The following is a 56133-nucleotide window of genomic DNA, read 5'->3' as shown; positions in this document are numbered from 1 at the left end:
TGGGCGGTGTCGGCAACGTTGTCGAGCAGCAGCAGCATCCGCTTGTCCGCCACCAGGCTGCGGAACAACGCCGCCTGCGCGTGCGGGGCGAGGGGGATGCGGCCGGGCTCGACGCCCAGCGCGTCCAGGAATCCGCGGACTGCCACAGCCGGGTCCATCGGCTCGCTGTCGGGGCTGAAGCCGCCTAAGTCGACGAAGAGTTGCCCGTCGGGGAACCGGTCGGCGTTGCGGTGGGCCCAGTGCAGCGCGAGCCATGACTTGCCCACCCCGCCGGCGCCGGCGATCGCGGAGATGACCACGGTGCTCGCCGTGCCCGAACCGGCCCGCACCATGGCGTCCAGCCGGTCCAGTTCGTCGCGGCGGCCCACGAACGGCGCGGGTGGGGCAGGCAGCTGGCGCGGTACCGGGATCGCCGGGGGTTCGGCCGCGCCCGCCGCGGCCAGCAGTTCCTCCTGTTCGGCCGGCCGCAGGTCGAGTGCGGCGATCAGCTGGCGCACCGAGGCGAGCTGCGGGTTGCGGCGGGTGCCCCTCTCCATGCCGCGGATCGTGCTGACCGAAACACCCGACCGCTCGGCCAGGGCTTCCTGGGTCAGCCCCGCGCGCAACCGGAACCCCCGGATGACCGCGCCGAAGTGGTCTTCCATAGGGCTCTTCCTACCAGGACGATCGGCCGCAGAAGAATGCGACGCGACGAGAGGGCTCAAGGAGTTCGGTGGTTCAGGGGCTGACGGCGTGACCGGTAGCCTCCGCCCTGTCCGGCTCAGGACTCGACATGTCCCGCACGCTACCCGACCGGTGCCCGCAAGGCATGGCGGTTGCAGCGGCCTTGGCCTGTGTCACCCCCGTCATGTCCCGTAACACCTGGGCGTTCGCGGCATGCTTTGCCTGTCGCGCCGCGCAACTGCCCGCCGCCGACGTGGAGCTGGAGAGGCGCGCGGTCCTCGTATCGTGGCGGTGAGGTGGGCGCAAGCGGAACCACCGGCTGCGGGGGCCTGCGCCTGGGAGGCGATGGAGTGGGTCGCAGCCGAGGCCGTCCCGCGGCTCGCCCGATGGCCGTGGCGAAAGGGGCCGCCGGGTTGATCCTGCTGCCGTGTCCCGGCAGCAGGGGCCGGTCTGTGTCCGCTGGCAGTTCCCGGGCGGAGGCCGCGCGGGCCCGCGCCGTCGCCCGGGCCGGACACCGCCCTCGGCGTCTTCGGCCGGCGTCTTCGGCCGGCGTCTTGCGCCTGGATCAGGCCGGGTGGAGACGGCGGCGGGGGCCGGCGCAGGTGGCGTGGAAGCTTTCTGCGCTCCGGCCTTCCGCCCGCGTGGCGCTACTTCTTCCTGCGGCCTTGCGCACGTGGGGTGCTACTTCTTTCGGCGGCGCTTGGCGGGCTCCGGCTCCGGGGTCGGGGTCCTGGGGGTGGTGCGGAGCATCACCGTGTAGTTGCGGTGCTCGAAGAGCTGGTCGATCTCCGGGTTGCTGGAGGAGCCGACGCCGCAGCACGCGTAGTGGACGATGAGCGGCGACGCGTCCTCCTGTGCCTGCTGCTCGCGGGCCGCGGCCAGTTCAGCGACCTTCTCGCTCAGCGTCCCGGTGTCGACCGAGGTCGCGCCCTCGGCCAGGTGCTTGGCGTCCAGGGGCATCAGCTTGTAGTTGATGACCTCCTCGCCCGCGCCGAAGGTCTTCGGGTAGCCCTCGGGCATGGGCTTGCGCTTGTTGTTGCTGCCGACGAGTTCCAGGTCGTCGGCGCCCGGCGGGTTACCGGACTCCACGAGCTTGGCGACCTCGTTCTCCAGCCAGGCGCCTGGCGGGGCGTACACGATGAGCTCGATTCCCTCCGGCACGGTGAAGGTGGCCTTCAGGGCGCGGCTGCGGGTGCCGGGGAACTTGGGCAGGCGCTGGTTGTCACCGAATCGGCCGTGCCCGCTGAGCACCGTGGTGTTGGGGTCCTGGGCCTGCTCCCCCGCTTCCTGCTGAGCCGGTGCGGAGGTGCTCGGCATGCGTTGCAGGGGAAGTGCCCGGTCGGCGAGCATGCGGCGGGCGACATCGTTGCCGACCGACTGCTGAAGGCGGCCCATCAGGCCACCGGCCGGGGGGGCTGTCAGCGACGAGGAGGCAGGGGAGCCGGGGCGCCGGGAGCCGTGTCCCTGCCGGCCCTCCAGCAGCTCCTCATGCTCGTGCTTGCGCATAACTGACTCCCCTTGACACGCAATCCTCGTGGTACGGCAAGGAGACGACTTTAGGAGGGCCGTTCGGGCCGTGGACAGGGCGGCAAGGGCACAACCGGGGCAGCGGGGGCTGCCCCCGGGTGCGATGCTCAAGCGCCAGATGTTCGGCCGATCCGGTTCCAGTCTGCTACGCAAGCGCGTACTGCCGGCCGCCTGATCAACCACCCGGCTCTCGGTGAGAGGACTCTCATGAGAGTCGAGCTAGCGTCGTGCCAGCCGCGCGATGCCGTTCCCGCCCGGCCCCGTGACGGCTCAAGCAGCGCGGACGGGTTCAGCAGGTCGTGACAGGCATGCGGTGGGCTGGTACTCCGGTGCGACTTCGTGACCCGGCTAGGCGTCGAGGTAGCGGTAATCCCCATCCGGCAGGCCGATCACCAGGCTGCCGTTGTGGACCCTCCACTCGCTCATGCCGTCGACGTCGTGGGTGACCAGAAACAGCCCCCGGGGCCTCTCGTCGTACTCTTCATCCTGAGAGGAGGCCGGGATCCGGGCGATCTGACGCAACCTCTCCTCGAACCAGTCGAGCGACACCGCGCGGATGTCGCCCCCGTAGAAGGCCCACTTGACGTAGTTGTACTGCCGAGCGGGGAAGGCCCAGCCCCCGCTGTAGGTGCGCTCCGGATCGTCTGCTTCCACGATCTCCCTGATCTGGGCCAGCTGTCCGTCGTCACACTGCAGCCAGCCCCTGACCGAGACCATGGTTCCCACGGCGGTTGCTCCTCATTCGTGTGGCGCGCTGCCCTGACGCACGGTTCCTATGCGCTTGCACGCTAGGGGCGACCTGTTCGGTCGCGCAAAGGGATTGACGGGTGGATCAGCCGGCTCGGGCGAGAGCGCGCCATCCCCACCCGGTCGGCCCTCGCGATGCTGCACTGGGCCCGGGACCGCACGGTGTCCAGGCCGCCACCGTGGCCGCCTCACTGCCCCGGGACACCTGGCACCGGCAGAGTGCCGCACCACTTTCTGGCCTGGTCACTCCGGCGCAGGCTCCACTACCCGGCCGCGGAGTCCGGCGTTCTGTGGGAGGAAGCCCGCGACACGCACCTGGAGCGCCTCACCGACGAGCAGCCCCCTGTCGCCTGAGCACCCACCGCGCGGTCCCAGGCCGTCCTGGTGGAGCCCGCGCTGAGCCAGCTGGCGAAGCTGACGGCAGCCGAGACGCACCGCCTGGACCGCGCGATCGTCGCGATCCGGCTCGTCCCGGCACAGCCGAACGACCTCGCCGCCGGGCTCAGCAGTCGCCCACGCAAAAACGCCCGGCCGGGAAACCCCGGCCGAGCGCTCGCCAAGCTTCTGGTGACTGCCAGTTGATCACTGTGCCGCTACGACCCTCTGGCATTCGCCGAGTGGTCCGGGCCTTCGTCGCGCGGTGGGCGTCACTGTGCCGGTCGCTGGTGGCCAGGACCCCGTACTGCCGCTTTCCGGAGATGAAGGCGCTGCTGGCCTGCATCGCCGCCCCTCCGGCGCAAGGGGCTGGTCGTTCGCTGCGCCGGGCCGGGGTGCGGGGGGGCTGGCCGCTCTGTGGGGGGCTGGCCGCTCTGTGATGAGGGGGCCGAGACGGCCTCTTGTCGTGACGCGGGCCGCGGATCGTCACAGCGGCCCGGCGCGTCGGCCAGAGGGGGTGGCTCAGTACGCGGGGTGGCTCAGTACGCGGAGTTGACGTTGTCGATGGAGCCGTAGCGGTGCGCGGCGTAGTTGGCGGCCGCGGTGATGTTGGCGACCGGGTCGGTGGCGCTGTGGGCGGTCCCGGCGACGTGGTAGGCGTTGAAGGTGGGGTCGATCACCTGCAGCAGGCCCTTGGAGGGGCTGCCCTTCTGCGCGTTGACGTCCCAGTTGTTCTGGGCGTTGGGGTTGCCGCCGGACTCGCGCATGATGTTGCGGTGCAGGCCCTCGTAGCTGCCGGGGATGCCCTGGGCCTTCATGATGGCCAGGGACTTCTTGATCCAGGCGTCGAGGCTGTTCGCGCCGCCGGTGCCGGTGTGGCTGTCCTGCGCGGGGGCCGTGACGCTGTGGGCGCTCTGCGGTGCCTCGGCGGCGTGCGCGGAGGCGGGCATCAGGGTGAGGGCCGCGGCCGCGGCGCCGGTCGTGGCGATGCCGGTCAGAGCGAGGGAGCGCAGGCGGGCAAGGCGGCGGGGGGCGGTGATCGCGGTCATGAGGAAGGGTCTCTCCTGTAAGACGTCTGTCGAGGCGCCGGCCGGTGGTACCGGTCGCGGCCTAGGGCGTCGGGGCGGCCCTGTGCTGCACGGCGCGGGGTGCGAGGCGATCGACGCCCGGTCGGCCCTGCGGCTTGCGGCAACGACCAACATGGTTAGCGACCCGACCAGACCAGGGCAAGAATGTGACGTACTATCCCACGTAGGAGAATTAGCCCAAATCGGTCATTTAGTGGCTCTGGGTGCTGGTTGCCGCAGTGCGGCTCTACGGTCCCGCTTAGGACGTGACATGGCCCCTATGGGCCGCGTCACCCGTTTCGCGGGGAAATTCGCCCTCTGCCGGGCTCTCACCGGCCCCCGGGCGGGGCCGGGAGCCCTCCTGGAACCCTTGACGACCGACCACGAAAACGACACGTCCCGCCACGGACGGGTCACGGCGCGCACCGGCCCGGACCAGGTTCGCCGGGCTCCCGGGCCAGGTTCGCCGGGCTCGCCGGGCTCGCCGGGGCAGGTTCGCCGGGCTCCCCCGGGGCTTTCAGGACTCCAGGCGTGCGCGGTCGCCCATCACCACGACGGGCTGCTGCGCCGGGTCCAGGGTGCGCAGCAGGGTCTTCATGCCGGGCTCGGGGACGGTGACGCATGCCGAGGTGCCGTCGCCGTGGTCCGAGTGGAGCCATATCCCGCCGCCCCTCTCCACCCCCTCCGGGCGGCTCCAGTCGAACGGCGGAACACCCTTGAGCCGGTTGTAGTCGATGGCGATGACGTAATCGAAGTCATGGGCGTGGGCCTGCTCGGGGGACAGCATGGTCGCGTAGGCGTGGTCGTCGTGCCAGTACCTCAGCCGGCTCCCGGGATCGGCGAGCGTGCCTCCCGCGTCGGTGAGCGTGAACACGCCGACGGGACTGTGCTCGTCGTCGATGCGGTGATCCTCCGTCCAGCCCAGCCTGCCGTTGTGTGCGGGCCAGCTCGCCGTCCGCACCCACGTCGCATCCCGCTTCTGATAGAGCACGACCAGGCTGTCGGGGGAATCAGGGCGCTCGCCGTAGACGACCACCACCTGCCCGGTACCGGCCGGCACCTGGCTCCACATCCGCTCCCCGACGCCCGGAAGGGGACTGCCCACGCCCTGACCGGGATAGGCGGACGCCGCGCCGGGTGCGCCGACGGAGATCTTCCGCTGCGCTCCCTGGCCGCAGGCCGTGGCACCGGCCAGCAGGACGCCACAGGCGAGGGCCGCGGCTATGGCATGACGCACACCGCCGCGCCGTACCGGCCGACGACAGGACGGGGTCACCGTGAGCATCCGCATGGTCAGGATCTTGTGACGAGGCGGACACGACGCGCACCCGGACGCGGCATCCGGCCCAACTGTTCTGCGCCCGCCCACCGGTGCCGCACCCGCGCCCGCCGCACACCCCGCACACCAGCACCGGCACCGGCACCGGCACCGGCCGGGGAGAGCCCCTGGCCGGCCATCTGCGCCACGCCGGTCCCGTTCCCGCCGCGTCCCGGACCGGCCTGCCGCGGCGACTCCTTCCCATGGGGCCCGGCCCCTGGGTGGCGCGGCGCCGTGCACCAGCCCGGGCCGGTGCGCGGCGCCGTTGCCCGGAAACAGGGCCGCCGGGGAGCGGAGTGCCGGCCGACGCTCCGTTTCCCCGGGGCCTTGAGCCTGGACGCGGGCGCCGGGCATGGCGCTGTCGGGGAGCAGCACCGTCTGTTCATGTTGTATCCGCCGCTTGCCGGGAAGACGGGAGAGGCACAGTGGCCGTCCGGAGGAGGGACAGTGGCGCAAAATTCATCACTGAGGGCTGTGGGATGGGCTCGGTCTCTGCCGATCAGCAGCGGCGTGAAGGCGGCCAGGGACTGGACGCGTGTGCACCTGGCCTCCCTCGGCTGGGACCGGACGGCACCGGATCTGGTGGACTCGGTTGTTCTGGCCGTGTCCGAGCTGGTCACCAACGCGCACGTCCACGCCCGCAGCAACGCGCAGCTCGTCCTGACCTGGGACGAGCGGTGCCTGCACGTGACCGTGCATGATGCCTCGACCCGGCTGCCCGAGCAGCGCCACGCCGGTGATCAAGCCCTGGGAGGACGGGGGCTGTTCCTGGTCGAGGCCGTCGCCGATGCCTGGGAGGCCCGTCAGTGCCCTCGCGGCAAAGACGTCACCGCTTGCTTCGAACCCCCTTCCTCCGCCCGGCCCGACACGAGCGGCGCCGGGTGAGGTCAGAGGCGGGGACACGGCAGGAGGCCGCGCGGCTTCCCTGCCACGCTGGTTTCCTGTCGCGCTGGTTTCCTGCCACGCTGGTTTCCTGCCACGCTGGTTTCCTGTCGCGCCGAGGGCTGTCCCGTCACCTGAGACTGCGTGGGGCGGTTCGTTCGTCGATGGTGCCGCCGGGCAGGTACCAGCCCGCCTTCTTGCGGACTGCCGGGCTTGCGTCTTGGGCGTGGCAGGTTTGCAAGGCGGCGACGGTGCGGGCATCGGTGTGGGCGAACTTGCCGACGAGTTCGACGGCCATGCTCCGGACATGCGGGCCGGGGCCAGAGTCCAGGTGTTGCAGTGCGGAGTGAAGGGGCCCGGTCCGCACCTGGTGCGCAGGTTTCGCCCTTGCACCGCTCGCAGGTCTTGAGCCCCGCCGGGAAGCGTCGCAAGGGGATTGAGTGGGTGTGCTTGCGTGTCGAACATGCCCGCAGGGCCCGGCCGGTTACGGCCGGGCCCTGCGTCGGGGCCTGGGGTGCGGCGTCAGGTCACCATCGATACCAGCGTCCGCGGCCACCGCCGGCAGACGTGGAGCGCATGACGAAACCGAGCAGCCACAGCACCAGGACGGCAAGGGCCACCCACCACAGGATCTTGACGGCGAAACCAGCACCGAAAAGGATGACCGCGAGCAGCAGAACGAGCAACAGGGGAACCATATTTATCAACCTCCTGAGGCTCCGTCTTCCCTGTCATGGCCCCTGCATTCCCCACAAGCGGTCTTGTTTATGAAGGGAAGCGAGGGGCACGAGCCGGTTACCGCGACAGCGGCTCGAAGCTACGAGGAGGCGTGTTCCATGACTGCCGACGAGAAGGCCAAGGCGAAGACCGAGCAGGCCAAGGGCAAGACCAAGGAGACCCTGGGAAGTGCCCTCGGCAACGACCGTATGGCCGCAGAGGGTCAGGCGGAAAAGAGCACCGGGGACGCCCGCGAGGCCAAGGAGAAGGCCAAGGACGCTTTCAAGCACTGACGCTGTCTCTTTTTTCAGAAAGGGCCTTCTTGCGGGAAGGCCCTTTCTGCTGCGAAAAAAGGGGGACGCTGATCCGTCATCGTCACCCCTGCCCGCGCCGGACGACCACAACGCGAGGTGGTCCAAGCCTTCCTGGCCGCGGCCCGCGACGGTCGGTTCGAGCAGTTGCTACGGCGAACACGTCGTGCAGCACGAACGCCAGTCGTTCGTCAGGGCGCAGCGAGTCGAGGACCGTGAGAAGCGCGAGGCCGACCGAGTCCCCGAGTGCCACAAGGTCTTCCACAGCAGGAGCGTCGTCGAGCGTCATTGTCGACCCGGGCCGGCTGGCAGGGGTTGTGGGGAACGGCAACGGCCTGTGGTTCTCCCCCAAGCACAAGAGCTTCGGCGGCGGCATGGCGTTCCCGACTGCTGCGGACGGTACGGCCGTTGTGGACCTGGCGGCGTCAAGACGGCCGGGCCCGGCGGCCGTCAGACTGCGGCGGCTGAGGCCCGGTGGGGGCGCGCCATGTGCGGCCTAGGCTGTGCAGGTGATCATCAAACGTTCCTCCCGTCCGGCCATCACGGTGGTGGTGTTACTGCTCGCTGTCGCAGGATGCGCCGGTCCCACGGGCCCTCGTTCTTCCGGTGCGGCGCCGGCGTCTTCCGCGTCCGCCTCGGGGGGAGCCACGGTGGCGCCGGCATCGCCTTCGGTGCTGAAGCCGGCGCTCACCGCCCGCGATGCCGCGCAGCAGTTCGCTCAGGCTCTTGCCCGAGGCCAGGCCGAACTGGCCTGCGGGCTGGCCGACGCCCGGCTCCGTTCCGTCGTCCCGGGCGGCTCGTGCGCCGCGGCGTTCACCGAGCTCGCAGCGGACGAGCGGTACGTCTTCACTCAGCGCGCGTGCGTCGACTCGCCGGACAGCTACAAGACCGGTGGTGACCCGCAGGACACTGCGGACTCCGTCCGTGTCGACATCGACTGCGAGCAGGGCTACACCTGGCTCCGCGTCGACCGCATCGGCTCCCTGTGGCGCGTCATCGACATCAACACGCCATAACGGTCGCGGCCGGTGCAGGGGGGCGGCCGATGCAGGGGGCGCCTTGCGAACCTCCGGCCGGAGCCCCGCCTGTGCTGCCGGCTCAGACGCTCTCTTCGGTGTGCGTCTTTGCCGCGGGGGTGGCGGGGCCGCGGGTGTGTGTCTTTGCGGCGGGGGCTGCGGGGCTTGTTCGTCGGTGCCTGCTGCGATCATGCCGTGGTGCTGGTGGAGGAGATAGACGCTGTGGACTGGGCGGCGATTCCTGCGCCCAGGTTGCGTGTGCCGCGGGTCGGGCGGGAGGCGCCCCAGTGGTTCGACCTGCCCAGCCCTGGTCCGGGGCTTCGGGCTCTCGCCACTGCGCGCACCCTTCCCGCAGTGGCCGCCGCGACGTCGTCCTTGGCCGGCAGTGCCCTGCTGTGGGGGCACATGGGGGCTGTCTTCCCGGCCGCGGTGACCGCCGCGCCGTTCCTGCTGCGGATCGCCGAGGGGGACTTCGTCCACGCCAGGCAGTCAGCTCTGTCCCTGCTGTCCGACATGATGGCTTCCGCGCCGTTCGCCGGCTTCAACCGTGTCACCACCGCCGGCGGAGCCGCCACTCCCCTGTGCTGCGCCGGCCGAGTTGATCCGTGGGCGGCGCACCTGCCTGCGGGGGCTGGGAAAGCGCGGCAGGCTCCTGCTGGCGGAATGCGACGAGCACTGGCGGTTCGAGGTACGGGAAGCCGTCCCGGACGGCGGCGATGTGATCGCGTTGGGGGCCCTGGGCGGGGTGATCGCCTCCTCCGGGCCGGCTGGAGAGCTTCACCACGCGGGTGACATCGTGCCGGTGGCCCGCGTGGTGCCGGAGTATCCGTACGACGATGCCGTCGGGGAGGCATGTCTGCGTCTTCGCGGCGCGGCACCGCAGGACCGCCACTGCAGGCCGGGTGCCGTCGTCTTCCCCGCGCAGTGCGGGAACTGGGTTCACTGAACCTCACTTGTGCCCCGGCCGACCGCTCACCGTGAGCCGGACCGGGACCTGGACTTGGGCCGGGACTTGGACCGGGGCCTGGACCGGGACCGGGACTTGGACCGGGGCCTGGGCCGGGGCCCGAGCCGGGACTTGGGCCGGGGCCGGGGCCGGGATTCGGGTGAACGGGCGGCTGAGGCTTCGTGGGAGGCCGGTGCCGTGGGAGGTGGCGCAGGGTAGGGCACACCGGGTCGTCGGGGGCGCGGGTGGGGTGGGTGGGGCGGGTGGGTCCGGTCCGTCCTCGGGGGGGGGCGGCGCGGTTACCGGGAGCTGGTTGCGGCGTGGTCAGTGCTCTTTGACGGCGTGCAGCAGGGTGATGCCGAGCCACGGGCCGCCGTACCAGTACCCGGGGCCGAGTCCGCGCAGCGTGCCGTGCCCCATGTGGGCGGCGTACTTCTTGGCCATGGGCCAGAAGTCGGCGATGAGCAGGTGGCCGCCCGGGCGGAGCACTCGCATGGCCTCGTCCACGGCGCGGTAGCGCCCCTGGCTGGAGGGGATGTTGTGGATCGCCAGCGCGCTGGTCACGATGTCGAAGGAGCCGTCCGCGAACGGCAGGGCGGTCATGTCGGCCGTATGGACGTCGACCCGGTCGGCGACTCCTGCCGCGGCGGCGTTGGCGAGCGTGGCCTCGGGCCGGTTGCCGCTCTGGTCCTTCGACCACAGGTCCACGCCCACGGCGCGTCCCCTCGGCAGCCGTCTGGCCGCCTCGATCAGTACCGCTCCGCGGCCGCAGCCCAGGTCCAGCAGCCGCTCGTCGCCCTTCAGGCGGGCGTTGTCCAGTTCCCGCCGCCAGACGCGCCGCTTGCCGTGGAGTGTGGTGTGCAGATAGATGCCGGTGTTGGCGAGCAGTACCGTCCCCGCGGTGGCCATCGTTTTTCGTCCCGGCCCTCGCCGGCCGGCGGCCAGCAGGCAGGCGGTGCCGGCGGCGCCGAGCAGCGCCGGCAGCGGAGGGGCGTCAACGCCGTAGCGCGGCCACCGAAGGAGCGGCGGTGGGGGGTTGTGGCTGCTGTTGGACATACGCGCAAGCCTTACAAGCTCAGCTGGCGGGCGTCTTGTAGAAATGTTCCGCCGCGGCCGGTGCGCGGGCTCTGGCGCCTGCCGGGCGGGCGCCGCCGGGTGGCGGCTGGGGGGTGTTCGGGGGTGGTCCACGCGACGTTGTCGATCGCGAGCCAGGGCGCGGCCGCGACCGCCGCAGGCGTCACACCGGTGAAGGCCATGACGTCCCGGTGGAGGTGGGACTGGTCGGCGTAGCCGAGTTCCGCCGCCACCCGTGCGGCGCTGCGGCCCGCGGCCAGCCGGTGGGCGGCGTGGTCGAAACGGACGAGCTGAGCGGCGCGCTTGGGGTTGAGGCCCATCTGGTCGCGGAAGCGGGACCACAGCCGCTTGCGGCTCCAGCCGGCCTCGACTGCCAGGTGCTCGACCCGGACTGCTCCCAGGTGCCTCACCATCTGTTCCCAGGCGAAGGCGACCTCGGGATCGATCGCCCGGCCTGTCTCGTGTCGTCGTAGGAGGGCCGTCTGGGCGATCGCGAACCGTTCGTCCCAAGAGCCGGCGGCGCGCAGTTGCTCCTGGGTCCGCCGGGCGTCGTGGCCCCAGAGGTCCTCCAGGCAGACCACCGTCGCGTCCCGTTGCCAGGAGGGGCCCAGCACCGTGTGGGCGGCCACCGGTGACAGGCGGATCTGCAGGCACTCGATGTGGCGTCCGCCTCCTCGGACGCCGCTGGGCGCCAGTGCGACGACGACGCTGTCCTGGTGCTGGCGGCCACTGACGCCGTCGAGGACGAGCAGTTCGTCGCCGAGGTTGACGACCACGGTGACGGCCGGGTTCGGGACCATGCCGAGGTCGACGGTGTCCGTGCCGCGGGCGCGGAATCCGGCCATGCCGAGCCCTGGCAGCAGGCAGGGCCGTGACGGGGTGGCGATGTCCCACGCCGCCGCTGGGTCGTGGGCCGGCTCGGCGGATGGCATGTCACCAAGCTAAGCGACAGCGCCTGGCGGTGGTGTCGCCCACGCTGTGCTTGCGACGGCTTCCCGCAGCGCCGCGGACCGCTTGCCGGTAGCGGGAGTGGAGGGCGGCAGGCGGTGCGCAGCGCGCACGTGGGCAGGGGGTAGGCCCGTCAACCGGGTGAGGAAACGGGCCGGCCGGCCGCGGGTTCGGCCCTGGGGTGGTGGGTGCCCCGGCGGCATCGGTTGCTGTCCTCACCGCACAGCAGTGGGGGATTTCGCGGCCCGGGACGGCGGGCCGCGACTGGTCGGGGACCTTGTGGGGGCGGCCGCAGGACGTGCACCGGGCGGTCCCCGAGATGCAGGCGGGGCGGTCCCGGAGACGTGCACCGGGCGGTCCCGGACGCGTGGACGGGGCGGTCCCGGAAACGTGCACCGGGCGGTCCCGGACGCGTGGGCGGGGCGGTCCCGGAGAGGTGCACCGGGCGGTCACCCGGATGCGTGGGCGGGGCGATCCCGGACGCGTGGGCGGGGCGGTCCCGGAGAGGTGCACCGGGCTGCGCCGGGCGCGTGGGCGGGGCGGTCCGTGAGGGAGCGGCGGGCGGATGCCCGCGCAGGGTCAGGCGGCGTTCGTGAGTGTCTGGCGGACGACGATCGCGTTGAGCCGGACCGCGAACGGTGCGGTGTCGGTGGGGTTCAGGTGTGCCACGCGGGACTTGGCGAGGCCGACGGTGACGTCGGCGCAGAAGGCGATGGCGTACAGGTAGGCGCCGGCTTCCTCGTCCTGGAGGGCGAAGAACAGGTCGCGGTAGTAGCTCGTGCGGTCCGCTTCCTCCTCGTAGTAGGCGAGCCCCGGTTCGCCCTCCTTGGCCGCCAGCGCGGTGAAGGCATCGACGAGTTCACGCTCGATGGTGTCCCAGAACGACGCCTGAGCGGCCTGGGGCGGGAGCGCCTGGCGGACCGCCTCCTTGAGGGAGAGCGCCATCACCACGATCGGTGCTTCCTCCTGGAGTCCCCAGCCGCGGACCATGTTGACGATGTCGCTGTCGGGAAGCAGGGCGGCGGCATCGCGGATGTGGCCGAAGTCGTAGTTGACGGTGGCGGGCGCGATCGCTTCCTGGAAGGCGTGTCCCAGGGCCCGTGCTTGGGCAAGGTGAGTTACTCCCACCTCGGTGACTGTCTTGAAGCTGGCTGCCAACTCCCCCTCCTTCAACGTTTTGTTGAAATGGTGAGGCGTCAGTATGCCCCAGGGTCCGTGGCACGGTCACGGGCGGGTCCCCGTCGCGGGCGCCGTCGCCGGCACCGGCCGCGGGGGCAGGCGCCCGGTCCCGCGACCGAGCGGGCGGGTTTGCGCGTCCTTGCCGCAGAGCCCGGCCGGGGCCGTGGGGTGCGGAGCGACCACCGCCCGGGAGAAGCGCCATCGACTCGTTCGCCGCCGGCCGGATCGGCCACGCCGCGCGGCCGGCCCGGCTCAGGGCACGGACCGCCGTGTTCCTGTGGGTGCCGTCGTGGGTGCCGTGTCGGCCGTCGGGGTGCCGGCTGCGCTGTGGTGGCCGCTGACCGAGGTGACGTACCGCAGCGCCGCGCCCTCGCCGGTCCTCTACGACGACCGCTCGCCGCACTCCTCTGGGGCTGGTGCACGAACACACCCTGTCCGGGCGGCACGCGTACCGGATGGTGATCGGCCCGGATCCCGGCCTGTCCTACGGGCACCGGGTGGACGTCGATGCGGACCTGGGGGCCCTGGGCACCGAGTCCACCACGTGGACCAGGCCGGGGGTGCGGGTCCGTTTCCCCACCGGTCACGAGACGTTCGTCCCCGCCCGGTTCTTCCTGCAGGGCAGGTGAGCCGGCCCGCCCCGCCCGGCCGTTGTCCGGGGCCGAGGCGGGGAGAAGAAGCGGCCCGGCGGCGGTGCCTGACGGCATGTCAGGTGCGGCTGGGGGCCGGTTGCGGCCCGGGAAGAAGCGGTGCGGGGCGGTGCGGGAGCAGCAGCGGGGTGGCCAGCACGAGCACGCCGGCCAGGGTGATGGCCGTGCGCGGGCCGAGCAGGACGCCCAGCACGCCCCACAGGGCCGTCAGGAGCGCGGTGGATGCCTTGGTCGTCACCGCCCAGGCGGACAGTGTGCGGGCGGTGCGCTCGGGTGCGGTGCGCTGGAGGCGGTAGGTGGCGCTGACGGGGTTGAAGAGCCCGCAGCAGAAGATGAGGCCGAGTTCGACGCCCGCCACCAGCAGCAGCCCCGCGGTGCCCGGCCGGACGAAGGCCAGGCCGACGGGCCACAGGGCCCGCAGGGTCCCGGCCACGAGGAGGACCCGGTGCTGTCCGTACCGGGTGACCAGCCGCCGGGCCAGCCGCGCGCCGAGCAGCCCGCCGACCGAGGGCGCGGCGAAGGCGAGGCCGTACTGCCACGGCGCGAACCCGAGCCGGCCGAGCATCAGGACGGCCAGCAGCGGGTCGGCGGCCATCACCAGGGAGTTGAACGCGGCGGTGTTGAAGAACAGCGGACGCAGTGTCGCGTCGGCGAGGATGTAGCGCCAGCCGTCGAGGAGGTCCCCGGCCCGCATACGCGTGGCCTGCCGGCGTGCGGGCGGCGGCTCGTGGCCGCCCGTCGCGCCGATGCCCAGGGCGCAGAGCAGGTAGCTGACCGCGTCGGCCGCCACCGTCGCCACCGGGCCGAGGAGCCCGATCGCCGCGCCGCCCAGCGGCGGGCCGATGATCGTGCTCGTCCAGGTGGTGGACTCCAGCCGGGCGTTGGCAAGGAGCAGGTCCCCGGCCGGCAGCAGCGTCTTGAGGTAGGCGCCTGAGGCGGCGCGGAAGGTGATGTCGGCCGCCGCGACCAGGACCGAGACGAGCAGGAGCTGAACGAAGGTGAGCACGCCGAGCGCGAACGCGGCGGGGACCGTCAGCAGCGCCGCGAACCGCAGCAGGTCCATCGCGATCAGTACCGGCCGCTTGCGGCGGAACTCCACGAGCGGGCCGAGCGGCACCGCCACGGCCGCGCCCACCGCAGCACCCACCGAGGAGAGCGCGGCGACCTCGGCCGGTCCGGCGTGCAGCACCCGGATGGCGATCAGCGGGAACGCCCCGAAGGCGAGCCAGGTACCCAGCGCGCTGGTCCCGTACGCCGCCCACAGCCACCCGAACGGCCGCCCCAGCCGGTGCCCGGACGGCCGCCCCGGCCGGTGCCCGAACGGCCGCCCCAGCCGGTGCCGGAACGGCCGCCCCGGCCGGTGCCCGGACGGCCGTCCCAGCCGGTGCCCGGGCAGTCGCCCCGGCCGGTGCCCGCTTCTCATTCCCGCCGCCCCTCGCCACTCATCCGCACAACCGATCCGTGATCGGTCAGCATCAAAGCGAGCACCCCACCCTGGGATCAAACAACCGCAGGGTCGCCGGTCACAACCTATGGTTGTGGCCGTAGGGTGTGGGCATGGACCTCGACACCGTCCGGACGTTCGTCGCCGCCGCGGATGCGGGTCAGTTCCAGCAGGCCGCCGCCGAGCTGGCCGTCACCCAGCAGGCCGTCTCCAAACGCATCGCCGCGCTCGAGCGCGCCCTGGGGGTGCGGCTGTTCACCCGCACCCCGCGCGGCGCCGAGCTCACCATCGACGGGCAGGCGTTCCTGCCCCACGCGCGCGAGCTGCTGCGCGTCGCCGAGCGGGCGGTGGCGTCGGTGCGCACCGGCCGCCGTCCGCTGCGCGTCGACGTGATCGCCTCCCGCGGCGCGGCGTCGGGCCTGATGCGCGGCTTCCACCGCGCGTATCCCGAGATCGACCTCGACGTGCTGATGCTCTTCGACATCGAGACGGCCGTCGCCGCCATCCGCTCCGGTGAGATCGACGCCTCCTTCCGCGCCGTCGCCGCGCCCGGCCGGCCCCTTGCCGAGGACATCGACTCCGTCCGGGTCCTCGACGAGCCGCTCGAACTCCTCACCGGCCCCGGCCACGCGCTGGCAGGCGCCCGGTCGGTGAGCGTCGCCCAGCTCGCCGGGCACCGGATCTGGATGCCCGGCATCGTCCCCGGCACCGAATGGGCCGCCTACTACGACGACCTCGTCGCCGAGTTCGGCCTCACCATCGAGGCGACCGGCCCCAACTTCGGCTCCGACGCGCTCCTGGACACCGTCGCCGACACCCCGGCCCTGGCCACCTTCATGGGCGGACAGACCCGCCTCGTCTGGCCCGCCGGCCATGACCTGCGCCGCATCCCGGTGACCGACCCGACACCCGTCTACCCGCACTCGCTGCTCTTCCACCGCGACAACCCCCACCCGGCGCTGGCCACACTGCGCGCCCACCTCGCCGCCACAGCGGCCGGCCACGACGCCAGCGGCACCTGGACGCCGGACTGGGTGCTTACGCACTGAACGCCGCCGATCCCCACGCACCCGCCAAGCCCCCCCCGGGGGGCCGCTTCACGGACGCGGGCCGGGACCGAGCAAGGCCGCTTCACGGACGCGGGCCGGGACCGGGCAGGGCCGCTTCACGGATGCGGGTCGGCTGCGGGGCACGGGCCCGGGTCGGCGACGGCCGGCGGCCTCGCCCCCCTGCGTTCACCGCGCTGTTGCGGTGCGATGACATGCGGCACGCGGTTGTTGCCCGAGTGCCTACAACGGGCGGGGCTCGCGGCCGGTCGTACTGGGTGAACGCAGGCATCAGGCCCGCGGTCGATGAGCCGGTCGGGGACGCCGCACCGGAGCTGAGGGAAACGGGGAGAGCAATGTCAGCAAGGAAGCGTGTGCTGCAGGGTGCGGTGGCCGTCGGTGCGAGTGCGCTCGCCTTCATCGCGCTCGCACCGCAGGCGTCGGCGGCGCCCGCTGCCACGGCAGCGGCAGCGGCAGCGGCTTACAACGGTGCCTGCGGCACCGGCTACAGGGTCGTCAACTCCGCACCGGTCGGCGACATCGGCACCGCCTACCTCACCTACAACTCCGCCACCGGCAAGAACTGTGCGGTCGCCGTCCGGCACGTCGCGGGCGACCCGGTCTCCATGGAGCTGTTCATCCGGCGCAGCGGCGGCGAGATCTTCGACGACAGCGACGGCGGCGAGCTGCGTTCCTACGTCGGCCCGGTCTACGTCAAGGCCGCCGGTTCCTGCGTGGACTGGTGGGGTGACATCAACGGGGTGTACTTCGGCAAGTACGGCACCAACTGCGGCTGATCCCCTCTCCCCCGAGGCAAGAAACCGGCCCGGCCCGGCCCTGCCCGGGCGGCGGGCGGACGGGCGGACGGGCGGGCGGGCGGCCCTCGGGCCGACTGACTGACTGACTGGCCGGCTGGCTGGCTGGCCGGCCGGCTGGCTGGCTGTCTGTCGCGCGACTGCCGGCGGTGATCGGTGTCATGACGCAGACGCCGCGGCCGGGGGCGGGGGCTCGCAGACCGTGTGCGGCCGGCTCGCTGCCCGGGCCGGCCGCACTCTCCGCCTGCCCTCCCCAGCTGCTGCCCGGCACATCGTCACGGCGTCGCGGTGATCACCCGGCTCGTTACCTGCGGCGTAATCGACGCGGTGTGCGCAGTGCAGGAGAGTCGACGGCAGACGCAGCGGTATCACCACCGACGGGGAAAGGACTCGCTCACCATGCCGTACTTCGAAGGCTCCGGCGGCACAAGCCTCTTCTACACCGACTGGGGCCGGGGAAAGCCGGTGGTGTTCGTGGCCGGTGCCTGGCTCAGCAGCAGTGCGTGGGAGTGTCAGATGCTCCCGCTGTCCGAAGCGGGACTGCGCTGCATCGCCTTCGACAAGCGGGGCCACGGCCGCTCGGACTGGGTCGGTCACGGCTTCGACTACGACACCCTCGCCGATGATCTCGCGGCGCTGCTCGATCATCTCGACCTGCGTGAGGTGACCCTGGTGGCGCACTCGATGGGCGGCGGGGAGGTGATCCGCTACCTGTCCCGGCACGGCCACGGCCGGGTGAGCCGGGTGGTGCTGATCTCGGTCACGGCACCGTTGATGATCCGGACACCGGACAACCCCGAGGGCATCGACCAGAGCGCCTTCGACGCCCTGCTGGCCGAGCAGACAGCCGACCGCCCCAGGTGGATGGCTCACAACGCACAGGCCTTCTTCGCCACCCATCTGGGCAACAACGTCTCCGCCGAACGTGTGCAGTGGACGGTGCAGCGGTGCCTGGACTGCTCGGCCAAGGCGGCCGTGGAGGTGATCAGAACAGGGTGCTGCACCGATCTGCGCGAGGAGACCGGCACACTCCACATGCCGGTCCTGATCGTGCACGGCGACGCCGACGCCTCCGCTCCCGTCGATCTGTGCGGGCGGCGGCTGGCGAAACTGCTACCGGACGCCGTCTACAAGGAGTACCCCCGAGCCGGACACGGGCTCTTCATGACCCACGCCGGTCAACTCAACCAGGACCTGCTCGACTTCATCGAAACCACCACCAGCTGAACGACACACCCCCGCCGTCCGCCCGCAGGCCGCAGGCCATAGGCAGTGCGGGCCGGCCGAGGCCCGCTGCCCGCTGACTGCCCGCTGCCCGCTGCCCGCTGCCCGCTGCCCGCTGGCTGCCGGTTCCCGACTGTCGGCTGCCGACTCCCGGTTTCCGGCTGTCGGTTGCCGGCTGTCGGTTGCCGGCTGTCGGCTGTCGGTTGCCGACTGTCGGCTGTCGGCTGTCGGTTGCCGACTGTCGGCTGTCGGCTGTCGGCTGTCGGTTGCCGGCTGTCGGCTGTCGGCTGTCGGCTGTCGGTTGCCGGCTGTCGGCTGTCGGCTGTCGGCTGCCGGCTGTCGGCTGTCGGCTGTCGGCTGCCGGCTGTCGGCTGTCGGCTGTCGGCTGTCGGCTGCCGAACGCTGCTGCGGCACCTTGGGCCGACGTGACCGCACCGGGAAACGGAAGCATCCGACACGGGCCGCCGGACGAGCAGCGGCCGGGACGGCCGGACGGGCGCGCGGCCGGGACGGGCGGGACGGGCGGCGGTCGGGGACGGCCGGGAGGTCGGGGGTCTTGGGCCGGTGCGCTTGGGTCAGTTGCCGGCCGCTGAGGGCCGACGGGCCCAGGTGACGACGGCTGCCAGGTCCGCGCCGGCCCGGAGCAGCGACACGGTGCGTGCGGCGATCTTCTCGAGGCGTTGCTGCACCAGGTGCTGGGTTGCTTCCAGGCCGTCCGTGCGGTGCAGGGAGTTCATGATCTCGCGTACGGCGGGAATGCCGTATCCGGCGTTGCGCAGGGCGGTGACGATGCGGGCCTGTGCGATGGCTGACAGGTCGTAGCGGCGTGCGCGTAGTGACGTCACTCGTTGCGGGGCGAGCAGGCGCTCCTGCTCCCAGAACCGCAGGGTCGAGGAGCGCACACCGAGGGCCCCGGCGAGCTGCGTGATCGTCATCGCGTCGCTGTGGTGTTCCACGTCGGCCGGGTGGGCGTCGGCTTCGGCCTGGATCGCGCGCAGTGCCTGCTGGGCGTGCAGAGCCTCCTGACGTTCCCGGGCGAGCTGGACGTGGAGGGCGCTGACGGCCGAGGCCGCCTGGGTGATCGTCGCCTCGCGCAGCTCGGCGAGCATCAACCGGGCCGCGGCGGGCCCGATGGCTTCGGCGACCGCCCGGTAGGCGCCAAGGGCCTGGATGTGGATCGGCGCGTAGGAGCGGTAGCCGTTGCCCGACCGGGCGGCCGCAGGGATGACTCCCAGCCGCTCCAGGTCGCGGACCTGCTGCGGCGAGTACCCCGACTTTCTGGCGACGTCGGCGGTTCGCAGCGGTGCCCGCTGCGGCCCGCTCCCCTGCGGCCCGCTCCCCTGCTCCTGCTCCTGCTCCTGCTCCTGCTCCTGCATCACCAACCCCCCATCAGCACTTGAAGGTGATGCTTGAACCATGAGTATGGAACAGGTCATCGCGGCCGTGCGCGGCTTCGACAGCGTGCTGGTGGTCCGCCCGCAGCCGGCAGACGGCTGCGCGCAGCCGGCGTGGGGGGATGCGTTCTTCTACTACGCCCCTGCCGGACAGGTACCGGCGAACGTCCAGCCCTACGGGACGATCACCACCCGCAACCACCCCGGCGACACTGCCTGCGACCTGGATCCTCCGGGCCGCTGGCGTGTGAACATCCATGTCGGTCGGGCGGTGTTCGTCGAGCTCACCGGGGAAGAGCCGCGCAGCCTCAGCCGCCCCCGCGACCATACGGCTCCCGACAGCGTGCTGCCGCACCCCCTCTACGGTCCGCTCGGCTGGATCTGTGTCGTCAACCCCGGTGAGAAAACACACGCGACACTCGTGCGGTTGCTGCGCGACGCCCATGACGCGGCGCGTGCCAGGTTCGAGCGGCGGCACGGGCCCGACCAGACCGCCGGCGGGAACTGACCGATCAGCCGCTCGCCGTCGAAGAGGTCACCGCTTGTGCCGGGGGCGGCGGCCGTGAGCGGCCTTCACCCCCCTGGGACAGGCGGCGGGATACCACAGCACCGGCGTCAGGCGTCGCTGGGGAAGCGGCGCCCGAGGTCCTCAGCGCCGGCCGCCGGGCGGCTCGCCGTTGTCGCCGGTGTCCAGGAGATCTCTCAGGAACCGGCCCGGTGACGCCAGGAACGCGCGGGTCAGGCGCACCGGGAGGGCCTGGTCGAAGTCGACCTGCTCCAGGACGCCTTCGCCGGAGATCTCCATGATGGTCGCGCCGGGCAGCGCGAGGAGGACCGGCGAGTGGGTGGCGATCAGGAACTGGCTGCCCTGCCCGACCAGTTCGTGCATGCGGGCCAGCAGAGCCAGGCAGCTCTGCACCGACAGGGCCGCCTCCGGCTCGTCCAGCAGGTACAGGCCCGCGGGACCGAAACGGTGGATGGCCAGGTCGAGAAACGATTCCCCGTGCGAGCGTTCATGCGCGGACACCCCGCCGTAAGCCGGCATCAGGGGCCGTCCCCCGGCCGCGTGGAGTCTTTCGATCTCGCTGGCCACGTTGTAGTAGGACTCCGCCCGCAGGAAGAAATCCGTGCGGGGCTTGTGCAGCCCCCGCGTCAGGACCAGATGGTCGCCCAGCACGGACTCGGTGGCGCGGGTGGAGAAACGGAAGTTCCGGCTGCCGCCCTCCGGATTGAAACCCGCGGCCACCGCGACCGCCTCGATCAGCGTCGACTTGCCCGCACCGTTCTCACCCACGAGGAACGTCACGCCCGCCGGCACACTCAGCCCACCCGAACGGGCGAGATGCCTCACCGCCGGCAGGTTGAACGGATACCGGTCCTCCCCGGCGCCGGGAACCAGACGGATCTGCCGGATGAACCTTCCCCGATCCGACGTCATGAGACCTGCGCCACGCTCGCACCCACAGCCGCGGCGGCACGGTGGGCACCGGGCGGTGAAAGGACGTCGTCCACGGCCAACGTGCGCTCCAAAAGTCTGGACTGTGCGGCGAAGGGGCCGGCTTTCCCCGGCCACGCTACCGGGCGCCCGACGCCGTCGACGGCGCGGTCACACACCGACGCGACGGGCAGCACGTGATCACCCACCGACGGGGCGACCGTGCGCGGACACACGCAGACCGGGACGGCAGTACGCGGTCACACGCCGACGGGGCGGTAGTGCGTGGTCAACCGGCCTTCGTGCAGGACGTGGAAGGCCAGTGCGGGCGGCTGGTCCAGGTGGACGTGGTCCTGGGGGACGCCGGGGTGTTCCCAGGGAAGCCGGAGGGTGGAGACGACTGCGGGGGCCACCAGCAGCGGGCGTCCGGCGAAGACGGTCGCTGCGGCCGTGTGGGCGTGACCGCACAGGAACGCCACGATGTTGCGATGGCGGTCGGCGAGGGCGGCGAGCCGCTGCGTGCCGAACTGGCGGATACCGTCGATGAACGGAACGTGCAGGTCTACCGGCGGGTGGTGGAAGCCGACCAGTACGGGCGTGCGCGGCGAGGTCTGTGCCAGCACCTCCTCCAGCCACGCCAGGGTTTCGTCCGCGAGGAAGCCCTCGTCCTTGCCCGGCACGGACGAGTCACACAGGGCGATCACCGCGCCGGCGCTGCGATACACCTGGTTGACGGGCTCCCCCGAACCCTCCCGCGCCAGCAGGTGACGGCTAAAGGCCGCACGCCTGTCGTGGTTACCGGGACAGAACATCACCGGATGCCGGGAGCTGAACAGCAGGCGCGCCTGCTCGTACTCGGCCGGCAGACCGTGGTCGGTGACATCCCCGGTGACCACGATCGAGTGGAGGTCGTAGGGCAGCTCCTCCAGATAGCGCATGACAGCCCGGGTGCGTTCGGTGCTGCGCGGCCCGGTGTCGATATGAGTGTCGCTGAGATGGGCGATCACGATCATGTGCTGCATCCCGTCGGTGTGAGCCTGTTGATCACGTGGACTGCGAGGCTAGGCAGGCACCGGACACGGCACAAGATCCACTCCCGGGCCGAAACCCTGGTCCAGTTCACGCCTCCGCCGCCTCGGCCCGCCTCGCGATCCCAACCCCTCAAAACCGCCTCGCGATCCCAACCCCTCAAAACCGCCTCGCGACCCCGACCCCCCAAAACCCGCCTCGCGATCCCGGCGCCGCAAAAGCGGGCGGTGCCATCGGCCGGAGCGGATGGGTCGTACCGCGGATGGATGGCCATACCGCGGGCGGTTTGGTCGTACGGCGGGTGGATTGGTCGTACGGCGGGTGGATTGGTCGTACGGCGGCGCCGGGTGCGCTCGATAGCGGGCCTCGTCCGGTTCGGCTTCCCACGGGTGAATTCCGGCCGTGAGGTGAGTGGCGGCGGGCGTGATGGCGGAAGAACCCCTTCTGGATACCGGCCACGTCACGGGCAGGGAGCACCCCCATGCCGAAGTTCCTCATCCAGGCCACCTACACGGCCGAGGGCACCAAAGGTCTGCTCGCCGAAGGCGCCAGCGGCCGCCGAGCCGCCGTCGACCAGGTCGTCGCCGGACTCGGCGGGACGGTCGAGGCGATGTACTTCGCCTTCGGTGAGGACGACCTCGTGTGCATCCTCGACTTCCCCGATCCCGTCTCCATGGCCGCCGTCAGCCTCAGCGTCAAGGCCAGCGGCGCGCTGCGCACCCGGGCCACCGCCCTGCTCACCGTCGACGAGATCGACGAGGCCACCCGCCGGCAGGTCTCCTTCCGCCCTCCCGGCACGTAAGGACATGACGGGCCGGACGGCCCTGGCGGGCGGCCGTACCGGGCACACCCCGGACGGGCCAAGCACACCCCGGACGGGCCAGGCACACGCCGGACGGGAGCACACGCCGGACGGGCCAGGCACACGCCGGACGGGAGCACACGCCGGACGGGCCGGGCACACGCCGGACGTGTGGGTGGCGGACGGGTGTTGAAGGTGTGCCGCATCGTGCGGGCGGCCAGGGGATACACCACAGGACGGGCCGCTCCGCCCGCCGGGCGGCGGCGTCCCCACGGCGCGGGACGATCCCACGGCGCGGGACGATCCCACGGCGCAGGGCGATCCCGCGGCGCGGGGCGATCCCGCGGCGTGTCCTGGATGTGCGTGTCTGCGATGGCCGCCGCCCTGTGCGGGCCCTAGCGTCGAACCATGCACTCGCCTCGCGGTGAGCCGGCCGAAGACACCGTGCCCGGCCTGTCCGCCGGGCCGGTTGCGCTGGCCTGGCTGACGCAGTTCCTGGTGGGAACCGACCTCTTCGTGGTGGCACCGCTGCTGCCCCATATCGCCGCGTCGTTCGCCGTCTCCGCAGCCGGCACCGGCCTGCTGGTCACCGCCTTCTCGATCGCCTACGTGGTGGCTTCGCCCGTCGCCGGCTGGATCTGCGACCGGTGGGAGCGCGCCACGGTCCTGGTGGCCGCTCTGGTGCTGTTCTCCGCGGCCAACGTCGCCACCGCTGCGGCGCCCGGTTTCGGCGTACTGCTGGCGGCCCGCGTGGTGGCCGGCCTCGCGGCCGCCGCGACCGGTCCCACCGTGTACGCCCTGGTCAGCACCCGTGCGCGGCCCCAGGCCCGGGCGCAGGTACTGGCCGTGGTGGGCTCGGGGCTGCTGACCGCCCTGTGGGTGGGCGCGCCGGCCGGGTCGCTGCTGGGGCGGTACGTGGGCTGGCAGGCCGCCTTCGTCATCCTGGCGGCGGGCACGTTCCTGCTGGCGTTCCCGCACGCGTTCATCTGGCGTACCCGCCCCGCCCCGGCGCCCGCCAGGCCACCGGGAGCAACCGGGCCGCCGGGAACACCGGAGGCACCGGGAACACCAGGGGCGGCGGGAGCACCAAAGACGCCGAAAGTGCCGGGCCCCTCGGGAGTACCGGAGGCGCCGAAAGTGCCGGGACCACCGGGAGTGCCGGGACCCTCGGGGGTGCCGGGACCACCAGGGGCGTCGGGGGCGGTGCAGCGGGCCGGGCGGCCGGGTACGGGGGTCGCGGTGTCCGCCGTCGCGGTGACGGCCCTGTGGGCCTTTTGCGTGTACAGCCTGTACACCTTCCTGGCTCTCGCGCTGCACGCCGACGGCAGGGCCACCACCGTGACGTGGCTGCTGGTCGTCTACGGCATCGGCGCCGTCGTCGGCGGGCAGGTAGGCGGCCGGTTCGCCGACCGGGCCGATCCCGTACGCATCACCCGGTCGGCACTGGCGCTGACGGCCGTGCTGGAAGCCGTCGTGGCCCTGGCGTTCCCCGTCACCTGGGCGCTGGCCTGCGCGCTGGCCCTGTTCGCGTCGGCCGCCTACGCCTTCTTCCCCGCCCAGCAGCGCCACCTGCTCGACCTGTTCCCCGAGCGGGCGACCGCCATGTTGTCGTGGAACAACAGCGCGCTGTTCGTGGGCCTGTCCCTGGCCGGCGCGGCGGGCGGGCAGATCATGCGTGCCCTGGGCTACCCGGCGCTGCTGTACATCGGCGCCGCCGTGGCGCTACCGGCGTGCCTTGCCGCCCGTCGCCGGCCGGCCCGGGCCCCCGGGAAACCGGCCCCGCCGCCCGGGAAGAAGGAACGGCCCCAGCACACGCACCGGCTCTGAAGGTGACGCACCGGCTCTGAAGGCACGGGCGCCCACCGGCCACCGGCCGGTGACCGTGCCACGGCCGGTACGGGCCGGCCCTGCCTGCCCGGACACAAGGCAAGGGGCCGGCTACTGCCCGGCCCGGTGTTTCGCGTCCGGGCTGCTGTCCGGCTGGGTGGGTGGGGTTGCGTTCCGGCCGGCTGTCCGGCCCGGGTCGGTGTTGCCCCCCGGGCGGAAGTGTTCATGGGAGGGGACGGAGAAAAATGGGGCCGCGGGTGGGGCGGCGGCAACGGAAGTGGTTCGGTGCCGCTCCGGTAGTTTACGGGCCGCGGAAAGCCCGACAGCCGATATCCTGGCCCCCGCTTTCCTGCCGGATTCAGGAAGGGAAAGTCACGGCACCGCGGATACCGGCGGGCGGTCACCCTGCTTCTGCCGCACGGCTTTGTTTACAGCCGTCTCCGGTATGCCGGCCTCCGTCTCAAGCGGCTCAAAGACCAGGACACTCGGGAGCAGCGGACAAACACGTTCGCGACAGTGTCACCTACGGCCGCGTTCCTGACCGCGGACGCCGTCAGCACCGGATATGCCCTCACCCGAGATCCACGAGCGGTCATAGCACCAGGGGGCCGGTGCCGGAGGAAGCCGGTGCCGGAGGGGCCGGTGCCGGAGGGGCCGGTGCCGGAGGAAGCGGGCCGGGGGGCTGGTGCCGGGGGAAGCCGATGCCGGGGGAACCGGGCCGGGGGGCTGGTGCCGGGGGAAGCCGATGCCGGGGGAACCGGGCCGGGGGGCCGGTGCGGGAACCGGGCCGGGGCGTGCCGTGCCGGGTGCCGGCCGGGGGCCGTCACGGTGCCCGGCGTGACCGGCGCGGGCCCCTGCCCGGCACGCGCCCGGACGGTGTTGAACGCGGCGCGCGGCCGGGCGGACTGCGGCAGACATGCCCGGGCACGCCCCGTCCGGCCCGGACCCGGACTCCCCCGCACGCTTCGGCTTCAGCTTCAGGTTCGGCTTCGGATTCGGCTTCTTTTCCGGCGGCCGCGGTGGAGGCGGTGCGCCCTCTGTACGGGTGACATGCCCGTGTCGCTCTGGTGATGGAGTGATGATTTACGACACTTTGGTCCGGCAGGAAATTCGTATCTGCTATCTACCGCACGAAAGGGCTGCCGTGAAACGCGTAGGCATCTACACAACCCTGTCTATTGCCGCTGCCATGGCACTGACGGGCGCGACAGCGAGCCAGGCTTCCGCGGAATCCCGATACGACCCCGAACCCCCCGCCAAATATACTATTATCGTTAATAACGGCGGGTTTGTCGGTGACGTCGTCAACCACGGGGACGGCAACAGCACCAACGTCCAGGTCGTCGGCAACGGCAGGGGCGGCACGCAGGGCGGCAACGGCAACACCCAGGGCGGTACCGGCAACACGCAAAGCGCCGCGCAGGGCGGTGAACACAACATCCAGGGCGGCGCCCAGGGCGGCGCCGACAACGTCCAGGGCGGCACCCAGCTCGGCGGGACCAACAACACCCAGGGCGGCACGGTGGGCGGCACCAACAACATCCAGGGCGGCACCCAGTCCGGCACGCACAACGCACAGGGCGGCGCCCAGGGCGGCACCAACAACACCCAGGGCGGCACGCAGAACGACGGCACCCGTAACACCCTGGGCGGCACACAGGGCGGCACCAACAACACCCAGGGCGCGACCCAGGGCGCCGGCGACAACGACACCCAAGGCGGCACGCAGAGCGGCACCAACAACACCCAGGGCGGCACGACCGGCGCCATCAAGGGCATCGACGAGGCAACACAGAAACTGATCTCCAGCTCGCTGGAGATGGCCATCGACGAAGCGACGGACAGACTCATCGCGAACTCGTTCAAGATGGCCGACGACGCACTGAGGTCATAACGCCGAGGTCACTAGCGGGCGAGGTCACCACAGCCCCGCTGCCGTGACCAGCGGGGCCCCCGGGGCCGGTGAGCGGGACATGCGACGTCCCCCTCACCACCGCCCGGGGGCCCCGCCGTTATCCACGCCCCGGCAGCCGCGGCAGGGGAGGCAACACGCGGGCCGGGCACAAGGAAGCGGCGTGGCCCTACCGGCGCCGCCGGGCGCGGCGCCGGTATGCGAGCTGCAGCAGCACCCCGGCCGGCGACGCCCCGGGCCGGCGACGCCCCGGGCCGGCGACGCCCTTGGACCGGTGATCTCCCGGGCCGGCGACGCCCTTGGACCGGTGACGTCCCGGCCCGGCGACGCCCTTGGACCGGTGACGTCCCGGCCCGGCGACGCCTCGGGCCGGCGACGCCTCGGGCCGGCGACGCCTCGGGCCGGCGACGCCTCGGGCCGGTGATCTCCCGGGCCGGCGACGCCTCGGGCCGGTGAGGTCCCGGGCCGGTGACCTGCCGTCCCCGGCCGGGTGGGTGCCCTTCTCCGCCGACGAGCCGACGGGCACGTCAGCCGTCCGGTCCCCCGACCGGGGGACCCACGGCAGCCACCGCAGCGGCTGAAATGAAATTACGCAAGTTCACCCACCAGGAACTCGCATCCACCCAAAACTCAGAAGCAAGAGGTTTTCTCATGTACAACTCTCGACGTTACATAGCTGCCCGCATCGCCGGTATTTCCTGCATCGCCGCTCTGGCCGCCGGAGGCCTCGGTATGGCGAGCGCCGAGGCCGCACCGATGAACCACCACGCGGCCTCACACGCCTCCAGCCAGCATCACTATCAGCACAACATGTCCAAGAAGGGCGGCAACACCCAGGGCGGCACCCAGGGCAACGGCCGCGGCAACACCCAGGGAGGCACCCAGGGCAACGGGAACGGCAACACCCAGGGCGGCACCCAGGGCAACGGGAACGGCAACACCCAGGGCGGCACCCAGGGCGGCGGCAATGGGAACACCCAGGGCGGCACCCAGGGCAACGGCCGCGGCAACACCCAGGGAGGCACCCAGGGCGGCGGGAACGGCAACACCCAGGGCGGCACCCAGGGCAACGGCCGCGGCAACACCCAGGGAGGCACCCAGGGCGGCGGGAACGGCAACACCCAGGGAGGCACCCAGGGCAATGGGAACGGCAACACCCAGGGAGGCACCCAGGGTGGCGGCCGCGGCAACACCCAGGGCGGCACGCAGGGCGGCGGGAACGGCAACACCCAGGGCGGCACCCAAGGTGGCGGCAACGGCAACACCCAGGGCGGCACCCAGGGCGGCGGGAACGGCAACACCCAGGGCGGCACCCAGGGCAATGGGAACGGCAACACCCAGGGCGGCACCCAGGGCTGACAGTGGGAACTGACAGCAGGAAGGAAGGCGGCACCCCGCGGAGGCGATCTCTGCGGGGTGCGGCTTCGTGTGTGCGGTGACCTCGTCGGGACCCCGCGTCCGGGCGGGGTGCCGGTCTTTCCCTCTTCCCCCTCATTTCCCTCCTGCCTTCCGTCTTCCGTCTTCCGCGTGTCCGTCGTCCGGGGGCGAGCGAGCGCGGGAGGGGCTGGGGGGCGGGCGAGCGCGGGAGGGGCTGGGGGGCGGGCGAGCGCGGGAGGGGCTGGGGGGTGGGAGAGCCGAAACACGTTGGGGCGGCGGTGTCGAGAATGTGTGAGCGGCTCCGTCCCCGGGGCGAGGGCGATCACCATGGGCCGCCCCGGCACCGAGGAAAATCACGACGGCCAAGTACCTGCTGCTGAAGCACCACCGCGGCGCGCCGGCTCGAAGCAACTGCGTGCCCATGGAGCAGTGGACACCCGAGGGAGGTCTCGGCGCACGTGCCGTACATGCGCAACTTCGCGGCCCGGCTGCAGCAGAGCGGTGAGTTCATCGACGGCCAGGCGCTCGCGCCGAAGGGGACGTGGGTGCGCTACCACGGTGAGAGGCGCCCACCGGTCACCGACGGCCCGTTCACCGAGACCAAAGACCTCATCGCCGGCTGGACGGTGATCGACGTCGACAGCCATGAGCACGCCCTGGAAACCGGCCGGGCAGCTGTCGGCCGCGCCGGGGGCCGGCCGGGGAACCGATCCACCAGTGGCCGGAGCTGCCCCCGTTCCTGCCCGAGCCACCCACCGCCACGCAGTGCACCCGCCCATGGACGAGGCACCGCTGCGCAGCCTCACCCCCATGTCCTGGCCATCGGCGTCCGCCGCGAAGCCGACTTCACGGCCACCGAGGACGCCGTACAGAAGGCACTGCTCCAAGCGGCCCGCCTCCAGCCGGACGATCCCCCACGCGACCCCAAGGGCCGGCTGCCCACCATGGCCTGACACCAATCCCACGACGCGAGCCGGGCAGACGCCGCCCGCCGCCGCCCTGAGAACCACGCCGAGGAGGAGCCGGCCCCCGGGCCGCCTGTGGCGGTGGACGACACACTCCAGCCGTACCTCCTGTACACCCACCCCTCACTGACACCCACGTCGGCCAACCCGCCCACCCGCACGCCATCAGCGCACTGAGCACCCACCAGACCACCCACACCCACCAGGAACCCGAAGCCACCACGACCCAGCCCATCAGCCAGGCCAAACACACCGCCCCACGTCTGCACCCGGACCACCCCGACGACGTCACCACCGCGGACAATGCCGTGCCCGCCGTTCGAGCGAAAGCGCGCCGACGGCGGACTCCACCTCGCCGGTGCCTGTGGCGGCCCTGACGACGGCGCAAGGCTGACGTTCGGACCCTGGGCCCCCACGGTTCGCCGTCGAGGGCTCGGCTGTTCTACGGAGCCGGGCTGATGTCGCCGTTGGTGTTCATGTCGAAGATGCCCTGGGTCTTGCCGTCGACCTTCAGGTGCTTGAGCCAGTGCATCGAGAGGTTGTGCACGTTCTTGTGTTGCATCTCCCACACCACCGAATGCGCGGCGCAGTCCAGCTTGACCATCAGCTTGTGGTCGCCGGCGATGGCGTTGTAGAGCGCGTGGACCGAGAAGTTGAATTCCGGATCTTCGCTCGACGTGTTCACCTGCCTGTCGTGCTCCCCGTACGCGATGAGGACCGGCACGCTGCCGCCGAGGACGCCGGCCTGCGCCGCGGTGGTCTTGTTCCAGCCCCACCGGACGAAGTTCCTGATGCGACTGCGCCCCTCCCCGTCCGGCCCCCACGTGCTGCCCACCGGATCGCTTTTCATGATTGCGTTCCACACCTTGTCGCGCATCTCTTCTTCGCGCTGGCCCTCGCAGTGCACCTCGTTGCTCCACCCGTTCCAGGTTCCGTCTTTCGTGCTCAGGAACATCGGGAAGCCGGGCTGCGGCAGCGGGTCGGGGGCGTTCGACGTGCCCTCGGGCGGGAAGATCGGCGCCAGCAGGAACAGGCTCGACACCTTGCCCGGGTTCTTCACCGCGTACGGCCCCATCGTGAACGCGGCCGCGGACCAGCCGATGAAGGCCACCTTCTTGACCCCGCGCTCACGGATGATCCACTCCACGACGGTGTTCAGCTCGTCCCGGTCGCTGTTCGAGTTGGTCAGCTGGAACGGATAGTTCGGCGGGCCCGGCGTGAAACCTGGAGGTCTCGGCTTCAGAAGGTTCTGCTGGGCGGGGTTGACGTTGCGAGGGTCGTCCATCTTCGGCCGCGGCGACAGCCCCGAGCCCTGGAGGTCCATCATGAAGACGTCGTAACCGGCCTTCGCCAGCGCATCGGCCCAGCTGTACGACTTGAAATCGAGATCAAAGCCCGCGAGCACCGGAACGCTCCGGCCGTGGAGCATCAGGACGGCCGTGCGCTCGTCGAGGTGGCCGGGGGGCGTGCCGTCGCGCTCCCGCACGAAGAGTTCGACGTCCTCGCCCCTATTCGCGGGGACGGTGGACTTGTGGGGTACCCGGTGGTCTTTCACGGTGACGGGCATGAGGATCCGTTCTCTGAGCTCGGCCGGGGCCGTCGTGGCCCCGCCCAGACCACGCTCGATGCGCGGGACCGTCCGCGCCACAGCAGGGGGCCAGTCGTGTGACGTGCACTTACTCCGTGGCGGCGGCGGCCTGCTCCTGCTCGTCGTCCCTCCAACGAGCCCGCGGCTCATGAGACCTGCGGAGGCATCCCGTCTGGGACTACCTCACCCCGCTAGAGACCCGGCAGCGAACAGCGAGCCGGCCTGCGGCGCGGCCGTCCGAGGCGGCCACGGACGGGCGGGATGGGCGTCGAGCAGCGGCAGCAGCTGAGTACCGTCGTTGCGGTTTTCGCCGGACAGCAGTACCGCGCCCGGTGCCGTGCCGGGTACCGCGGCGGGCGATCGCCGGCACGATGCCTCGCTCGCGGACCTGGTCACGGTAGGCGTCCGGCGCCTGCGCATCCGGTCGGAGCGCCGGGCCGACATACATGACGCATTCCTCTAACTCGCCTGCTGCCTCATAACCCACCGACAACTCACCTCGTTGGTCAGCCCCTAGTAGGCGAGCAGGCTGGAGTCACCCAGGACGATGCCCGCCGATTCGTCGACGAGGAGCGGCACGACCCGCGGGCTTGGCAAGTCCATGCCCGTGCGGGCGTCGAGGACCGCACCGTTGTCGGTTGTGCCGTAGACACGGCCGTGCCAGGCCGTGGTGATCTTGGGAGCGATACGGTCGGCTTGCTTGTCCGGAAGCTGCCACGCCACCTTGCCGGTGGAGGGGCAGGCCGTAGACAACGTAGGACGCGGCGCCCATGCCCTAGCAGATGAGCATGCTCCGGTTGTCGTAGGTGCAGGTCGAGCCAGCGAGGTCAGCGGGAGGGTTTGCAGAGTACGACCGGTGCCGGGGGGGCGGCGAGGCGGTCGTAGGAGCCGTTGTCGTAGTCCTTGCCGTGGACGCGGAGCTGATGCGGGCCGGCAGGTTAATGACGGACGGAGTACCGGGGGCAGAGCGCAAGCGGCACCTGCTCACCGCCACGCTCGGTCTCCTGCTGACCGTGCTGGTCACGCCGGCGTCGACCACCGACCGGGACGCCGCACGCATTCTGCTGTCGGCGGCCAGGGACCGCTTCGGGCGGCTGACACGGATCTGGGCCGACGGTGGTACACCGGCCACCTCGTCGACTGGAGTGCGGCACAGCTCGGAGTCGGTGCTGGTGCTGGCGCTGCTGCTGGCGCAGCGAGAAGGGGGCTGACCCTCACCCCCAGGAGGGGCGGGTGGGGCTTTCGCCGCTGGGCCAACGTGCGGGCGGCGGCGGGCTGTTCTAGCGTCGGAGACAGGAGGGACGGTCCCGCTGAGCCGACGAAGGCCAGGGATCAGGCTTAACTGCCTGTACCGGCCCGTGTCTGCCGCTCGGCGCGCTCGAATCCGCGTATTCCCCCGACACACCCCGCAGAGCAGGTGCTTTTCATGCGCATGTCGGCCCGTACTGTCTCCCGTTGCTGTGGTCTCCTGACCGGTGTGACCCTCGTCCTGGGCGGGGCGGCCCTCACCGCTCCCACCGCCCAGGCGGACATCCCCGCCTGCACGAACATGGTCCAGCAGGCAGGCGTCGGCGTCACGGACGCCGTCACAGCGGCGTGCACCCAAGGCGTCCACAACGACCTACGGGGCTGCGTGAACGCCCTGACCCAGGCCGGCGTCGCAGGCGGCGCCGCCACGGGCGCCTGCCGGATGGCAGCCAACCCCCCGTGACGGCCACCCCCCATCCCAGGCCCGCCTCCCGATCACACCGGTCATGCCCCCCGGCGCGCGGCCGGCCTCGAGTGAGCCTCGAGTGACGGCCCTCCCGGCCCCCTGAGCGCGGTTTGTGCGTCCGTCTCCCCCAGACGGAACAAACCACCCCAGCCTATGGGCGAGCCGTACTTACACCGACCGGGCTGGTGGGCACGGCGGGGGCGGCGGGCACCGCTGAGAACCTGCACACGTGACGGCACTCCCTGCCGACGGGCCGGTCCCACCTCGCGGCACCGGGCCGGGCAACGTACCCTGCGCTACTTGCAACATCCTTGGGCCGAGGCAATTCGGCGAGGCCACCGGCCCGCTCACAACCGGCGACAGACGGCGATGACGGGCACGGGCGCCGATGACAAGCGCGCGGCCAAGGACAGCGTCGCATGGCTGCGCATGCCCTCACGTGGAAACAGATGACCTCGCGTGAAAACAGACAGCCGCGCGGGGATACGCATGTCTCGCATGGTTACGGACGGCCACGCGGGCCTGCGGATGACCTCACGTGGATGCGGACGGCCGCGGTGGTGGTGGGTCGGGTGTGTCCTGTCCGTGTGTTCTGTGCGCCGACGCCGTCGGTTTCGTCTCCCGGGTGTGCCGGCCGGGGTGGCTGTCTATCCGCGGTGCGGGCCCGGCCGGGCGGTGCCGGTGTCGGTGCCGGTGCCGGTGTCATCGGGGGGTGCTGTGGTTTTGGTGTGGAGGACTTCGCGGGCCTGTTCGGCGGCGCGGACGATGCTTTCGCTGATGAAGTCGAGGAAGCGGGCGACGTTTTCCAGACGGGCGGCGGCGGGGGTGTTGGGGCCGAGGACGGCGACGCCCTGGCGTGCGGTGTGCACGAGCTGGTCGTTGGAGCGGGCACTGGCGATCGTCGCCTGGTAGAAGAGTTCGTCGTCGACGACGTAGCGGTCACGGCGGCGTTCATCGCGTTCCCGGCGCACCAGGCTCTGGCTCTCCAGGAAGGCGATTGCTTTGGAGATGGAGGCCGCGCTGACCTGGAGGCGCTGAGCGAGCTGGGACGCGGTGAGGCTGCCCGCGTCGGTGGTGAACAGGCAGGTCAGCACCCGGGCCGTCATCTTGGGCAGGCCCGTGGCCATCAGGACCGTGGTGAGGGTCTCCTCGTACTCGGCCACTGCCTCCGCATCGCGTCCGTGGAGCTGAGGCGCCGACTGCGGCCCGCGAGAGGAGACGGGCCTGCGCCGGTGGGCGCGGCGTTCGGTGGCACGGTGGGCCAGGTCGGCGCGGTAGGCGGTGGGGCCGCCGTTGCGCATCACCTCACGCGTGACCGTCGACGTCGGACGCTCAAGGCGTCGGGCGATCTCGGCGTAGGGGAGGCTGTCGGCCAGCCCCAGCGCGATCTGCTGGCGTTCCTGCTGGGTGAGCCTGCCTCCCGGCAACGCACTCTCCTTGGTGGTCCCTCTGTGTTCCCTGACCACACCACCTTAGCGTTCCCCACCCACCCATTGCAATGATCGGAACAGGAGACGTTGCGTAACCACCGCAACCGTCGCAACAGTTACCCGCCTGCCAGCTGTGCCGATGCTGAATTTTGCGCAACGCGTATGGTGCTGCTCTTTTGGAACGCAACGTAGCGTTTCCGAGGTCAGAAACAATCTCGTCGGAGAGCATGACGCAGACGTTGGACACTCCCGCCCCCGGTCTCCGCCCTCCTGGACATCCCCGGCCGGACGCATCGAGTTCACCGCCGACCGCCCCGACACCACCCTCGAGGCCCGGCCCGCCGACCCCGCCAACACCGCGACGTCAAGACCTCCGGAAAAGCATCCGTCACCTGCAAAGACAGTGCCCTGCGCATCCGTGTCCCCCAGCCCAGAAACCAGCTCTCCGGCGCCCCCGGATCCCTGTACGGCAACCGCCCAGCTGCCCGCCGGCCTCCGGCAGCCAGGCCAGGAGCACCGGCTGCGAACCCAGCGGCACCGGCCGCCTCGGCGACATCACCGTCGACGGCGCCCACCGGCAGATCAAGAGCGACGAGGCCGCGAGCCTCCACCTCACCGCCACCGACGGCCGCCGTCGAGACCGGCCGACTGGGCGGCCCCGCCGAGACCAGCGCCCAACGAGGCGACCTCCGCATCACCCAGGCCCAGTCGCACTGCGCACCCCCTCGGGCGACATTCACATCACCGCCGCCACCCGCACCCAGCGCAGCCCTGAACACCGACACCGGCCACGGCCGCATCAGCAACACCCTGAAGAACCGCACCGCCACCGCCCGCACCGGGCTGTACCGCCTATGCCGCCCACACCGCTCGTGCCGCCTGCGCCGGTGCCGCACCCCCGCCCGAAACCGACGGGCGATGGAACGGCTTACGACGATGACGCCCACCCCCCTTGCCTTCCTGCCCTGAGCCCCCAGCCCCCAGCCCCCTGGAGTGCCACCACGCCGGATAGCGTCTTGACCCTCACACCGTGTCAGACGGTCAGCTCGGAGACATCATGTTCACCATCGGAGACTTCGCCCGGCACGGCCGCGTCTCAGTACGGATGCTGCGTCACTACGACGCCACCGCACTGCTGCGCCCCGCCCACGTCGACCCCGCAAGCGGCTACCGCTACTACACCGCCGCCCAGCTCGCCCGCCTCAACCGGATCATCGCGCTCAAAGACCTCGGCTTCACTCTCCAGCAGGTCCGCAGCATCCTGGACGCGAAGACCGGAGCCGAGGAACTACGCGGCATGCTCCGGCTACGGCAGGCCGAACTGGCAACCGCCGTCACAGCCGCACAAGCACGGCTCATCCAGGTCGAGGCCAGACTCCGAGCGATCGAGAGCGAGGGGCACATGCCCACCAACGACATCGTCCTCAAACACGTCCCCGCCGTCCGGGTGGCCGAACTGACCGCGACCGCCGCGAGTTTCGAGCCCACCGACATCACCCCCGTCATCACACCCCTCTACGACGAACTCTTCCAACGCCTCAAGGCCGCGGGCATCACCCCCACCGGCCCCGGCATCGCCTACTACAACGACACCCCGGAAGGCGACGGAAAGATCACCGTCCACGCCGCCGTCCAGGTCAGCGCCCCACCCCAGAATGACGACACCCTGCACATCCACGACCTGCCCGGCCTCCACACAGCCGCGACCATCATCCACCGCGGCCCGATGGACACCGTGCTGCCCACCGCCCAGACTCTGGCCCACTGGATCGACACAAGCGGCTACCGCTCCACCGGATACCCCCGCGAAATCAACCTCGAATGCCCCGACAACCACAACGACTGGATCACCGAACTCCAGACACCCATCACCCATCCCTAAAGACGTCGCTGCTGATGGCGCGCCCTCGTTGGGTGTTCCGGCGGGTGGTGCCGCCGTCGGAAGTGGTACGTCCGCAGGGCAGGGCCGGCGTCGGGAGGGTGATCGTGGCCCCTGGCAGCGATCACCCTCATGGCGACGTCGGGCTGCACGCGGCGGCAGCTTCCGCCGGCGCCCGGGCCCAGTTGGCAGACGGTCTACGGGAGGTTCGCCCAGTGGAGCCGGGACCCCAGACTCCCCGGTGGACGGCTCAGTCGTCGGCCGCGACGACGAGAAAGGTCCGCCGAGCCGAGCGATGGATGAGCACGAACTCGTGGAAGCAGCCGTGCACCCGTCCCCAGTCATGAACCGCCTCATCACCGAGCTCGCTGAGGCGGTAGATGCCGTCGGCTGCAGCCAGGCGGTCGAAGACCTCCCGCTGTAGATCGGCCTCCAGCTCGGTGGGCGGGTCCCAGAGCGGATCTACCCACTCCCGCAGGATCCCTACGGCCTTCTCCCGACTGATGGGCTCGTAGAGGTCGGGAGTGATCAACCGCAGCCAATACGGACCGTGCCGGGGCCCGGCCGGCCACACGCCGCCGCCTGCATAGTCATCCCGGAACTGCTCATGCCCAATCAGTGCGGCAAGCAGCCCTCTGTCGTCCAGGGACTCCACAGAAAAGCGGAGCTGCTTGATGTCGACCCACCGAAACCCGTGCTCCTTCGGATCCGCGACGTAATGTCGAAAGTTGATGAAAGCACTGCTCTCGTGAGCGAGCCGGTTGTCCATGGCGCCAGCCTAGAAGCCACACACGGGACCTCCGCCGACCAACCGGGGACAGCCCGCCTGGCGAACGGCTCTGTATCTGACGTGGTCGGCTTCGCCGAGCAGCTCTCATGGGCCCTGTACAGGTTGGACCGCAAGGAATATGGCGATGGCCTGTCGAGCGATCAGTTCCTTCACACTCGGGCTGCGGTCGTCACCGCCGGCCGTGTGGAGTATGAGAGCGTAGTCCGGGACCCACAACGGTTCTTGCCATACGCCCACGACCTCGTCTGGGCCGAGGCACTCCTCTACGTCCCCGACAACGCATGCAGGCACCCCACCGGCGCCGAATGGGACCACAGCACCCGACACAGCTACGAGTCGTACTCCAACACTGCCGGGTGGATCAACGCAAAGGCGCCGACGGCCGCTTCTACCCCACCATTTGAGGCGGCTGCCGAGGTCTGACTGGCGGTGTCCGGCCGGCCGGCCGGCCTGCCCTGCCGACACCCATCCGAACGTGCCGCCATGACGTTCCGCGATTTCGTGCGTGCGGCGCCGACTGTGTCAGAGTCGCACAGGCGACCTGGACGTGCTCAGCAGTCGCCCGTGCGCGGGCGTACGGGACGTGGCAGTGGCTGACGCCAGTCACCCAGCCGCGTGAGGAGAAACCGGCGGGCAAGAGAACGGATGTCGTCCCACGCCAGATCTGTGGCCAGGGCGTTTTCCCAGCGACCGACGCGGCAGGTGGTATCGATCTCGTCGAGGCGACGGCCAATGGCCCGAAGATCACGCAGATCCCCGGCCTCGAAGGCTCCGCGCTCCGCCAATCCTTCGCAGACGCGGCAGAGGAGCCCCACCTCTTCGACGACGTCTTCCGTCTCCAGCTCACGCTCGCCCAGCCAGGCAAGCTGATCCTGGGTGTCGGCCGCCAGCAGGGCCACGACGCGCAGCGTCCAGTTGTACAGGTGCGCATCACCGAGATCGTTCATACATGCAGGATCGCACCTAGTGACTAGGGCGTGTATCGAATGTGCTGGTCACAGCCACTCGTTGATGGCAGCTACGAGGACGGTCGCCTCGTAGCGGACAGCCAACTTGTCGTACCTCGTAGCCACGGCGCGGTGCCTTTTGAGGCGATTGATGCCGCACTCGACCGCGTGCCGAGCCTTGTAATCCTCTGGGTCGAACTTCGGTGTCCGGCCGCCACGGGATCCGCGCTACTTGCGGTTCCGCGCCTGGTCGGCCTTGTCCGGGATAGTGCAGCGAATGCCGCGCCGCCGCAGGTAGGCGCGGTTCTTGCGGGAGGCATACGCCTTGTCGGCACGCACGCGGTTGGGCCGGGTGCGGGGTCTGCCCGGCCTGAGCCGCGGCACTCGGACGCGGCTCAGGACGGCCTCGAACTGCGGGGAGTCACCCCGCTGCCCGGCCGTGATCACGATCGACATGGGCTTCTGCCGCTGTTCGACGGCCAGGTGAAGCTTGGTGCTCAGGCCGCCGCGCGAGCGTCCGAGTCCGTGGTCGTCCGGCTCGGCGGCGGGGCCACCGGCGGCTCCTTTTGCAGGTCCCCTTTTTCCGTGCTCCCGCGGCGTGCTGTTGGGCCCGCACGACGGTGGAGTCAACGTTGAGGTCCCAGGTGATCAGGTCCATCGCGTCGGCCTGTGCCTGCAGGGCGGCAAAGATCCGATGCCAGGTGCCGTCCCGCTGCCAGCGGCGAAACAGGTCGTATACCCGGCCCAGGGTCCGTACTCGACGGGCATGTCCCGCCAAGGCACACCGGTGCGGACCCGGAACCGTATGCCGTCGATCAGCTGTCGCCGGGCCCACGTCGGCGGGCGGCCGGACTTCTTGCCCTTCGGCAACAACGGCTCCAGCACCGCCCATTGCTCGTCCGTCAGATCTGCACGTGCCACGAACCAAGATCATCTCACGACCAAGATCCACTTTCGACACACGCCCTAGCGGCGTGACGCGGCGGGATCGGTTGGTCGTGGGGCGCTTCCCAGAGTCGAGTTGTTGGCGTCCTTAAGGAGTAGTAACGTCATTAATGAACGACATACCGTTGGGGAAATGCAGACTCGCGGTATGCGGCCCCCCTCGTTTGGTCCCAAGCGATGATTCAGGGGCCATTCGCGGAGGTCGGCCCGCGGGGGTTCTCTGGGCTGGGACTCCAAATGCCACGTCGTCGAGATTGCGACCACCATCCCGGCTGCGGTGGTAATTTTTTGCCGAGCGATAGGCGAATACCGCCATTTCCTAAATCCTCTACATTTCAGAGGCGTAAGCGAAAGTGTATCCGCTTGACGGGAGGAATGGTGGTGAAGGAGAAGGTAACACGCCGCGTCCTGTGCGGCTCCACATTTTGGCAGCGGCTCGTGGTACCCGCCACGATGCTCATAGTGGCCGCAGCGTCGGGAACGACCGCCCAGTCGGCCTCACGAGATGTAACCGGCAACGTCGTGTTCCAAATTATGGATTACGAGACCTTCGGTAAGAACGAACGCTGCCGCTATGACATTCCAATCGTCAACGAGATGAATGAAAATGAGCCCTGGCGGTACTCGAAGTACTGGTATTTCGGGAAGTGCGGCGGGGAGGTAAGGGCCGAGATCCACTACTACATCCGGCGCTACCGCGATGGTTTGGTCGATGTGAAGGGCGAGCTTCAGCTCTATGAGGGCACAAGCGCGGACACTGACGATCGAGACGGCTTGAATGTTTTCGCTCTCGACGTCCCTCAAGGGCAAACGGGCACCACAAGCATTCACGTGGAAAACACGGACGAGGGGCAGCCCGACGACAAGGCCGACGTAACGTTGACCTTGCACAACTAGAGCGTGTATCGAAAGGGGCCAGAGTTGCTGAGGGTCGCGACTGGCATGCAACGGTGCAGCTGGGCCATGCATTGTCAGCGGTGTTGAGTACGGTCTGTTTATGGATCACCAGGGGACTGGAGACGTACGGCAGGCGTGGGGCCGGGTGACCGCGTGGCTTGAGCATCATGCGCCTGAGGTGTCCGCTGCTCTCGGCGGGCCGGGGAGCCTGACGGCCATCTGCAACGCCGAACTGCCTATGGGCCTAAAACTGCCGGAGCAACTGCGGCAGTGGCTTCTGGGGCACGACGTCGATGCAGGTCGACAGCCTCATGCTGGATCGAGTCTGGTGGCGCTGGGGTGCCCGGGCGTCCTTCCCAGTGGTGGACTCCTACTGGGCCTCATGGACATCGAACGTGTCTACCTCCACAAGATGGCCATGGAGGAATCGGCACGGTCCAAAAGTACTGATTACCCGTCCTGGCGCAGGGAGTGGGTGCCGATAGCCTCGGAGTGTGACGGCTTCTACGGCACGTTCGTGAACACGATCAACGGTATGGTGGGGTCTTGGAGCGAGGGGGCGCTCCCTGAAGAACGCGAGTACGCCTCGTTGTTCGCCTTCTTCCAGGATGTGGCTGACCAGCTTGAGGGAGTTTCCTCGGGTGTCTGGGGACGGACCCAGCAGAGTCCGTAGACGCGATCCGCGTCCGGAGGACGGACCTGTACGTCTCTGGGCTCGTGCGAACGGCTACCCCATTCGCGAGGCATACGAAGCATCCCGATGAGGGCAAAGGCGCCGCTCACAGCCAGTCATTGATCGCGGCGATGAGGACTGTGGCCTCGTAGCGGACTGCTAGCTTGTCGTATCTGGGGGCAACAGCCCGATGCCTTTTGAGGCGGTTGATACCGCACTCGACCGCGTGCCTGGCCTTGTAGTCCTCCCGGTCGGACTTCGGCGGACGGCCGCCAAGGGAACCGCGCTTCCTGCGGTGGCGGGCTTGGTCAGCCTTGTCCGGGATGGTGCAGCGGATCCCACGGCTACGCAGGTAGGCCCGGTTCTTACGTGAGGCGTATGCCTTGTCGCCCCGCACGCGGTCGGGGCGGACGCGCGGCCGGCCCGTCCCGATGCGGGGCACGCGGACCTTTGCCAGTACGGGTTCGAACTGCGGCGAGTCTCCGCGCTGCCCTGCCGTGATCACAATCGACATGGCCTTCTGGCCCTGCTCGACGGCCAAGTGCAGCTTGGTGGTGAACCCGCCACGCGAGCGTCCGAGCCCATGATCACTGGGTTCGGTAAAGACACCCCCGGTGGTTCCTTCTGCAGGTCGCCCCGCTTGCGGGCCCCGGCCGCGTTCTGATGGGCTCGGCACACCGTGGAGTCGACGTTCAGGTCCCAGACGATCGCGCCTTTCGCGTCGGCCAGGGCTTGGAGCCGGGTGAGGATCCGATGCCAGGTTCCGTTCCGCTGCCACCGGCGGAACAGGTCGTCTCGAGGTCCACTTTCGACACAATGCCTAGTGACCTGAGTCAGAGATTCGTCGGCAGTAGGCGGTGACTTTGTCGAGGACCTCGTCGGCGGTCTTCGGACAGACGAATGGTCTGGGTTGTTCGTTCCAGTCGGTGAGCCAGGCCCGGGTGTCGCGTTCGAGGGCTTGGACGGAGCGGTGGACGCCGCGCTTGAGCTTCTTCTGGGTCGGCTCGGCGAACCACCGCTGCACCAGGTTCAGCCAGGATGCGCTGGTCGGCGTGAAGTGCAGGTGGAATCGCGGGTGCGCCAGCAGCCACCGTTTGATGTCGGGCGTTTTGTGGGTCGCGTACGTGTCCAGGACCAGATGAACCTGCAGATCATCCGGGACTTCCTTGTCGAGCTCGGCGAGGAACTTCTTGGACTAGGGATCTGTCCGTACCGCCAGCCGATCCCCACTGTCAGCCGATCGCAAGGGCGGCCGATGCGTCGATGAGGGCGAGTTGGCCCGGGCTGGCTCTCCGGGTCCGGGCCTGTTCCACGAAACGGCCCAGCTCCGCGCGAACGGTGGCCGAGTCGATGCGCTTGATCACGGGCAGCGTGGCCTCGACGATCTGACAGGCGTCGTCGAGGCGGCCGACACCGGCCAGGGCTGTCGCCTGCCGAACCGCGAAGCGGGCCTGAGAGTTGCTGTCCGCCGGGACGGCCGGCCGACGTCGGCGCTCGGCGTCGAAAAGGTCGGCGGCCAGCTCGAAGCGACGGAGGCTGAGCATGCAGGACGCCTCGATGAGCCGAGGGTTGCCGTTCTCGGTGCGCGGACCCCAGTGCGGGGTCCGGTAGCCGATGGCCTCGGCGGCGTGGCTCCTGAACCGCTCCAGTGCCTCCCGGCAGGCCCCCGCATCGCCACGGCGCGCATGCCCCTGGGCCGCGCGTCGCGCGGCGTGCGCGCGGATCACCGGGTTGGCCGCCGGGTGCCCGGCCGCCTGGTCCGCGAATCCGATCGCCGCATAGGTGTCACCGCGGTGCTGGGCGATGAGCGCCTTGCGGACCAGGGCATACGCGGCCACCGTTTCATCCCCGCCGTGTGCGCCCCAGCGGACAGCGAGATTGGTCCAGCGCAACGCCTCCGCGGGATTTCCCGCCTCTTGTGCCATCCACCCCGTGTATTCGGCGAACCTCGAGGCCAGCCGCCAGATCTCGGCACGCTGCTCGCCAACGGCGTGCGGACCGGCGTCCGTCAGGATACGCGTGATCGACTTCATCGAAGCGGTGACGAACCTCGGTCCGGTGGATCTGCCGATGTCCTTCAGCTCCCACAGGACCCGCTCGTATCCGGCGACCACGGGGCCGGCCTCGACGACGCCCCCGGCCTGGGCGCCGCGGCGGCCGGCCCCGGCCAGCTCGACGAGTTCCCCGCCGGTGCCGAAGGCCGCGTCACATGCCGCAGCCACCGCGGGCGTCGGGTTGCGCAACCCGCTCTCCAGATTGCAGATCTGCCCTTCGGACACGTTCGCGCGCCGGGCGAACTCGCGCACGCTCCACCCCCGCCGAGCCCGAAGTGTGGCCAGGACGACGCCGAAGTCGCCCGGCGGCAGACGCGTGCTGGTCGATCTTCCTGCCGAGGCCGTCCCTGCCGCGCTGTCCGCCGGGTCCATACCGGCCAGCGTAACGGAGCCTTGCGGCCGCTATTCAATCCCCGGCGAATAGCCACCGAGCGCGTACTCCATCCGTAGGGTGAGCACGATCCCTGACGTCAAGGCTTGCCAGAGAGGGGGCAATTGTGCCGCGCATCTTCCTCAGCTTTCGCAAACCGGACTCCCGGTGGATGCGAGACCGCGTCTACCGCGCGCTGTCCGACCGCTTAGGTGCCAACGAGATCTTCAAGTCGGGCCAGTCGATACCGCCCGGGGCAGATTTCGCCGAGATCCTGCGGCGGCAGGCCGCCGAGTGCGAGCTCATGTGTGTACTGATCGGGACAGGGTGGCTCGACGCGCGGGGCGAGGACGGTGTGCGGCTCCTGGACCGGGCTCACGACTGGGTCCGCCTGGAGATCGCGACAGCTCTGCGGGCGGGAAACCGTGTAGTCCCGGTCCTTCTGGGTGACGCGACGATGCTGCCCGACGCCTCGGCGCTGCCGGCCGAGATCGCGGAGCTGGCGCGCCTGCAGTTCCTCCGCGTTCCGGAGACCCATCTGCCGGACGGGCTGCGGCATCTGGGCGACGCGGTGACCGCTCTGCTGTCCGACACCGGTACCGGCCCCGCCGGCGCACCCGGGCTCGGCACGGAGCCGGCCACCGCCCCGGAGCCGTCGATCACCATGACGGCCCATGTGTCCGGCGGGGGAAGCGCCTATCAGGCGGCCCGTGACCAGACGATCAGACTGGCGTGAGGGGCGGACGATGGATCATCCCGGAGCAGACGGTGCTCAGCGGATCGGGCCGTATGCGCTGCTCGGACGGCAGAGCACGGTCGGCGGGGGCGAGGTCTTCGCCGCCCGCACGGACGAGGGGCTCCTCGTCACGGTGACGGTCGTGAGGCCAGAGCTTGCCACGGTCCCCGGGTTCGGGGACCGGTTACGAGCCGCCGTCGAGGCGGCACGGCCGCTGCCCGGTCCCTTCCTCCTCCCGGTGGTCGATGCCGACGCCGACGCACCGGTTCCCTGGCTGGCGACCGCGTTCGCCGCCGGACTGCCACTGCGGCAGGCGGTGGACCGCCACGGTCCGCTGTCCGAACCGGCTCTGCGGGTGCTCGCCGACGGCCTCGGCCGGGCGCTGGCCGCACTCCACGCGGCCGGGACGGTCCACGGCGAGGTGAGCCCCGACTCGGTGCTGCTGACCATGGACGGGCCCCGCATCTCCGCCCTGGGGATCGTGGGAGCCACCCGCAACCCGGCACCCTCACCGACGGACGACGTGTTCGGCCTCGGGGCGACCGTGCTGTTCGCGGCTTCCGGGGGCGAGCCGGACACGGACGCCCTCCCGGTGTCGCTGCGCGAGGTGATCGACGGCTGCCTGTACCCGGAACCGCCGGACCGTCCCACCGCGGAGCAACTCGTCGACTACATCGGGCGTCAGAACCTGCCGCACTTGCAGGGCAGTTGGCTGCCACCGGCGGTGAGCGCCGACCTGGCCGCCGCGACCGCGGCCCTCGGATCGGTGTCCGCCGGGGGTGGCGGCCGGGGCCCGTTCCCTGCGCCGCCGGTGAGCGCGGCCGGCTCGGGTATGAGCCGCCGGAAGCTGATCACCGCTCTCGCCGGGGGTGCGGCCGTGCTCGGCGGCGCCGCGGCGGCGCTCGCCTTCTCCGGCGACTCGTCGCCGACGCCCGAGGGCCGGGCCGGCGGGCCCGGATCCACCACGCGGTCCGCCTCTCCGTCAGCCGGGCGTCCCAGGACGTCCTCTTCCGTGTCGCCGTCCTCGACGGACGGCCCGGAACCGATCGTGCTGGCCGGACCCGACGCCACCCAGGCGTGGTCGGGCGCCGGCAAGCACGCCCCCACCTGCCTGGAAGCCTCCGACAAGGTGGTCATGGTGGTCACGGACACCGCCACGTCCTTCCGGGACGCCGCGACCGGGAAATCCGTGTTCCCCCAGCTGAACACGGCCAACAGCCTCGGCACGAGCATGGACAAGTACCCGACGGCGTATGCGGACGGAGTGTTTTATCTGCTCTGCGACACACCGAGTCAGACGGGCCTGCTGGCCGCTTTCGACGCCGCCAGCGGGAAGGTGAAGTGGGCGACCAAGATGGCCGACGTCGATCCCGGCGGCGACACGCGTACGGGGGTGTACCTGAGCCACTATGTGGCGGCCGCGGGAAACACGGTGTACGTGTGCGGGACGTTGCTCCAGACCTCCAAGCCGTACTCGGCAAAGTCCCCGACCTCCGGCTACATCCGTGCGTTCGACGCCGCCACCGGCAAGGGACTGTGGCGGGTCAAGGGCACGGACATCAACAACGTGCTCGTGCCACCCACCGGTTCCCACCTGCTGGCCACCTCGGCCGTTCCGGGCAGGAAACCCGGCCGCGTCCAGATGATCGACGCCGGCAGGAGAGGAGCCCGCGGCTGGAACGTATCCGTCCCGCACGCCGCGTACTACTTCACCACCGGCTGGCCGCTGACGTGCTACGCCGCCGGGCTGTTCCTGTTCGCCGGGGGCAACGGCGACACGCTGTTCGCCGTCGACGCGGCCACGGGCAGCCAGAAGTGGCATCAGCGCTTCGATGCGAAGAACGGGGATCAGGTCCAGATCGGCGCCCCTTTCTCCAGCTTGGACGGCGCGACCGTCTACGTACCGGTCGGCAGCGACCTGGCCGCCCTGGCCACGGCCGACGGCACGCTCCAGTGGGTCGCGACGCTCGACGGGGCCAACGACATGGGCGGTTCCAACATGTTCAAGGCCGCCCTCAGGATCTCCGGCAAGAGCGCGCAGTGTTCGGCCGACACCGTCTTCGCCACCGACGCCGCCAAGACGCTGTGGGCCATCGACGCGGCCACCGGCAGGGCCCGGTGGAAGTACAGCGACCCCGGGCAGCCGGACGTGGGGTTCCTGTGGACGGTGGGCGGCGACCGCGTGTTCATCGCCTCCCACCTGACACTGACCGCGATCGCGGCCCACGGGCGGTAAGGGACAAGGAGAAACATGGAGACGAGTGTGGAACTCGTCGGCCTGGCATCGGCTGCCGCGGCGCGCCTGATCGACCTGCTGGCGACGGACGGCTGGGCCGCGGTCAAGTCCTCGGTCCTGTCACTGTGGCGGTCCGCGCACCCGGAGCGCGTCGAGGAGGAACTCCGCGACGCGCGCGACGAGTTGCTGGAGGCGCGGCAGGCCGGCAACGACCAGGAGCTCCAGGGGATGCTGGTCGCCGAGTGGCAGGCCCGCCTCGTCCGGCTGATGGCGACGCGGCCGGACGCCGTCGACGAGTTGCGCGCCCTGTTCGACACCGCACCGCGCGACGCCGGAGTTACGGAGCAGCAGATCTCGGGATCGATGACGCTGGAGGCACACGTCCGTGGCGGCGACGCGTTCCAGGCCGGCCGCGACATGACCGTCACCAGAGGCGGACAGGCGTGACGGAACGCAGCACCGGTGCCCCGCGCCCCGACGGGCCGCCCCCATGGCGGCCGAAACGGCTGGAGGCGAGCGCGAGTGGCGGGGGCAGCGTCTTCCAGGCCGGCCGGGACCTCCACGTCCGCGTCGGCGACGAGGGGCGCAGAACCGTGCCCGGCCCGGGCGCCGACCAAGTGCTCTGCCCGTACCCGGGCCTGGCCCCGTTCCGCGCGCAGTACAAGCAGTGGTTCCACGGCCGTGAGCGCATGGTTCACCTCGTGTGCGAGCGGATGGACGCCAGGCTGCGCGAGGGCGGCCCGCTGGTGCTGATCGGCCCCTCGGGTGCCGGGAAGTCGTCACTGCTGGCGGCCGGAGTGCTGCCGGCCCTGGACGAGGGCCGGCTTCCGGTCGCCGGGTCGAGCACCTGGCCGCGGATGCTGCTGACGCCGACGGCATCCCCGCTTCTGTCGCTGGCGGCCGCCGCCGGACTCGACGCAGAGACCGCCCGGCACAGGGCACCGGCCTGGCGGGCCGATCCCGCCCGGTGTCTCGCCGAGCTGCGCGAAGCCACCGGAGCCGGGGATCCGGCGCCCATCGGGGAGTCACCCGGCGCCGGACTGGTCGTCGTGGTGGACCAGTTCGAGGAGATCTTCACGGCCTGCGGCGACGAGGGCGAACGGCAGTGGTTCATCGACGTGCTCGACCGCCTGGCCCGGCCCACGGGCGGTGCGGTCGTCGTGCTGGGAGTCCGCGCGGACTTCTATGCGGCGTGCACGGCGCATCCGCGGCTGCGGGCGGCGCTGCAGGCCGGACCGGTCCTGCTGGAGCCGATGACGGAGGACGAACTCAAGGACGCGATCCGCCGCCCGGCCGGCAGCGTGGGACTCGACGTCGAAGACGGTCTGGTCGAGGTGCTGCTGGCGGATCTGGGCGCGGTCGCGGGACCGGCCGGTGCGCGCACCACGGGTCGGCTGCCGCTGCTCGCACACGCCCTGCGGGCCACCTGGCAGCAGCGCCACGGTCACACGCTCACCGTGGACGGATACCGTGTCACCGGCGGCATCCAGGGCGCCATCGCCACCACGGCGAACAGGCTCTACGACACCCTGCCGCCGCCCTGCCAGGAGGCCGCACGGTGGGTGTTCCTGCGGCTCGTCATCGTGGGGCGCGACGCCGACGACAGCCGCCGGCGCGTCCGGTACGAGGAACTGCTGCGTCACGCGCCGGACCGGGAAGCGACGGTCAGGGTCCTGGACGACTTCACCCGTGGCCGGCTGCTGATCCGGGACCAGGACACGGTGATGATGACACACGAGGTGCTCATCCGCGCCTGGCCCCGGCTGCGGGACTGGATCGAGCACGACCGCGGCGGAAACCTCGTACGACAGGACCTGGAGGAGGCGGCCGCGCTCTGGGAACAGGCCAGCCGGGAGCCGGCCGCGCTGTACCGCGGCAACCGCCTGGAAACCGCCCTCACCTGGGCCGAGACGCACGGGCCGGAACTCAGTGGCGCGGCCCGGGCATTCCTGGCGGCCGCCCGCCACAACCAGCGGCGCGGGCAACGGCTCCGGCGCGCCGCGGTCGCCACCATCACCGTCCTGGCCGTGGTCGCCTCGCTGGCCGCGGTATTCGCCTTCCGGCAGGAGTCCCAGGCCCGGGACGCCGCTGCCGCGGCCCTGCGCTCCCGAGACCAGGCCGTCAACGCCGCCGTCACCTCCGCGGCCGTGCAACTGGCACCGACCGATCCCTCGCTGGCCGCTCAACTCGCGCTGACCGCCTACCGCATGGATCCGACCCGGGATGCGGCGTCCCGGCTCATCTCGACAGCGAACACACCGCTGGACACCCGGCTTCCCGGTCCGCGGGGCGCGGTGTACACCGTGGCCTACAGCCCGGACGGGCACATGCTGGCGGCCGGGAACGTCGACCAGAACCTCGTCCGGCTGTGGGATGTCTCCGATCCCAGCCGGCCAGTGGCGCTCGGCAAACCCGTGCCCGTGGACCGTTCCGTCAACTCGATCCTGTCGCTCGCGTTCAGCCCGGACGGCCGGGTGCTGGCCGTCGGCGGCCACACCAGCCACAACGGCGACGCCGGTTCCGGCGGATTCGTCGACCTGTGGAGCCTGACCAGCCCCAGCCACCCGGTCCTGCTCGGCCGGCTGAAGAGTCCCGCCATTCAGGGATGGGACGCCCTGGCCTCGATCGAATCCCTGGCGTTCAGTCCCGACGGCCGTACTCTGGCCGCCGGCCGGCACGCCGGACTCGTCAGCCTGTGGGACGTCACCCGTCCCGACGATGTCGCCCCCTCCGGAGCGCCCCTGAACCTCGACTGCCCCGACGTCTTCTCCGGTCGCATCGCGTTCAGCCCCACTGGGCACACCCTGGCCGCCGCATGCGAGGACGACGCCGGCACCCTCAGCCTGTGGAACACCACCGACCCGGCCCACCCCCGCCGCATCCGTTCCCTGAAGACCGGGCATCGCGTCTTCTCCCTGGCTTTCAGTCCCGACAGCGGCACTCTGGCCGTCGGAACCAAGGTGGGCACGGTCCGCCTGTGGGAGGTCGTGGACCCCGGCCACCCCGCCGCCCTGGGCAAGCCGCTGACGGGGCCCGCCGAGCCCGTCATGTCGGTGGCGTTCAGCCCGGACGGTCACACGCTGGCGGCCGGCAGCGCCGATCACGCCGTCTATCTGTGGAACGTCACCCACCCCCGGGTCATCGTCCCCCTGGGCCGGCCGCTGACCGGTCCCGGTGACATGGTGACCGACGTCGTGTTCAGCCCGGACAGCCGCACCCTTTCCGCCGGGAACGCCGACGGCAACGTCGACCTGTGGAGTCTGCCGCCGACCCGGATCATCGGAGCCGGCGGCAACGTGGCATCAGTGGCGTTCAGCCCCGACGGGCGCACCCTGGCTGCCGGAAACCAGAACACGACCGTCTCGCTGTGGAACACCGCCGATCCGAACCACCCCGCTCCCAGCGGTGATCCGCTCACCGGCCCCAAGCACCCGGTCGACGCCGTGGCGTTCAGCCCGGACGGGCGGACCCTGGCCGCGGGCGACGGCGGCGGCACCGTCACGTTGTGGAACACCGCCGACCCCAGTCATCCCGCTCGCCTCCGCGAGACCCTCACCGGGGCGGGCGGGCCCATCTTCTCCCTGGCGTTCAGCCCCGACGGCGACACCCTGGCCGCGGCCGGCGACGACGACCTCGGCAGCATCGCCCTGTGGGACGTCAGCGACCCCGCACACCCCGTCGCCCAGCCAGGCATCTCCAACGAGCGCACGCGATCCGTCCTGTCCCTGGCGTTCAGCCCCGACGGCACGATGCTGGCGGTCGGTGGCGACGACAGCAACCACGAGGTCGGCCTGTGGAGTACGACGGATCCCGGGGTCCGCATCGGGCAGCCGATCCCCCAGCCGAACGCCACCTGGGTCGCGTTCAGCCCGGACGGCCGCACGCTCGCCACCGGAAACAGCCGCGGCACCGTCACCCTCTGGAATGCCACCGACCCCAACCACCTCACGCGCAGGGGCAGCCCCCTGACCGTACCCGGCGGCAGCCTGTGGTCGGTGGCTTTCAGCCCGGACGGGCACACCCTCGCAGCGGCCGGCCACACCGACAACGGCACCATCAATCTGTGGAACGTCACCGATCCCGACCACCCCACCCCCATCGGCCGGCCGCTGACCGTGGAGACCGGATTCGTCGCCGTTCTGGCGTTCAGCCCGGACGGTCACACCCTGGCCGCCACCACCGACGACGGCGTTGCCACGCTCTGGGACCTGAACGTCGAGTCCGCCATCAGCCGTATCTGCGCCGGGAGCTCCGGCGCCTTGAGCCGGCAGCAATGGAGCCGATACGTTCCCCAACTGCCGTACGACCCACCCTGTGCGACCACCTAGTGTCCTGGGCCAGAGATCCGTCGGCAGAACTGGCGAGGGAGTGGAGGATCTCTTCGGCGGTCTGGTCCAGATAAAGGGCCTGAGGTCTTCGTTTCAGTCTTTGACCCATGCCCGGATGTCGGCTTCCAGTGCCCGGATGTCCTTGTGCGCGCCTCGGCGGATCATCTGGTGGGCCAGGTAGCCGAACCACCGCTCGCCTTGGTTGATCCACGAGGAGCCGGTCGGGGTGAAGTGCAGCTCGAACCCGGATGTTTGGCGAGCCAGGTCTTGATCGCCGGTGTTCAGCCCATTCCAGGGCCCGTCGGAGCTGGATCTCAACCTGTTCCACGTCGGTGAACTCCACGCTCAGGCCGTGGGCGCGGAGATCGCGATGATCCGCGCCGGACAGGTCAGCGAGGCGTACGACCGCGTCCAGGCCAATGACGTCCGCCACCGCTTCGTGATCGACACGGCCACCGTCTGGCCGGCCCGCAGCTTCACCATCATCGGCTTGGAAGCCGTTGTCTTTCCGATCTTGAAGTGTGGCAGTCGAACGACTGTCTCAATTCAGGCGCGCCTCGCGGAGTATGGGACGGGCCATGCCGACGGCTCAGCGTGCGGTGTGCCCGGAACGGAGCTCGTCAGTGTCGACCGTCGTCAGCGCCACGCTCAGCGGCACGCCGGTGCCAGCCGCGGCGGCCAGCCGCTCACGTACCTCGCGCGGTGTTCGAGGCCGCCAGCCGGGCCCATCACAGCAGCCAGAGTGGAACGTGACACCCGCGTTCAGTAGGGCAGTCAACGTCCGCCACCCAGCGGTGTCGCTCCGCTTCGGCACAGCGAGGTCCTGGCCCGCGTCGATCAACTCTCCACCGCAGCGCGGGCATCGGCTTGCCCACGTGCCGCGCTTCTTGAACGCAGAACGGCAGGGCAAGCACACGTAATGCCGGTTCGGAGTCCCCCCACGGAAGCACATCGCACCAGTATGGCAAGGTCACTTTGCCCCGACTCCCAGTCGGTCAAGGCGGACGCCGTCGTCGAATCCGACAGCCGCGGCTTCGACGGCGGCAAGCTGATCAACGGGCACAAGCGGCACGTCGTGGTGGACACCCTCGGCCTGTTGCTCGCGGTGATGGCCACCGCGACCGATGTCGACGACCGCGTCGCCGCCCAGGCCCTACTCGACCAGGTCGCCGCCGCGCACCACCTGCTGGCCCTGGTCTGGGCCGACGGCGGCTACACCGGCAGCCCCTCGTCGAGTACAGCCTCGCCGCCCTCGCCCTGGTCCTCGCGATCGTCAAGCACAGCGACGACATGCGCGGTTTCGTCGTGCTGCCCACGCGCTGGATCGTCGAGCGGTTCTTCGCCCACCTGATGCAAAGTCGCCGCCTCCTGCGCGACTTCGAGCGATCCACCAGCAGCACGGGAGGCGATGGTCTACTGGTCGATGACGATGCTCATCACCCGCCGCCTGGCCCGGCCACGCCCTTCGCGAGCGTGAACCGGCCCGGCGCCGACTCGACCAGCCAGCCCCGGGCCACCAGCCGCTTCGCCTTCGACCGCAGTGCTTCCACCTTCCCTGGCACCGGGTCCAGGCCGAAGCAAGCGCCCTCTCCTGGCACGTCACAGGTCCTTGACCGAGCCGGCTCGGCTCCGCGAGAGCCTGCACGACGCGCTGGTAGTCCACCGACAGTACCGACCAGGCCGGCCCCGCGCGCCATATCGGCACCACCGATTCGGCCGCTTCTCAGGCCATCGTCCCGCCGGCGCACCCTCCGCTGGCGGCAGTACCAAGCCGGGGCAGTAGCGCCCTGATCGCGGCTCATGCCAAGGGAGGTGTCTGCGGCAGAGTTTTGCCATCCCGCAGAGAACCCTTCGCCCCAAGGGGCGGCGTCCATGAACGCCGGTACGGCCGGCCCGAGGGCGACCGGATACAGTGCGCGAGACGGCAGCCTGGTCAGGGAGGGGAAGCGTGACCAACACCAGCAACACCCGGCCCGACGAGGGTGAAACGCAAGCGTCGCCGCAGAGCCGACTGCACCGCCTGATGCGCTACATCCCGCTGATCGCCCCCGTCCTGCTGTGGGCCGTACCCTGCTGGGTGCTCCTGCACAGCGGCCAGCACTGGCTGCTGCCCGTCACGCTGGTCGGCACCGCCCTGTTCGTCCTCGGCCTCATCGGCATGCCGCTCGCGATGGTGCGCGGCCACGGCCGGCGCCAGCAGGACTGGGCGGCGATCATCGGTGACACCCTGCTGGGCACCAGCTGGGTTCTGTTCACTTGGTCCGTTCTGCTCGGGGTTCTCTTGCGGCTCGCCCTGACCGTGGCCGGCGTCGGCCAGAGCCAGGAGCGGGCCCGCATCGTCACTTGGGCTGTCCTCGGCGTAACCGCTGTACTGCTCGCCTGGGGGTACGCCGAGGCACGCCGCGTGCCACGGGTGCGCCGACTCGACGTACAACTCCCGCGACTGGGCCCCGGGTTGGACGGAGTCCGCGTCGTCCTCATCACCGACACCCACTACGGCCCACTCGATCGCGCTCGTTGGTCGGCGCGGGTATGCGAGACGGTGAACGCTCTGGAAGCCGACCTGGTCTGCCACACCGGCGACATGGCGGACGGCACGGCCGAACGCCGCCGCGCCCAGGCCGCCCCCCTCGGAACCGTGCGGGCCACCCGGGCCCGTGTATACGTCACCGGCAACCACGAGTACTACAGCGAGGCCCAGGGCTGGGTCGACCTGATGGACGAGCTGGGCTGGGTGCCGCTGCGCAACCGGCATCTGCTGCTCGAACGCGGAGGCGACACCCTCGTGGTCGCCGGCGTGGATGACGTCACCGCCGAGTCCTCCGGCCTGGCAGGGCACCGCGCCCACCTCGCCGGAGCCTTGGACGGGGCCGACCCCGACCTACCCGTCCTGCTCCTGGCACACCAGCCCAAGTTCGTCGAACGGGCGGCGGCCGACGGCATCGACCTCCAACTGTCCGGCCACACCCACGGCGGCCAGATCTGGCCCTTCCACCACCTGGTCCGCCTCGACCAGCCCGCCCTCGCCGGCCTCAGCCGCCACGGCACCCGCACCGTCCTCTACACCAGCCGCGGCACCGGTTTCTGGGGCCCACCGTTCCGCGTCTTCGCCCCCAGCGAGATCACCCTGCTCGTGCTCCGCTCCCCGCACCTGACCACCTCGCCGTAGCACTGGATGGCCGAACACATCCGCTTGGAGCAGTCCACGAGTTCTTCGACTGCTCGGCGATGCCGTGGTGACCGACGCGCGTGGCGCGGTCAGCCCGACTGAATCCTCTTGTGCCCGTGCCGGCAGCTGCGCGGTTCATCGTGAAGAGCTGGCACTCTTCCAGCGGAATAAGGCCGTAGTACGGCGACACACCACTGCGTACGGGGACACACCACTGCCGCCCAGGGTTCGTGGGGGGCATCGGGAAGGGTTGGCCGGCGCTGCCGGCAGGTCGGGAACCGGTGCGGGAGAGGACAGACACCGGGAAGGGCTGGACGACCACGCCGGGTGCTTCAAGCCCCCTGGGTGACCATGGGGCCACCCCGACGCGGTCCGGCTCCGCGCGACCAGCGACAGACGACAGGCAGCAGACCGCTGACGGCCGAGGGCCTGACCGCTGACGGTCGATGGCAGCCGGTCGGCGGCCGGCGAGCGGCGGGGTAGGCAGATAGCGGTTGGCGGGGCGAAGCGGGTGGGATGGACTTCGGCTGGTCGTCGGGGGGGCGTCCTGGCCAGCCGCGGTCCGGCCCTACGGCCTCCCTGCGGCATAAAATGGTCACCCTTGACGGTGTAAGCGGCCGGCAGCCCGGCGACACCGCCCGGCGATGTCCACCAGGGACACGCCTGCCACCACAGCCGGGCGGTCGCGGTGCGGCTGCTCGGCACGGGCGGACCCGCCTTTCGGGGAAGCCCCGCATGAGCACCCCAGCCAAGGGCAGCCGCCGACGGACCGCACGCCGGCGGGGATGCACCCGCCTTTTCCACACAGGACGAAAGCGGCGCGAAAACCGCACGCGGCGGCCGGGAAGAGGACGACGACATGAGACCTACGGACGCGTTCGGGCCCGCCGAAGACCGCCCGCCCGAGCGCAGCAACGCGGCCGAGATGGCCGCCCTGCACCTGCAGCGGGCCTTCCGATGGCAGGCCATGCTCCGTCTCGCCATCGTCATCGCCTTCACAGCGGACCTGGCGGTGTTCCCGCCGTCCGAGCAGCTAGCCCTGTCAGTGGCGCTGGCCGCCGCCTACACCCTGTGGACACTGCGGACACTGTGGGCAGCCCTCAGATCCCACAGACCACTGGCGAACTGGATATACCCACTGGTCGACCTGACCCTGCTGACCGCGCTGATGGCCGTCTCCGGGAACTTCTCCGACCCGAACTGGAGCTCCCCGCTATCGGCCGACATCTTCTTGTTCATACCCGTCCTCGCCTCCTTCCAGATGCGGCCGGCCCTCACCGCAGCCTCAGGAGTACTGGCCGCAGCCAGCTACGCCACCGGCACCGGCATTGGACACCTGCAACAGCACTACTGGCACTTCATACTCATCCACACACTGTTCATCCTCGTCGTCTGCGCAGGCTGCGTCCTTCTCTCCGACGTCCAGCAACACCGCGTCAGATCGATCCGACAACTCGCAGAACACCGTCTGTGGCTGATCGAACGCATGATGGCAGCCGAGGAAAGAGAACAACGGAAAATCGCGGAGATACTGCACGACGGAGCACTGCAAAACGTCCTGGCCGCCAGACACTTCATCGACGAAGCAGCATCCAGCCCACGGACAACCGACGCACTCCTCCGAGCCGACGAAGCCCTCACCCAGGCAAGCCGACAACTCCGCTCCTCCGTACACACCCTCCACCCCGAAGTCCTCGTGTCCGGAGGACTCGTCCCCGCCCTACAACACCTCACCCAGCAAGCATCCGAACGAGGAAAATTCCACGCGGAAGTCACCTCTGATATCACCACCGCAGGCAATGCCGACCAACCACTGTTCTGGCTCGCTCGCGAAATCCTGGAGAACATCGTCAAACACGCACAAGCAAAAAACGTTACCGTGACCCTGCAAAAACCAGAACCAAAAAACGTCCGACTGACCATCACCGACGACGGCGTCGGCATCCCGCCCGACGCCCTTACCAAAAGCCTGGCATCAGGACACATCGGCCTCGCCTCACACCGCGCACGCATCGAAAGCATGGGCGGCACCTTCACCCTCCAAACCCACACCCCCGGCGGCACCACCATCCAAGCGGTACTCCCCAGCCCTGACGCCCCCCACAGCTGACACCACCCCCAAGCTCAAACGCGCTCGAACAACACAGCACAAGACGACACACGCTGACACAGGCCCGCCCGGTGAACCGGACGCGAAGCGCGGGACGCCCAGCCCGCGCACAGGGAATGCCAGGTGCAGCCGGCCCGGCAGCCCACGCCCGCGCACGCCACCACTACCGCACGGCACCCCCAGCCGACCTCCTGCCCCTAGCAGCCGGACACGCCCCGGCGGCAAAGCTCACCTACGCTTGACCCAAGCCATCAAAAACCCGTCGGCCGATCCCACACAGCAGCACCCTGCAGATGAAAGGTCGAGATCGCCGTGGCAATGCCGCATCCCTCCCGCATCACCGTGGTCATCGCCGACGACCATCCCCTGTTCCGGGAAGGCATCTCCCGCGCGCTGCAGCTCAGCGGATTCATCGACGTCATCGCCGAAACCGACAACGGCCGGGATGCCCTCGACATCATCCGTCGGGAAAAACCCGACGTCGCCGTACTCGACCTCCGCATGCCCGACCTCGATGGCATCACAGTCCTCCACGCCCTGACAAGAGACCACTCCCCCACCCGCGCCCTCTTGCTCTCCGCATTCACCGACAGCCCCACCGTCTACCGCGCCATCGAAGAAGGAGCCGCAGGCTTCCTCACCAAAGACAGCAAAAGCTCACAAGTCATCGAAGCAATCCGAGCGATCTCCCGCGGCCACACCATCGTCCCCCCAGAAATCACCGCAGGACTCGCCGAAGAAATCCGCAGCCGACGCACCCACAACGCCCCCACCCTCACCGAACGCGAACACCAAGTCCTCAAAGGCATAGCCCGCGGACTCAGCACTCCCCAAATCGCCAAAGAACTCATCCTCGGCACCAGCACCATCAAAACCCACACCCAACACCTCTACGAAAAGCTCAACGTCTCCGACCGCGCCGCAGCAGTCGCCGAAGCCATGCGCCGCGGCCTCCTCGAATAACCCACACCCACCCCGGAGACGTGTGCCTGCTGCAAGCGCATCACGGGCTGGATCGACACGGCCACCTTCTACACCGCACACGAGGACCCGGACACAGCAGCAGACCGGTCAGGGGCAGGCCCAAACCTCGGTGCTCGACGCGTACAAGCCCTACGTCGGCGACCGCTGGAGCAAGGGCCGCACCAACGCCTGGAGACTGTGCGAGGACATCTTCCCCTCAGTTACGAGGGCAGCTGTCAGCGCGCAGGGTGGCAGGTGGTAGACGGTCAGCCAGTCGCGGGTACGCCCAACTCCCGTCAGCCTGCGACTTTGTGGACGTTGAGGTTCTCCCAGATCAGCGGGATCGGGCTGCCGAGCTGCTGACGGGAGGCGGTCAACAGGCCCCGGTAATCTCACCGGGAGAAGCTCCTGCGTCCGTCGCGCCGGTCGTCGTCCCGGCGCGGCCGGTAGATCAACCGGGACCGGGGGCCACGCTGGAAACAGGTGAGCGCGACAGTGCACACCCGTCTGCAAGACCGGCGCGGGCCCGCACCACCGGGGTACGGCCGCGCAGTGATCAGGTCTTCGCCTGCGGCGGCGTCATGGAGAATCCGGCTTCGTCCCCGAAGACGAGC

At 70.4% G+C, this 56133-nt stretch carries 50 protein-coding genes and 9 pseudogenes (1 of these 59 cut by a window edge); 31 read left to right on the top strand and 28 right to left on the bottom strand.

What is annotated here, in order from left to right:
- From ACIGYR_RS17190 to ACIGYR_RS17180, 3 genes are all read right to left on the bottom strand, one after another.
- Positions 1-644: the beginning of an ATP-binding protein gene (locus ACIGYR_RS17190; RefSeq protein WP_399600102.1), read on the bottom strand. The gene continues 1618 nt to the left of window position 1, outside the view; 644 of the gene's 2262 nt are visible here — the first part of the coding sequence; the start codon lies at positions 642-644; its stop codon lies off the left edge, out of view.
- A gap of 700 nt (positions 645-1344) precedes the next feature.
- A complete protein-coding gene (locus ACIGYR_RS17185) occupies positions 1345-2169 on the bottom strand; it encodes a putative adhesin (protein WP_391836786.1) in 825 nt (274 codons plus the stop codon).
- A gap of 369 nt (positions 2170-2538) precedes the next feature.
- Positions 2539-2907, bottom strand: a complete 369-nt coding sequence (locus ACIGYR_RS17180) for a hypothetical protein (RefSeq protein ID WP_399600257.1) — start codon at positions 2905-2907, stop codon at positions 2539-2541.
- Between the two features lie 414 nt (positions 2908-3321).
- Here ACIGYR_RS17180 and ACIGYR_RS17175 point away from each other — a divergent pair, with 414 nt between their 5' ends.
- Positions 3322-3519 carry a hypothetical protein gene (locus ACIGYR_RS17175; protein ID WP_399600099.1) on the top strand — a complete coding sequence of 66 codons (198 nt, stop codon included), beginning with the start codon at positions 3322-3324 and terminating at the stop codon, positions 3517-3519.
- A gap of 332 nt (positions 3520-3851) precedes the next feature.
- Here ACIGYR_RS17175 and ACIGYR_RS17170 read toward each other — a convergent pair whose 3' ends face one another.
- Positions 3852-4361: a transglycosylase SLT domain-containing protein gene (locus ACIGYR_RS17170; protein WP_391836790.1), complete on the bottom strand. Its 510-nt coding sequence runs from the start codon at positions 4359-4361 to the stop codon at positions 3852-3854.
- A gap of 535 nt (positions 4362-4896) precedes the next feature.
- Positions 4897-5670, bottom strand: coding sequence for a hypothetical protein (locus ACIGYR_RS17165; protein WP_399600096.1), 774 nt, complete (start codon positions 5668-5670; stop codon positions 4897-4899).
- Positions 5671-6144: 474 nt separating this feature from the next.
- Here ACIGYR_RS17165 and ACIGYR_RS17160 point away from each other — a divergent pair, with 474 nt between their 5' ends.
- Positions 6145-6582, top strand: coding sequence for an ATP-binding protein (locus ACIGYR_RS17160; RefSeq protein WP_399600094.1), 438 nt, complete (start codon positions 6145-6147; stop codon positions 6580-6582).
- A gap of 127 nt (positions 6583-6709) precedes the next feature.
- On the opposite strand, the gene ACIGYR_RS17155 is transcribed toward ACIGYR_RS17160, so the two are convergent.
- Together ACIGYR_RS17155 and ACIGYR_RS17150 are read right to left on the bottom strand one after the other, a co-directional pair.
- On the bottom strand, positions 6710-6877 hold the full coding sequence (locus ACIGYR_RS17155) for a hypothetical protein (protein WP_399600092.1): 168 nt from the start codon (positions 6875-6877) through the stop codon (positions 6710-6712).
- Between the two features lie 229 nt (positions 6878-7106).
- Positions 7107-7277, bottom strand: a complete 171-nt coding sequence (locus tag ACIGYR_RS17150; RefSeq protein ID WP_345046227.1) for a hydrophobic protein — start codon at positions 7275-7277, stop codon at positions 7107-7109.
- Positions 7278-7415: 138 nt separating this feature from the next.
- On the opposite strand from ACIGYR_RS17150, the gene ACIGYR_RS17145 reads away from it, so the two are divergent.
- Positions 7416-7589, top strand: a complete 174-nt coding sequence (locus ACIGYR_RS17145) for a CsbD family protein (RefSeq protein ID WP_399600090.1) — start codon at positions 7416-7418, stop codon at positions 7587-7589.
- Between the two features lie 169 nt (positions 7590-7758).
- Here ACIGYR_RS17145 and ACIGYR_RS17140 read toward each other — a convergent pair.
- Positions 7759-7893 (bottom strand): annotated as a pseudogene (locus ACIGYR_RS17140) (RNA polymerase subunit sigma-70); the annotation flags it as partial.
- Between the two features lie 364 nt (positions 7894-8257).
- On the opposite strand from ACIGYR_RS17140, the gene ACIGYR_RS17135 reads away from it, so the two are divergent.
- Together ACIGYR_RS17135 and ACIGYR_RS17130 are read left to right on the top strand one after the other, a co-directional pair.
- Positions 8258-8623, top strand: coding sequence for a hypothetical protein (locus ACIGYR_RS17135; RefSeq protein ID WP_391836793.1), 366 nt, complete (start codon positions 8258-8260; stop codon positions 8621-8623).
- A gap of 598 nt (positions 8624-9221) precedes the next feature.
- A complete protein-coding gene (locus ACIGYR_RS17130) occupies positions 9222-9569 on the top strand; it encodes a hypothetical protein (protein ID WP_399600088.1) in 348 nt (115 codons plus the stop codon).
- Positions 9570-9893: 324 nt separating this feature from the next.
- On the opposite strand, the gene ACIGYR_RS17125 is transcribed toward ACIGYR_RS17130, so the two are convergent.
- From ACIGYR_RS17125 to ACIGYR_RS17115, 3 genes are all read right to left on the bottom strand, one after another.
- Complete coding sequence (locus ACIGYR_RS17125; RefSeq protein ID WP_399600086.1) at positions 9894-10625, bottom strand: class I SAM-dependent methyltransferase; 732 nt, start codon at positions 10623-10625, stop codon at positions 9894-9896.
- Between the two features lie 11 nt (positions 10626-10636).
- Positions 10637-11575, bottom strand: coding sequence for a helix-turn-helix domain-containing protein (locus tag ACIGYR_RS17120; RefSeq protein ID WP_399600083.1), 939 nt, complete (start codon positions 11573-11575; stop codon positions 10637-10639).
- Between the two features lie 595 nt (positions 11576-12170).
- Positions 12171-12764 (bottom strand): Type-2Aa cytolytic delta-endotoxin, encoded by a 594-nt coding sequence (locus ACIGYR_RS17115; protein WP_399600081.1) that lies wholly within the window; start codon positions 12762-12764, stop codon positions 12171-12173.
- Between the two features lie 422 nt (positions 12765-13186).
- On the opposite strand from ACIGYR_RS17115, the gene ACIGYR_RS17110 reads away from it, so the two are divergent.
- The gene (locus ACIGYR_RS17110; RefSeq protein WP_399600079.1) at positions 13187-13399 is read left to right on the top strand and encodes a hypothetical protein; all 213 of its coding nucleotides are present in this window, start codon (positions 13187-13189) and stop codon (positions 13397-13399) included.
- A gap of 79 nt (positions 13400-13478) precedes the next feature.
- Here ACIGYR_RS17110 and ACIGYR_RS17105 read toward each other — a convergent pair whose 3' ends face one another.
- Positions 13479-14843, bottom strand: a complete 1365-nt coding sequence (locus ACIGYR_RS17105) for an MFS transporter (RefSeq protein WP_399600076.1) — start codon at positions 14841-14843, stop codon at positions 13479-13481.
- 134 nt (positions 14844-14977) lie between these two features.
- On the opposite strand from ACIGYR_RS17105, the gene ACIGYR_RS17100 reads away from it, so the two are divergent.
- The 3 genes from ACIGYR_RS17100 to ACIGYR_RS17090 all read left to right on the top strand — a co-directional run bounded on the left by ACIGYR_RS17100 (position 14978) and on the right by ACIGYR_RS17090 (position 17952).
- On the top strand, positions 14978-15913 hold the full coding sequence (locus ACIGYR_RS17100; protein ID WP_399600074.1) for a LysR family transcriptional regulator: 936 nt from the start codon (positions 14978-14980) through the stop codon (positions 15911-15913).
- A gap of 353 nt (positions 15914-16266) precedes the next feature.
- Entirely contained in the window at positions 16267-16707 is a 441-nt protein-coding gene (locus tag ACIGYR_RS17095; protein WP_399600072.1) for a spore-associated protein A, read from the top strand.
- Positions 16708-17124: 417 nt separating this feature from the next.
- Positions 17125-17952, top strand: a complete 828-nt coding sequence (locus ACIGYR_RS17090; protein WP_399600070.1) for an alpha/beta fold hydrolase — start codon at positions 17125-17127, stop codon at positions 17950-17952.
- Between the two features lie 572 nt (positions 17953-18524).
- On the opposite strand, the gene ACIGYR_RS17085 is transcribed toward ACIGYR_RS17090, so the two are convergent.
- Positions 18525-19325 (bottom strand): MerR family transcriptional regulator, encoded by an 801-nt coding sequence (locus tag ACIGYR_RS17085; protein WP_399600067.1) that lies wholly within the window; start codon positions 19323-19325, stop codon positions 18525-18527.
- 46 nt (positions 19326-19371) lie between these two features.
- Between ACIGYR_RS17085 and ACIGYR_RS17080 the strand changes: the two genes are divergently transcribed.
- Positions 19372-19851: a DUF6194 family protein gene (locus tag ACIGYR_RS17080; protein ID WP_399600065.1), complete on the top strand. Its 480-nt coding sequence runs from the start codon at positions 19372-19374 to the stop codon at positions 19849-19851.
- 141 nt (positions 19852-19992) lie between these two features.
- Here the strand turns inward: ACIGYR_RS17080 and ACIGYR_RS17075 are convergent, their stop codons facing one another.
- Together ACIGYR_RS17075 and ACIGYR_RS17070 are read right to left on the bottom strand one after the other, a co-directional pair.
- The gene (locus ACIGYR_RS17075; protein WP_399600063.1) at positions 19993-20649 is read right to left on the bottom strand and encodes an AAA family ATPase; all 657 of its coding nucleotides are present in this window, start codon (positions 20647-20649) and stop codon (positions 19993-19995) included.
- A gap of 389 nt (positions 20650-21038) precedes the next feature.
- Positions 21039-21791 carry a metallophosphoesterase gene (locus tag ACIGYR_RS17070; protein ID WP_399600255.1) on the bottom strand — a complete coding sequence of 251 codons (753 nt, stop codon included), beginning with the start codon at positions 21789-21791 and terminating at the stop codon, positions 21039-21041.
- Between the two features lie 497 nt (positions 21792-22288).
- Here ACIGYR_RS17070 and ACIGYR_RS17065 point away from each other — a divergent pair, with 497 nt between their 5' ends.
- The 5 genes and pseudogenes from ACIGYR_RS17065 to ACIGYR_RS17045 form a co-directional block, all read left to right on the top strand.
- The gene (locus tag ACIGYR_RS17065) at positions 22289-22609 is read left to right on the top strand and encodes a GYD domain-containing protein (protein ID WP_399600060.1); all 321 of its coding nucleotides are present in this window, start codon (positions 22289-22291) and stop codon (positions 22607-22609) included.
- 408 nt (positions 22610-23017) lie between these two features.
- The gene (locus ACIGYR_RS17060) at positions 23018-24436 is read left to right on the top strand and encodes an MFS transporter (RefSeq protein ID WP_399600058.1); all 1419 of its coding nucleotides are present in this window, start codon (positions 23018-23020) and stop codon (positions 24434-24436) included.
- 1189 nt (positions 24437-25625) lie between these two features.
- Complete coding sequence (locus tag ACIGYR_RS17055; RefSeq protein WP_399600055.1) at positions 25626-26330, top strand: hypothetical protein; 705 nt, start codon at positions 25626-25628, stop codon at positions 26328-26330.
- 669 nt (positions 26331-26999) lie between these two features.
- A complete protein-coding gene (locus tag ACIGYR_RS17050) occupies positions 27000-27707 on the top strand; it encodes a hypothetical protein (protein WP_399600054.1) in 708 nt (235 codons plus the stop codon).
- Between the two features lie 370 nt (positions 27708-28077).
- Positions 28078-28491: pseudogene (locus ACIGYR_RS17045) on the top strand (YciI family protein); the annotation flags it as partial.
- 641 nt (positions 28492-29132) lie between these two features.
- Here ACIGYR_RS17045 and ACIGYR_RS17040 read toward each other — a convergent pair.
- From ACIGYR_RS17040 to ACIGYR_RS17030, 3 genes and pseudogenes are all read right to left on the bottom strand, one after another.
- A complete protein-coding gene (locus tag ACIGYR_RS17040) occupies positions 29133-30176 on the bottom strand; it encodes an alpha/beta fold hydrolase (RefSeq protein WP_399600253.1) in 1044 nt (347 codons plus the stop codon).
- Between the two features lie 320 nt (positions 30177-30496).
- A pseudogene (locus tag ACIGYR_RS17035) lies at positions 30497-30611 on the bottom strand (IS5/IS1182 family transposase); the annotation flags it as partial.
- 180 nt (positions 30612-30791) lie between these two features.
- Positions 30792-31001, bottom strand: coding sequence for a hypothetical protein (locus tag ACIGYR_RS17030; protein WP_399600051.1), 210 nt, complete (start codon positions 30999-31001; stop codon positions 30792-30794).
- A 185-nt stretch (positions 31002-31186) separates the two neighbouring features.
- Between ACIGYR_RS17030 and ACIGYR_RS17025 the strand changes: the two genes are divergently transcribed.
- Positions 31187-31489: a transposase gene (locus ACIGYR_RS17025; RefSeq protein ID WP_399600049.1), complete on the top strand. Its 303-nt coding sequence runs from the start codon at positions 31187-31189 to the stop codon at positions 31487-31489.
- 221 nt (positions 31490-31710) lie between these two features.
- Positions 31711-31989 (top strand): hypothetical protein, encoded by a 279-nt coding sequence (locus ACIGYR_RS17020; RefSeq protein ID WP_399600047.1) that lies wholly within the window; start codon positions 31711-31713, stop codon positions 31987-31989.
- A gap of 650 nt (positions 31990-32639) precedes the next feature.
- Here the strand turns inward: ACIGYR_RS17020 and ACIGYR_RS17015 are convergent.
- On the bottom strand, positions 32640-33419 hold the full coding sequence (locus ACIGYR_RS17015; RefSeq protein ID WP_399600045.1) for a helix-turn-helix domain-containing protein: 780 nt from the start codon (positions 33417-33419) through the stop codon (positions 32640-32642).
- A 1060-nt stretch (positions 33420-34479) separates the two neighbouring features.
- Here ACIGYR_RS17015 and ACIGYR_RS17010 point away from each other — a divergent pair.
- Complete coding sequence (locus ACIGYR_RS17010; protein ID WP_399600043.1) at positions 34480-35304, top strand: MerR family transcriptional regulator; 825 nt, start codon at positions 34480-34482, stop codon at positions 35302-35304.
- Between the two features lie 14 nt (positions 35305-35318).
- Positions 35319-35523, top strand: a pseudogene (locus tag ACIGYR_RS17005) (transposase); the annotation flags it as partial.
- A gap of 28 nt (positions 35524-35551) precedes the next feature.
- Here ACIGYR_RS17005 and ACIGYR_RS17000 read toward each other — a convergent pair.
- Positions 35552-36070, bottom strand: a complete 519-nt coding sequence (locus ACIGYR_RS17000; RefSeq protein ID WP_399600041.1) for a hypothetical protein — start codon at positions 36068-36070, stop codon at positions 35552-35554.
- On the opposite strand from ACIGYR_RS17000, the gene ACIGYR_RS16995 reads away from it, so the two are divergent.
- Entirely contained in the window at positions 36020-36514 is a 495-nt protein-coding gene (locus ACIGYR_RS16995) for a DUF4240 domain-containing protein (protein ID WP_399600039.1), read from the top strand. The two genes, ACIGYR_RS17000 and ACIGYR_RS16995, sit on opposite strands and share 51 nt — an antisense overlap.
- A 128-nt stretch (positions 36515-36642) precedes the next feature.
- Here ACIGYR_RS16995 and ACIGYR_RS16990 read toward each other — a convergent pair whose 3' ends face one another.
- Both ACIGYR_RS16990 and ACIGYR_RS16985 read right to left on the bottom strand, forming a co-directional pair.
- Complete coding sequence (locus ACIGYR_RS16990) at positions 36643-37038, bottom strand: hypothetical protein (protein ID WP_399600037.1); 396 nt, start codon at positions 37036-37038, stop codon at positions 36643-36645.
- A gap of 48 nt (positions 37039-37086) precedes the next feature.
- A pseudogene (locus ACIGYR_RS16985) lies at positions 37087-37959 on the bottom strand (IS5 family transposase).
- 405 nt (positions 37960-38364) lie between these two features.
- On the opposite strand from ACIGYR_RS16985, the gene ACIGYR_RS16980 reads away from it, so the two are divergent.
- Together ACIGYR_RS16980 and ACIGYR_RS16975 are read left to right on the top strand one after the other, a co-directional pair.
- Entirely contained in the window at positions 38365-38880 is a 516-nt protein-coding gene (locus tag ACIGYR_RS16980) for a hypothetical protein (RefSeq protein WP_399600035.1), read from the top strand.
- A gap of 100 nt (positions 38881-38980) precedes the next feature.
- Positions 38981-39553, top strand: coding sequence for an SMI1/KNR4 family protein (locus ACIGYR_RS16975; protein WP_399600033.1), 573 nt, complete (start codon positions 38981-38983; stop codon positions 39551-39553).
- A gap of 106 nt (positions 39554-39659) precedes the next feature.
- Here the strand turns inward: ACIGYR_RS16975 and ACIGYR_RS16970 are convergent, their stop codons facing one another.
- From ACIGYR_RS16970 to ACIGYR_RS16960, 3 genes and pseudogenes are all read right to left on the bottom strand, one after another.
- Positions 39660-40229: an IS5 family transposase gene (locus ACIGYR_RS16970; protein ID WP_399600030.1), complete on the bottom strand. Its 570-nt coding sequence runs from the start codon at positions 40227-40229 to the stop codon at positions 39660-39662.
- Between the two features lie 144 nt (positions 40230-40373).
- Positions 40374-40739: pseudogene (locus tag ACIGYR_RS16965) on the bottom strand (transposase); the annotation flags it as partial.
- Positions 40740-40785: 46 nt separating this feature from the next.
- Complete coding sequence (locus tag ACIGYR_RS16960; protein WP_399600028.1) at positions 40786-41979, bottom strand: helix-turn-helix domain-containing protein; 1194 nt, start codon at positions 41977-41979, stop codon at positions 40786-40788.
- 125 nt (positions 41980-42104) lie between these two features.
- On the opposite strand from ACIGYR_RS16960, the gene ACIGYR_RS16955 reads away from it, so the two are divergent.
- The 4 genes from ACIGYR_RS16955 to ACIGYR_RS16940 are packed head-to-tail and all read left to right on the top strand — an operon-like array spanning position 42105 to position 49277.
- Positions 42105-42713, top strand: a complete 609-nt coding sequence (locus ACIGYR_RS16955) for a toll/interleukin-1 receptor domain-containing protein (RefSeq protein ID WP_399600025.1) — start codon at positions 42105-42107, stop codon at positions 42711-42713.
- A gap of 10 nt (positions 42714-42723) precedes the next feature.
- Positions 42724-44949, top strand: a complete 2226-nt coding sequence (locus ACIGYR_RS16950) for a PQQ-binding-like beta-propeller repeat protein (RefSeq protein WP_399600023.1) — start codon at positions 42724-42726, stop codon at positions 44947-44949.
- A gap of 15 nt (positions 44950-44964) precedes the next feature.
- Positions 44965-45396 (top strand): hypothetical protein, encoded by a 432-nt coding sequence (locus ACIGYR_RS16945; RefSeq protein WP_399600020.1) that lies wholly within the window; start codon positions 44965-44967, stop codon positions 45394-45396.
- Complete coding sequence (locus tag ACIGYR_RS16940; protein ID WP_399600017.1) at positions 45393-49277, top strand: hypothetical protein; 3885 nt, start codon at positions 45393-45395, stop codon at positions 49275-49277. The genes ACIGYR_RS16945 and ACIGYR_RS16940 overlap by 4 nt, the downstream gene beginning before the upstream one ends.
- A 93-nt stretch (positions 49278-49370) precedes the next feature.
- On the opposite strand, the gene ACIGYR_RS16935 is transcribed toward ACIGYR_RS16940, so the two are convergent.
- Entirely contained in the window at positions 49371-49595 is a 225-nt protein-coding gene (locus ACIGYR_RS16935; protein WP_400014242.1) for a hypothetical protein, read from the bottom strand.
- A gap of 34 nt (positions 49596-49629) precedes the next feature.
- Between ACIGYR_RS16935 and ACIGYR_RS16930 the strand changes: the two are divergent.
- Positions 49630-49737 (top strand): annotated as a pseudogene (locus ACIGYR_RS16930) (alcohol dehydrogenase); the annotation flags it as partial.
- Between the two features lie 501 nt (positions 49738-50238).
- Entirely contained in the window at positions 50239-50628 is a 390-nt protein-coding gene (locus ACIGYR_RS16925; protein ID WP_399600015.1) for a transposase, read from the top strand.
- A gap of 85 nt (positions 50629-50713) precedes the next feature.
- Here the strand turns inward: ACIGYR_RS16925 and ACIGYR_RS16920 are convergent.
- A pseudogene (locus ACIGYR_RS16920) lies at positions 50714-50991 on the bottom strand (hypothetical protein); the annotation flags it as partial.
- Positions 50992-51225: 234 nt separating this feature from the next.
- On the opposite strand from ACIGYR_RS16920, the gene ACIGYR_RS16915 reads away from it, so the two are divergent.
- From ACIGYR_RS16915 to ACIGYR_RS16905, 3 genes are all read left to right on the top strand, one after another.
- Positions 51226-52446 (top strand): metallophosphoesterase, encoded by a 1221-nt coding sequence (locus tag ACIGYR_RS16915; protein WP_399600013.1) that lies wholly within the window; start codon positions 51226-51228, stop codon positions 52444-52446.
- A gap of 859 nt (positions 52447-53305) precedes the next feature.
- Positions 53306-54556: a sensor histidine kinase gene (locus tag ACIGYR_RS16910; RefSeq protein WP_399600010.1), complete on the top strand. Its 1251-nt coding sequence runs from the start codon at positions 53306-53308 to the stop codon at positions 54554-54556.
- Positions 54557-54874: 318 nt separating this feature from the next.
- Positions 54875-55519, top strand: coding sequence for a response regulator (locus ACIGYR_RS16905; RefSeq protein WP_399600251.1), 645 nt, complete (start codon positions 54875-54877; stop codon positions 55517-55519).
- Positions 55520-55759: 240 nt separating this feature from the next.
- Here ACIGYR_RS16905 and ACIGYR_RS16900 read toward each other — a convergent pair.
- Positions 55760-56072, bottom strand: a pseudogene (locus ACIGYR_RS16900) (IS630 family transposase); the annotation flags it as partial.
- Positions 56073-56133 lie beyond the last annotated feature (61 nt).

The sequence above is a fragment of the Streptomyces sp. NPDC053076 genome (assembly GCF_044546845.1).
Classification (GTDB): Bacteria; Actinomycetota; Actinomycetes; order Streptomycetales; family Streptomycetaceae; genus Streptomyces.
Note: the sequence above shows the minus strand (reverse complement) of the source record. Positions and strands in the feature narration are given on the sequence as shown.

Excerpts from the sequence above, each read along its gene's own strand:
- ACIGYR_RS17185 (WP_391836786.1), bottom strand. The coding sequence starts at position 2,169 with ATGCGCAAGCACGAGCATGAGGAGCTGCTGGAGGGCCGGCAGGGACAC.
- ACIGYR_RS17180 (WP_399600257.1), bottom strand. The coding sequence starts at position 2,907 with ATGGTCTCGGTCAGGGGCTGGCTGCAGTGTGACGACGGACAGCTGGCC.
- ACIGYR_RS17170 (WP_391836790.1), bottom strand. The coding sequence starts at position 4,361 with ATGACCGCGATCACCGCCCCCCGCCGCCTTGCCCGCCTGCGCTCCCTC.
- ACIGYR_RS17165 (WP_399600096.1), bottom strand. The coding sequence starts at position 5,670 with ATGCGGATGCTCACGGTGACCCCGTCCTGTCGTCGGCCGGTACGGCGC.
- ACIGYR_RS17155 (WP_399600092.1), bottom strand. The coding sequence starts at position 6,877 with ATGGCCGTCGAACTCGTCGGCAAGTTCGCCCACACCGATGCCCGCACC.
- ACIGYR_RS17150 (WP_345046227.1), bottom strand. The coding sequence starts at position 7,277 with ATGGTTCCCCTGTTGCTCGTTCTGCTGCTCGCGGTCATCCTTTTCGGT.
- ACIGYR_RS17145 (WP_399600090.1), top strand. The coding sequence starts at position 7,416 with ATGACTGCCGACGAGAAGGCCAAGGCGAAGACCGAGCAGGCCAAGGGC.
- ACIGYR_RS17125 (WP_399600086.1), bottom strand. The coding sequence starts at position 10,625 with ATGTCCAACAGCAGCCACAACCCCCCACCGCCGCTCCTTCGGTGGCCG.
- ACIGYR_RS17120 (WP_399600083.1), bottom strand. The coding sequence starts at position 11,575 with ATGCCATCCGCCGAGCCGGCCCACGACCCAGCGGCGGCGTGGGACATC.
- ACIGYR_RS17105 (WP_399600076.1), bottom strand. The coding sequence starts at position 14,843 with ATGAGAAGCGGGCACCGGCCGGGGCGACTGCCCGGGCACCGGCTGGGA.
- ACIGYR_RS17100 (WP_399600074.1), top strand. The coding sequence starts at position 14,978 with ATGGACCTCGACACCGTCCGGACGTTCGTCGCCGCCGCGGATGCGGGT.
- ACIGYR_RS17095 (WP_399600072.1), top strand. The coding sequence starts at position 16,267 with ATGTCAGCAAGGAAGCGTGTGCTGCAGGGTGCGGTGGCCGTCGGTGCG.
- ACIGYR_RS17090 (WP_399600070.1), top strand. The coding sequence starts at position 17,125 with ATGCCGTACTTCGAAGGCTCCGGCGGCACAAGCCTCTTCTACACCGAC.
- ACIGYR_RS17085 (WP_399600067.1), bottom strand. The coding sequence starts at position 19,325 with ATGCAGGAGCAGGAGCAGGAGCAGGAGCAGGAGCAGGGGAGCGGGCCG.
- ACIGYR_RS17080 (WP_399600065.1), top strand. The coding sequence starts at position 19,372 with ATGGAACAGGTCATCGCGGCCGTGCGCGGCTTCGACAGCGTGCTGGTG.
- ACIGYR_RS17070 (WP_399600255.1), bottom strand. The coding sequence starts at position 21,791 with ATGATCGTGATCGCCCATCTCAGCGACACTCATATCGACACCGGGCCG.
- ACIGYR_RS17065 (WP_399600060.1), top strand. The coding sequence starts at position 22,289 with ATGCCGAAGTTCCTCATCCAGGCCACCTACACGGCCGAGGGCACCAAA.
- ACIGYR_RS17060 (WP_399600058.1), top strand. The coding sequence starts at position 23,018 with ATGCACTCGCCTCGCGGTGAGCCGGCCGAAGACACCGTGCCCGGCCTG.
- ACIGYR_RS17055 (WP_399600055.1), top strand. The coding sequence starts at position 25,626 with ATGGCACTGACGGGCGCGACAGCGAGCCAGGCTTCCGCGGAATCCCGA.
- ACIGYR_RS17050 (WP_399600054.1), top strand. The coding sequence starts at position 27,000 with ATGTACAACTCTCGACGTTACATAGCTGCCCGCATCGCCGGTATTTCC.
- ACIGYR_RS17020 (WP_399600047.1), top strand. The coding sequence starts at position 31,711 with ATGTCGGCCCGTACTGTCTCCCGTTGCTGTGGTCTCCTGACCGGTGTG.
- ACIGYR_RS17010 (WP_399600043.1), top strand. The coding sequence starts at position 34,480 with ATGTTCACCATCGGAGACTTCGCCCGGCACGGCCGCGTCTCAGTACGG.
- ACIGYR_RS16995 (WP_399600039.1), top strand. The coding sequence starts at position 36,020 with ATGTCGAAAGTTGATGAAAGCACTGCTCTCGTGAGCGAGCCGGTTGTC.
- ACIGYR_RS17000 (WP_399600041.1), bottom strand. The coding sequence starts at position 36,070 with ATGGACAACCGGCTCGCTCACGAGAGCAGTGCTTTCATCAACTTTCGA.
- ACIGYR_RS16990 (WP_399600037.1), bottom strand. The coding sequence starts at position 37,038 with ATGAACGATCTCGGTGATGCGCACCTGTACAACTGGACGCTGCGCGTC.
- ACIGYR_RS16975 (WP_399600033.1), top strand. The coding sequence starts at position 38,981 with ATGGATCACCAGGGGACTGGAGACGTACGGCAGGCGTGGGGCCGGGTG.
- ACIGYR_RS16960 (WP_399600028.1), bottom strand. The coding sequence starts at position 41,979 with ATGGACCCGGCGGACAGCGCGGCAGGGACGGCCTCGGCAGGAAGATCG.
- ACIGYR_RS16950 (WP_399600023.1), top strand. The coding sequence starts at position 42,724 with ATGGATCATCCCGGAGCAGACGGTGCTCAGCGGATCGGGCCGTATGCG.
- ACIGYR_RS16945 (WP_399600020.1), top strand. The coding sequence starts at position 44,965 with ATGGAGACGAGTGTGGAACTCGTCGGCCTGGCATCGGCTGCCGCGGCG.
- ACIGYR_RS16925 (WP_399600015.1), top strand. The coding sequence starts at position 50,239 with ATGGCAAGGTCACTTTGCCCCGACTCCCAGTCGGTCAAGGCGGACGCC.
- ACIGYR_RS16910 (WP_399600010.1), top strand. The coding sequence starts at position 53,306 with ATGAGACCTACGGACGCGTTCGGGCCCGCCGAAGACCGCCCGCCCGAG.
- ACIGYR_RS16905 (WP_399600251.1), top strand. The coding sequence starts at position 54,875 with ATGCCGCATCCCTCCCGCATCACCGTGGTCATCGCCGACGACCATCCC.